The 56,465-nt window shown below is 61.6% G+C and carries 54 protein-coding genes, 2 tRNA genes and 1 pseudogene (2 of these 57 cut by a window edge); 27 read left to right on the top strand and 30 right to left on the bottom strand.

Going from position 1 to position 56,465, the window contains the following annotated elements; genetic code table 11:
* On the bottom strand, positions 1–271 hold the 5' end (the start) of the coding sequence (locus FSY45_RS12505; protein ID WP_003058506.1) for a tripartite tricarboxylate transporter substrate binding protein BugE. 719 nt of this gene lie to the left of the window's left edge; only the first 271 of its 990 coding nucleotides appear in the window; the start codon lies at positions 269–271; its stop codon lies beyond the left edge, outside the window.
* Positions 272–417: 146 nt separating this feature from the next.
* Between FSY45_RS12505 and FSY45_RS12500 the strand changes: the two genes are divergently transcribed.
* Positions 418–1,323: a LysR substrate-binding domain-containing protein gene (locus tag FSY45_RS12500; RefSeq protein WP_046461094.1), complete on the top strand. Its 906-nt coding sequence runs from the start codon at positions 418–420 to the stop codon at positions 1,321–1,323.
* An 89-nt stretch (positions 1,324–1,412) separates the two neighbouring features.
* Here FSY45_RS12500 and FSY45_RS12495 read toward each other — a convergent pair whose 3' ends face one another.
* Entirely contained in the window at positions 1,413–1,688 is a 276-nt protein-coding gene (locus FSY45_RS12495; RefSeq protein ID WP_003065972.1) for a hypothetical protein, read from the bottom strand.
* Positions 1,689–1,760: 72 nt separating this feature from the next.
* On the opposite strand from FSY45_RS12495, the gene hemA reads away from it, so the two are divergent.
* The 8 genes from hemA (at position 1,761) to FSY45_RS12455 (ending at position 10,170) form a co-directional block, all read left to right on the top strand.
* Entirely contained in the window at positions 1,761–3,065 is a 1,305-nt protein-coding gene (hemA, locus tag FSY45_RS12490) for a glutamyl-tRNA reductase (protein WP_012837115.1), read from the top strand.
* A gap of 126 nt (positions 3,066–3,191) precedes the next feature.
* Positions 3,192–4,271: a peptide chain release factor 1 gene (prfA, locus tag FSY45_RS12485; RefSeq protein WP_046461093.1), complete on the top strand. Its 1,080-nt coding sequence runs from the start codon at positions 3,192–3,194 to the stop codon at positions 4,269–4,271.
* A 70-nt stretch (positions 4,272–4,341) separates the two neighbouring features.
* Positions 4,342–6,318, top strand: a complete 1,977-nt coding sequence (locus FSY45_RS12480; RefSeq protein ID WP_046461092.1) for a PEP/pyruvate-binding domain-containing protein — start codon at positions 4,342–4,344, stop codon at positions 6,316–6,318.
* Positions 6,319–6,327: 9 nt separating this feature from the next.
* The gene (locus tag FSY45_RS12475; RefSeq protein WP_046461091.1) at positions 6,328–6,861 is read left to right on the top strand and encodes an SUKH-3 domain-containing protein; all 534 of its coding nucleotides are present in this window, start codon (positions 6,328–6,330) and stop codon (positions 6,859–6,861) included.
* A 31-nt stretch (positions 6,862–6,892) separates the two neighbouring features.
* Positions 6,893–7,750, top strand: a complete 858-nt coding sequence (prmC, locus tag FSY45_RS12470; RefSeq protein ID WP_046461090.1) for a peptide chain release factor N(5)-glutamine methyltransferase — start codon at positions 6,893–6,895, stop codon at positions 7,748–7,750.
* A gap of 127 nt (positions 7,751–7,877) precedes the next feature.
* Complete coding sequence (gene grxD, locus FSY45_RS12465; RefSeq protein ID WP_003058519.1) at positions 7,878–8,198, top strand: Grx4 family monothiol glutaredoxin; 321 nt, start codon at positions 7,878–7,880, stop codon at positions 8,196–8,198.
* Between the two features lie 33 nt (positions 8,199–8,231).
* The gene (locus FSY45_RS12460; RefSeq protein ID WP_052951066.1) at positions 8,232–8,690 is read left to right on the top strand and encodes a ribonuclease HI family protein; all 459 of its coding nucleotides are present in this window, start codon (positions 8,232–8,234) and stop codon (positions 8,688–8,690) included.
* Between the two features lie 97 nt (positions 8,691–8,787).
* Positions 8,788–10,170, top strand: a complete 1,383-nt coding sequence (locus tag FSY45_RS12455; RefSeq protein WP_046461089.1) for a hemolysin family protein — start codon at positions 8,788–8,790, stop codon at positions 10,168–10,170.
* A gap of 110 nt (positions 10,171–10,280) precedes the next feature.
* Here FSY45_RS12455 and FSY45_RS12450 read toward each other — a convergent pair whose 3' ends face one another.
* Both FSY45_RS12450 and FSY45_RS12445 read right to left on the bottom strand, forming a co-directional pair.
* The gene (locus FSY45_RS12450) at positions 10,281–10,934 is read right to left on the bottom strand and encodes a lytic transglycosylase domain-containing protein (protein ID WP_046461088.1); all 654 of its coding nucleotides are present in this window, start codon (positions 10,932–10,934) and stop codon (positions 10,281–10,283) included.
* A gap of 12 nt (positions 10,935–10,946) precedes the next feature.
* The gene (locus tag FSY45_RS12445) at positions 10,947–12,689 is read right to left on the bottom strand and encodes a proline--tRNA ligase (RefSeq protein ID WP_003062206.1); all 1,743 of its coding nucleotides are present in this window, start codon (positions 12,687–12,689) and stop codon (positions 10,947–10,949) included.
* A gap of 94 nt (positions 12,690–12,783) precedes the next feature.
* Between FSY45_RS12445 and FSY45_RS12440 the strand changes: the two genes are divergently transcribed.
* A complete protein-coding gene (locus FSY45_RS12440; protein WP_003062204.1) occupies positions 12,784–13,488 on the top strand; it encodes an RNA pyrophosphohydrolase in 705 nt (234 codons plus the stop codon).
* 52 nt (positions 13,489–13,540) lie between these two features.
* On the opposite strand, the gene proB is transcribed toward FSY45_RS12440, so the two are convergent.
* The 4 genes from proB to rplU form a co-directional block, all read right to left on the bottom strand.
* On the bottom strand, positions 13,541–14,680 hold the full coding sequence (gene proB / locus FSY45_RS12435) for a glutamate 5-kinase (protein WP_034357531.1): 1,140 nt from the start codon (positions 14,678–14,680) through the stop codon (positions 13,541–13,543).
* A gap of 110 nt (positions 14,681–14,790) precedes the next feature.
* Positions 14,791–15,906, bottom strand: a complete 1,116-nt coding sequence (gene cgtA / locus FSY45_RS12430) for an Obg family GTPase CgtA (RefSeq protein ID WP_003073993.1) — start codon at positions 15,904–15,906, stop codon at positions 14,791–14,793.
* Positions 15,907–16,062: 156 nt separating this feature from the next.
* Positions 16,063–16,320, bottom strand: coding sequence for a 50S ribosomal protein L27 (gene rpmA, locus FSY45_RS12425; RefSeq protein ID WP_003058534.1), 258 nt, complete (start codon positions 16,318–16,320; stop codon positions 16,063–16,065).
* 16 nt (positions 16,321–16,336) lie between these two features.
* Positions 16,337–16,648, bottom strand: a complete 312-nt coding sequence (gene rplU / locus FSY45_RS12420; protein ID WP_003058536.1) for a 50S ribosomal protein L21 — start codon at positions 16,646–16,648, stop codon at positions 16,337–16,339.
* Between the two features lie 344 nt (positions 16,649–16,992).
* Between rplU and FSY45_RS12415 the strand changes: the two genes are divergently transcribed.
* From FSY45_RS12415 to FSY45_RS12380, 8 genes are all read left to right on the top strand, one after another.
* Positions 16,993–17,922 (top strand): polyprenyl synthetase family protein, encoded by a 930-nt coding sequence (locus FSY45_RS12415; protein WP_003062198.1) that lies wholly within the window; start codon positions 16,993–16,995, stop codon positions 17,920–17,922.
* A 39-nt stretch (positions 17,923–17,961) separates the two neighbouring features.
* Positions 17,962–18,038, top strand: a tRNA-Pro gene (locus tag FSY45_RS12410).
* Between the two features lie 137 nt (positions 18,039–18,175).
* On the top strand, positions 18,176–19,918 hold the full coding sequence (gene pilB / locus FSY45_RS12405) for a type IV-A pilus assembly ATPase PilB (RefSeq protein ID WP_046461087.1): 1,743 nt from the start codon (positions 18,176–18,178) through the stop codon (positions 19,916–19,918).
* A gap of 24 nt (positions 19,919–19,942) precedes the next feature.
* On the top strand, positions 19,943–21,160 hold the full coding sequence (locus FSY45_RS12400; protein ID WP_003062193.1) for a type II secretion system F family protein: 1,218 nt from the start codon (positions 19,943–19,945) through the stop codon (positions 21,158–21,160).
* On the top strand, positions 21,160–22,029 hold the full coding sequence (locus FSY45_RS12395) for an A24 family peptidase (protein WP_003062192.1): 870 nt from the start codon (positions 21,160–21,162) through the stop codon (positions 22,027–22,029). Before FSY45_RS12400 ends, FSY45_RS12395 begins: the two co-directional genes overlap by 1 nt.
* 3 nt (positions 22,030–22,032) lie before the next feature.
* The gene (coaE, locus tag FSY45_RS12390) at positions 22,033–22,659 is read left to right on the top strand and encodes a dephospho-CoA kinase (protein WP_046461086.1); all 627 of its coding nucleotides are present in this window, start codon (positions 22,033–22,035) and stop codon (positions 22,657–22,659) included.
* 87 nt (positions 22,660–22,746) lie between these two features.
* On the top strand, positions 22,747–23,502 hold the full coding sequence (zapD, locus tag FSY45_RS12385) for a cell division protein ZapD (RefSeq protein WP_046461085.1): 756 nt from the start codon (positions 22,747–22,749) through the stop codon (positions 23,500–23,502).
* A gap of 103 nt (positions 23,503–23,605) precedes the next feature.
* Positions 23,606–23,815, top strand: coding sequence for a DNA gyrase inhibitor YacG (locus tag FSY45_RS12380; RefSeq protein WP_046461084.1), 210 nt, complete (start codon positions 23,606–23,608; stop codon positions 23,813–23,815).
* A gap of 117 nt (positions 23,816–23,932) precedes the next feature.
* Here FSY45_RS12380 and FSY45_RS12375 read toward each other — a convergent pair whose 3' ends face one another.
* From FSY45_RS12375 to secA, 4 genes are all read right to left on the bottom strand, one after another.
* Entirely contained in the window at positions 23,933–24,403 is a 471-nt protein-coding gene (locus FSY45_RS12375) for an NUDIX domain-containing protein (RefSeq protein ID WP_046461083.1), read from the bottom strand.
* 12 nt (positions 24,404–24,415) lie between these two features.
* Positions 24,416–25,351: an ATP-binding protein gene (locus FSY45_RS12370; protein WP_034381627.1), complete on the bottom strand. Its 936-nt coding sequence runs from the start codon at positions 25,349–25,351 to the stop codon at positions 24,416–24,418.
* Positions 25,352–25,648: 297 nt separating this feature from the next.
* Entirely contained in the window at positions 25,649–26,878 is a 1,230-nt protein-coding gene (gene argJ / locus FSY45_RS12360) for a bifunctional glutamate N-acetyltransferase/amino-acid acetyltransferase ArgJ (protein WP_003062182.1), read from the bottom strand.
* A 347-nt stretch (positions 26,879–27,225) separates the two neighbouring features.
* Entirely contained in the window at positions 27,226–29,985 is a 2,760-nt protein-coding gene (gene secA / locus FSY45_RS12355) for a preprotein translocase subunit SecA (RefSeq protein ID WP_046461082.1), read from the bottom strand.
* A 315-nt stretch (positions 29,986–30,300) separates the two neighbouring features.
* Here secA and FSY45_RS12350 point away from each other — a divergent pair, with 315 nt between their 5' ends.
* Complete coding sequence (locus FSY45_RS12350; protein WP_003062178.1) at positions 30,301–30,606, top strand: hypothetical protein; 306 nt, start codon at positions 30,301–30,303, stop codon at positions 30,604–30,606.
* Positions 30,607–30,662: 56 nt separating this feature from the next.
* Here FSY45_RS12350 and FSY45_RS12345 read toward each other — a convergent pair.
* The 6 genes from FSY45_RS12345 to petA form a co-directional block, all read right to left on the bottom strand.
* A tRNA-Thr gene (locus tag FSY45_RS12345) sits at positions 30,663–30,738 on the bottom strand.
* 84 nt (positions 30,739–30,822) lie between these two features.
* Entirely contained in the window at positions 30,823–31,335 is a 513-nt protein-coding gene (locus tag FSY45_RS12340) for a ClpXP protease specificity-enhancing factor (protein ID WP_046461081.1), read from the bottom strand.
* Positions 31,336–31,434: 99 nt separating this feature from the next.
* A complete protein-coding gene (locus FSY45_RS12335) occupies positions 31,435–32,046 on the bottom strand; it encodes a glutathione S-transferase N-terminal domain-containing protein (protein ID WP_003058564.1) in 612 nt (203 codons plus the stop codon).
* Between the two features lie 100 nt (positions 32,047–32,146).
* Entirely contained in the window at positions 32,147–32,902 is a 756-nt protein-coding gene (locus FSY45_RS12330; RefSeq protein WP_003062174.1) for a cytochrome c1, read from the bottom strand.
* 17 nt (positions 32,903–32,919) lie between these two features.
* The gene (locus FSY45_RS12325) at positions 32,920–34,335 is read right to left on the bottom strand and encodes a cytochrome bc complex cytochrome b subunit (RefSeq protein ID WP_003062172.1); all 1,416 of its coding nucleotides are present in this window, start codon (positions 34,333–34,335) and stop codon (positions 32,920–32,922) included.
* Between the two features lie 14 nt (positions 34,336–34,349).
* Positions 34,350–34,952 (bottom strand): ubiquinol-cytochrome c reductase iron-sulfur subunit, encoded by a 603-nt coding sequence (gene petA, locus FSY45_RS12320; RefSeq protein ID WP_003062170.1) that lies wholly within the window; start codon positions 34,950–34,952, stop codon positions 34,350–34,352.
* A gap of 149 nt (positions 34,953–35,101) precedes the next feature.
* On the opposite strand from petA, the gene mscL reads away from it, so the two are divergent.
* A complete protein-coding gene (mscL, locus tag FSY45_RS12315; RefSeq protein WP_148748084.1) occupies positions 35,102–35,536 on the top strand; it encodes a large conductance mechanosensitive channel protein MscL in 435 nt (144 codons plus the stop codon).
* 158 nt (positions 35,537–35,694) lie between these two features.
* On the opposite strand, the gene pdxA is transcribed toward mscL, so the two are convergent.
* The 3 genes from pdxA to FSY45_RS12300 form a co-directional block, all read right to left on the bottom strand.
* Positions 35,695–36,753: a 4-hydroxythreonine-4-phosphate dehydrogenase PdxA gene (gene pdxA, locus FSY45_RS12310; RefSeq protein ID WP_046461079.1), complete on the bottom strand. Its 1,059-nt coding sequence runs from the start codon at positions 36,751–36,753 to the stop codon at positions 35,695–35,697.
* 71 nt (positions 36,754–36,824) lie between these two features.
* Positions 36,825–37,577 carry a Nif3-like dinuclear metal center hexameric protein gene (locus tag FSY45_RS12305; RefSeq protein ID WP_080944428.1) on the bottom strand — a complete coding sequence of 251 codons (753 nt, stop codon included), beginning with the start codon at positions 37,575–37,577 and terminating at the stop codon, positions 36,825–36,827.
* A 103-nt stretch (positions 37,578–37,680) separates the two neighbouring features.
* Positions 37,681–39,006 carry an MFS transporter gene (locus FSY45_RS12300; RefSeq protein WP_046461078.1) on the bottom strand — a complete coding sequence of 442 codons (1,326 nt, stop codon included), beginning with the start codon at positions 39,004–39,006 and terminating at the stop codon, positions 37,681–37,683.
* A 364-nt stretch (positions 39,007–39,370) separates the two neighbouring features.
* Between FSY45_RS12300 and FSY45_RS12295 the strand changes: the two genes are divergently transcribed.
* Positions 39,371–40,531 carry a Do family serine endopeptidase gene (locus FSY45_RS12295; protein ID WP_039049604.1) on the top strand — a complete coding sequence of 387 codons (1,161 nt, stop codon included), beginning with the start codon at positions 39,371–39,373 and terminating at the stop codon, positions 40,529–40,531.
* A 196-nt stretch (positions 40,532–40,727) separates the two neighbouring features.
* Here the strand turns inward: FSY45_RS12295 and tatC are convergent, their stop codons facing one another.
* The 9 genes from tatC to hisF form a co-directional block, all read right to left on the bottom strand.
* On the bottom strand, positions 40,728–41,540 hold the full coding sequence (gene tatC / locus FSY45_RS12290; RefSeq protein ID WP_034361342.1) for a twin-arginine translocase subunit TatC: 813 nt from the start codon (positions 41,538–41,540) through the stop codon (positions 40,728–40,730).
* A gap of 156 nt (positions 41,541–41,696) precedes the next feature.
* Positions 41,697–42,218, bottom strand: coding sequence for a Sec-independent protein translocase protein TatB (tatB, locus tag FSY45_RS12285; RefSeq protein WP_046461077.1), 522 nt, complete (start codon positions 42,216–42,218; stop codon positions 41,697–41,699).
* Between the two features lie 22 nt (positions 42,219–42,240).
* Positions 42,241–42,477 carry a Sec-independent protein translocase subunit TatA gene (tatA, locus tag FSY45_RS12280; RefSeq protein WP_003058595.1) on the bottom strand — a complete coding sequence of 79 codons (237 nt, stop codon included), beginning with the start codon at positions 42,475–42,477 and terminating at the stop codon, positions 42,241–42,243.
* Between the two features lie 121 nt (positions 42,478–42,598).
* On the bottom strand, positions 42,599–42,967 hold the full coding sequence (locus FSY45_RS12275) for a histidine triad nucleotide-binding protein (RefSeq protein ID WP_003062146.1): 369 nt from the start codon (positions 42,965–42,967) through the stop codon (positions 42,599–42,601).
* A 113-nt stretch (positions 42,968–43,080) separates the two neighbouring features.
* Positions 43,081–44,124, bottom strand: coding sequence for a patatin-like phospholipase family protein (locus FSY45_RS12270; protein ID WP_046461076.1), 1,044 nt, complete (start codon positions 44,122–44,124; stop codon positions 43,081–43,083).
* 270 nt (positions 44,125–44,394) lie between these two features.
* Positions 44,395–44,793: a hypothetical protein gene (locus FSY45_RS12265; protein ID WP_003062140.1), complete on the bottom strand. Its 399-nt coding sequence runs from the start codon at positions 44,791–44,793 to the stop codon at positions 44,395–44,397.
* A gap of 11 nt (positions 44,794–44,804) precedes the next feature.
* On the bottom strand, positions 44,805–45,203 hold the full coding sequence (locus FSY45_RS12260) for a phosphoribosyl-ATP diphosphatase (protein WP_003062137.1): 399 nt from the start codon (positions 45,201–45,203) through the stop codon (positions 44,805–44,807).
* Positions 45,204–45,207: 4 nt separating this feature from the next.
* Positions 45,208–45,639, bottom strand: coding sequence for a phosphoribosyl-AMP cyclohydrolase (hisI, locus tag FSY45_RS12255; RefSeq protein ID WP_255443321.1), 432 nt, complete (start codon positions 45,637–45,639; stop codon positions 45,208–45,210).
* Between the two features lie 65 nt (positions 45,640–45,704).
* Positions 45,705–46,505, bottom strand: coding sequence for an imidazole glycerol phosphate synthase subunit HisF (gene hisF, locus FSY45_RS12250; protein ID WP_003058607.1), 801 nt, complete (start codon positions 46,503–46,505; stop codon positions 45,705–45,707).
* A gap of 787 nt (positions 46,506–47,292) precedes the next feature.
* On the opposite strand from hisF, the gene glmM reads away from it, so the two are divergent.
* From glmM to FSY45_RS12220, 6 genes and pseudogenes are all read left to right on the top strand, one after another.
* Complete coding sequence (glmM, locus tag FSY45_RS12245) at positions 47,293–48,627, top strand: phosphoglucosamine mutase (protein ID WP_046461127.1); 1,335 nt, start codon at positions 47,293–47,295, stop codon at positions 48,625–48,627.
* Positions 48,628–48,789: 162 nt separating this feature from the next.
* A pseudogene (gene wecB, locus FSY45_RS12240) lies at positions 48,790–49,971 on the top strand (non-hydrolyzing UDP-N-acetylglucosamine 2-epimerase).
* Positions 49,958–52,177, top strand: coding sequence for a cyclic di-3',5'-guanylate-activated glycosyltransferase NrfB (gene nrfB, locus FSY45_RS12235; protein WP_046461074.1), 2,220 nt, complete (start codon positions 49,958–49,960; stop codon positions 52,175–52,177). Before wecB ends, nrfB begins: the two are co-directional and overlap by 14 nt.
* 10 nt (positions 52,178–52,187) lie before the next feature.
* Complete coding sequence (locus tag FSY45_RS12230; protein WP_148748083.1) at positions 52,188–54,938, top strand: tetratricopeptide repeat protein; 2,751 nt, start codon at positions 52,188–52,190, stop codon at positions 54,936–54,938.
* Positions 54,939–55,038: 100 nt separating this feature from the next.
* On the top strand, positions 55,039–55,362 hold the full coding sequence (locus FSY45_RS12225; protein ID WP_034361340.1) for a hypothetical protein: 324 nt from the start codon (positions 55,039–55,041) through the stop codon (positions 55,360–55,362).
* 32 nt (positions 55,363–55,394) lie between these two features.
* Positions 55,395–56,465: the 5' portion of a DUF2334 domain-containing protein gene (locus tag FSY45_RS12220; RefSeq protein ID WP_003062120.1), read on the top strand. 564 nt of this gene lie beyond the right edge of the window; the window shows 1,071 of its 1,635 coding nt (coding positions 1–1,071); it begins with the start codon at positions 55,395–55,397; its stop codon lies beyond the right edge, outside the window.

Here is a 56,465-nt window from a genome sequence, read left to right as displayed (position 1 = left end):
CGGGAGCGGCCTTGGCAATTTCCGAAGCGCCGATGGAGCCGCCGGCTCCGCCACGGTTGTCCACCACCACGGCCTTGCCCAGTATCTGGCCCATCTTGTCGGCCAGCAGGCGCGCCACCATGTCGGTGGAGCCACCGGCTCCAAAGGGCACGATCAGGCGGATAGGGCGATTGGGGTAGTCCGCTGCTGCATTCGCAGCGAACGCGGGGGACAGCGCGGCGGCTGCGGCGCAGGCGGCAATGGATGACAGAACGGTACGACGAATAGCCATGCGGCTTCTCCTTGACTGGTTATGAGTCGGTCGAAGGGCGCAGGATTTGGCACTCCAACCTTTTTTTCATTCTGTGCCGCAGGCCGCACCACGAAAAGCGACAAGACGGCACGCAAGTATTACCAGCCGTCATAATTCAAGCCGTCATGCGCATGCACTCTCCGTCCCTGTCCGAACTTCACGCCTTTGCCGCAGCCGCCCGCCTGGGCAGTTACTCGCTCGCCGCGCAGGAGTTGTACGTGACGCAAGGCGGCATCAGCCGGGCCATTGCCAGGCTTGAGGAGCATCTGGGCTTTGCCCTGTTCGAGCGCCTGGGCAGACGCAACGCGCTGACCGCGGCAGGACAGGACTATCTGCAGGCGATAGAGCCTGCCGTGATGGCGATAGAGGCCGCGTCGGCCGCCGCCCGCAGGCGCCGCCACGGGCCGCAGCTGCGCCTGTCGGTCATTCCCACGCTGTTCAGCCACTGGCTGATTCCGCGCCTGCCCGACTTCAACCGCCGTCATCCGCAAATCATGCTTTCCTTCGCGCCCTACCGGCGCGACGATCCGCTCAATGCGCCGGAGATCGATGCCTGGATTCGCGTCGGCAGCCAGCACTGGCCGGCAGGCGTGGAGGCCGAGTATGTGATCGGCCGCGACCTCATTCCCATCTGCCACCCGCGCGAGCTGCAGGGACCGAACCCCATCCGCAGCGAGCAGGATCTGCTGAACCGCCCGCTGCTGTTTCACACCAACTACCCTGGCAACTGGGCCAGCTGGATGCAGGCCCGGGGCATGAGCCAGTCCTGCCCCGCCCCGGTTGCGGACTTCGAGACCGTGGCCCTGCTGGTGCAGGCCGTGGCAGCCGGCATGGGTGTGGCCATGGTACAGCGCTGCCTGGTGGAAGAGGATCTCGCATCGGGCCGTGTGGCTCTGGCGCTGGATGCGCCGGTGCATATCGAGCGCGGCTACTTTCTGTGCCAGCAAGGCAACCGGCCTCCCACGGAGGCCTTGAAGCAGTTTCGCAGCTGGATACTGGAGCAGGCCGGGCCCAGGGCCGTCAGCGACTGAGGCCTGGCCAGACACTGGCGCGAATACAACAGGCACTCTTGAGTCAGATCAAGATTTCACGCAAAACAGCTTTCCGGCCGGTACGCCAATCAGCGCCAAGCTCGGGAAAGCACCCACTGGCAGCAGGCACTTGTGCAGACCAGTGCGGCATAAGCGAGCATCTTGCCGTCGCGTGAAAACAGCCAGAGACTGAGCAGTAAAACCGCTACACCCAATATGAAATTAATAGCTACCTGCGCAATAAAGGATTGGGCTCCAGCCTTGTTTTGCTTTAAAAAGCGAGCACAGATTGCCAGGCCCAGAGCGAGAAAAAACGCAGGGGCGAGGAAGTTGAGTAAATGATTAACGCTCGCAACAAAATCCATGGCAACAATCGATTCCAAGGCTTTGAGCCCGGGGGGTGCCCAATTCGGTACTAAATTTTATAATCCCCTGTTATGGCAGTCTGGGCTTTAGGTATCAATCACCACACGGCTCCGCTCGATATGCGGGGCCGTTTTGCGTTCGCGCTCGATCAGATCGCGCCGACGCTGCAAGGCCTGCGCGCATCCCTGTCCCACGCTGGCCGGGCTCACAGCGCCGTGGAAACCGCCATCCTCTCCACCTGCAACCGCACCGAGATCTACTGCGCTGCCGACGCCCCCGCCATGGATCACACCATGCACTGGCTGGCCAACAGCGGCGGCGTGGCGCCTGAATTGCTGCGCCAGCACTCGTATCTGCTGCAGGATGGCTCGGTCGCCCGCCACGCCTTCCGCGTGGCCTCGGGACTGGACTCCATGGTGCTGGGCGAGGCGCAGATCCTCGGCCAGATGAAGAACGCCGTGCGCGCGGCCGAGACTGCGGGCGCCCTGGGCACCACGCTCAACCAGCTGTTCCAGCGCAGCTTTGCCGTGGCCAAGGAAGTGCGCAGCTCCACCGAGATCGGTGCGCACAGCATCTCCATGGCTGCCGCTGCCGTACGCCTGGCCGGCCAACTGTTCGAAGACCTCAGCAAGATTCGCGTGCTGTTCGTGGGCGCGGGCGAGATGATCGAGCTGGTCTCCACCCACTTCGCTGCCCGCAACCCCAGGCAGATCACCATCGCCAACCGCACCATGGAGCGCGGCGAAAAGCTCGCCGCCCAGTTCGGCGCCGGCACCATGCGTCTGGCAGACCTGCCCGAGCATCTGCACGAGTACGACGCCATCATCAGCTGCACGGCATCCACCCTGCCCATCATCGGCCTGGGTGCCGTGGAGTCCGCTCTCAAGAAGCGCAAGCGCCGCCCCATCTTCATGGTCGACCTGGCCGTGCCGCGCGATATCGAATCCGAGGTCAAAGACCTCAACGACGTCTACCTCTATACCGTGGACGATCTGGCAACCGTCGTGCGTACCGGTCAGGCCCAGCGCCAGGCCGCCGTGCAACAGGCCGAAGTCATCATAGACACCGGCGTGCAGAGCTTTATGCAGTGGATGGACCAGCGCAATCCCGTTGGTGGCGCGGTCTCGCTGATCCAGCAGGTCAATGCCCAGGCCGACGAATGGCGTGCGCTGGAAATTGCCCGCGCCAAAAAGCTGCTGGCCAAGGGCGAAGACATCGATACCGTGCTGGAAGCGCTCTCGCGCGGCCTCACACAGAAAATGCTGCACGGCACCATGGCCGAGCTGCACAAGGGCGATGCCGAAGAGCGCGCCCAGACGGCGGACACCGTCTCCCGCCTGTTCCTGCGCGCCAGCCGCAACCCCAGCAAGCTTTAGCGACGCTCGCCCGCTTGGTCGCTGCCGTCCTCGCGCAGCGCAAGGCCCGACCGTGGCCTGCCCTCCCTCTTCCCTGACTCCACAAAGGTGAGCCCCTTCACCTTTCCCAAGCCCTCGGTACCCCCTATGCAAGACTTTTTGCGCAACCAGCTCGAACGCTATGCCCAACGCCTGCAGGAGCTGGATTTTCTGCTCTCGCGCGAAGACATCATGGGCGACATGAAGCAGTACCGCACCATCTCGCGCGAACATGCCGATGTGACGGCCATTGCCAGTCGCTACACCCGCTACCTGCAGACCGAAGCCGACATCGCCGCCGCGCGTGACATGCTGGACGACCCCGACATGGCCGAAATGGCTCAGGAAGAGATCGGCAGCGGCGAGGCCGAGCTGATCAAGCTCGAGGACGAACTGCAGCGCCTGCTGCTGCCCAAGGACCCCGACGATGCGCGCCCCGCCTTTGTCGAAATCCGCGCCGGCACGGGCGGCGACGAATCGGCCCTGTTTGCCGGCGACCTGACCCGCATGTACACCCGCTACGCCGCCAATGTGGGCTGGAAGGTGGAAGTGATGAGCGCCAGCGAAAACGAAATCGGCGGCTACAAGGAAGTGGTGCTGCGCATCGAGGGCGACAATGTGTACGGCGCGCTGCGCTTTGAGTCGGGTGGCCACCGCGTGCAGCGTGTGCCCGCCACCGAAACCCAGGGCCGCATCCACACTAGCGCCTGCACCGTGGCCGTGATGCCCGAGCCCGACGAGGCCGAGGCCATCACGCTCAATCCCGCCGATCTGCGCATCGACACCTTTCGCGCCAGCGGTGCCGGCGGCCAGCACATCAACAAGACCGACTCCGCCGTGCGCGTGGTCCACCTGCCTACGGGCATCGTGGCCGAATGCCAGGACGGCCGCAGCCAGCACAGCAACAAGGCCAAGGCCCTGCAGGTGCTGCAGGCCCGCATCCAGGAAAAGGAACGCAGCGAGCGGGCCGCCAAGGAAGCCGCCATGCGCAAGGGCCTGATCGGCTCGGGCGACCGCAGCGACCGCATCCGCACCTACAACTTTCCCCAGGGCCGCCTCACCGACCACCGCATCAACCTCACGCTGTACAAGCTGCTGGCCGTGATGGAAGGCGATCTGGGCGACGTGATCCAGGCCCTGCAACATGCACGCGAGGCCGAGTTGCTGGCGGAGCTGGCCGCTTCCTGAGCAGCCAGGCTTCAGCCGGCTCGAGCCGGGTCCGTTAGAACGCTTCGCCAGAAATGGGAACAATTTCAAGATGACACAGCGCTTTTTGCCGGTTCTGGTTTCTGCTCTGCTATCCGGCCTGTTGTTCACATCGACCGCCGCCCAGGCTCAGGCCTTGCGCAAGCCATCGGCCTATGACTCGGGTGCGGGGCGCCCGGTCGACGCCAGCGGCAACCGCAACGCTCCTGCCAGCCTGCCGGCCCTGACCAGCCGCGCCGATTTCGATCGCGTGGCCCGCATCTTCGATCCGGTCAGCGCCATGCCCCATGTGCTGTTTGTGATCGACCGCCAAAGCAAGAGCACGCCGCTGCATTTCATCAACACGCCGCGTTACGCGTTTCACGAAGATTTTCTGCGCGCCAAAAGCCTGCTACAGGGCGGCAAGCCAGAGCTCAACCGCAATTACCGCGAGCCGGGCCGTCGCTTCATTCTCGGCACGCTGAGCTGGCAGCCCGTGCTCAAGGACTACAGCTACGAGTTCTGGGAAGGCGACCAGCTCACGCCCGAGCTGCTGCAGACCACAGCGGCCGCGCTGAAAACCGGCTTCTTCGCCCCTGTGCGCTTCAAGGCCAACTCCACGCAGCAGGAAGCCGTGGCCCAGCAGGCCGGTGTTGCAGCGGTCACCCAGGCCCAGTTGCTGGGAGCCCAGACCTATCTGCCGCTGAACCAGGGCCAGGCCGTGGGCCGGCTGCGCATCCTGAACCGGGCCGAAGCCGTGAATGACCTCCAGCCCAGGGACATCGTGCTGTTGCGTGAAGTACCCATCAGCCTGCCGCCCGTGGCCGGCGTGGTGACGGAGCGCCCTTCCACGGTGCTATCCCATGTCAATCTGCTGGCGCGTGGCTGGGGCATACCCAATGCCTATGTGCAAAAAGCGGCCGAGCAATACGCGGACTTCAACGGCCGCTGGGTGCATATCGACGTACAGCCCGCCGGCTTTGCGCTGCGCGCCGCCACGGCTGCCGAACAACAGAGCGCCGAAAAGCAGGCCCAGCAACCGCCGGCCAAGGGCCGCAAGGTCTTGCTGCAGCCCGATCTGAGTCGCAGCGAACTGGTGCCTCTGGCCGCTCTGCGCAGCGCGGACCGCCGCCGCTGCGGTGCCAAGGCCGCCAATCTGGGCGAGATCCAGTCCGCCCGCCTCGCGGACGTCAGCGTGCCCGATGGCTTTTGCATTCCGTTTGCCGCCTATGCCGACTTCATGCGCTCCAACGGCCTGGCCGAGCGCATTGCCCGCATGCGCCAGCAGCCCGGCTTCGCGACGGATGCCGGTATCCGAAGGCAGGCCCTGTCCGCGCTGCAGACCGAAATCGAGCAATGGCCCGTCAGCCCGGCCGTGGCCGATGCCTGGACCCAGCGCTGGTCCGGCCAGCTAGGCAGCCAGGGAGTGTTCGTGCGCAGTTCGTCCAGCTCCGAGGACCTGCCCAACTTCAGCGGAGCAGGCCTCTACACCACCGTGCCCAATGTGCGCAGCGAGACGGACCTGGTCGCCGCCGTGCGCAAGGTCTGGGCCTCGATCTACAACTTCGAGGCCTGGGAAGCCAGACAGGCAGCGGGCATCGACGATGCGCAGCTGATGATGTCGGTGTTTGTGCAAAACGCCGTGGACTCCTCCGCCTCTGGCGTGATGATCACCCGCGACCCCTTCGATGCCTCGCACCGCCACATGAGCTATATCGCCGCCAAGCGCGGCATAGGCATCCGCGTGGTCGAGGGCAAGCGGGTCGCTGAGCAAATCCTCTACTCCAGCCGCAGCAAGGCCGTGCAGGTACTCAACCGTTCCCAGGACGATGTGGCGCTGCAGCTGGACACCAGGGGCGGCGTGCGCGAAGTGGCCGTGACTGCCGGCCGCGCCGTGCTCAGCGACGCACTGGTGCAGCGACTGGCCCGCGCAGGAGCCGGCATCAAGCAACGCTTTGGCGGCCGGGATCAGGACATCGAGTGGGCCGTGCAGGGCGATCAGCTCATCATCCTGCAGGCGCGCCCCTTCATCTCGGCGCCCGGGCGTTGAAAATCCGCCATGCTGAATTTCGAGTCACCTGTCGTCATCGAGCTGCTGCAAGCCCGGGGTTGGACCCCGCAGCGAGAGGTCGCCATTCCCGTGCCTGTGCAAAGCGCTCTGGACCAACAGCCCAGTCTGACCAGCCACCCTGCCGTGGCGGCACTGCAGAACCTGGCGGGCTTGCACATAGGCCAGGTGGGCAAGGGCCGGGAATGCGCCAGCAGCGATATAGAGTTTGACTGGCTCGAAGCGTATTTCACCGGGGAAGATGCAGACGACGCCCTGCTCTCCTGGGAACAGCGCCTGAACACCCGACTGATAGCAGTTGCCGACGTTCACCACTCCCACGGCCAGCTGCTGATGGCAGGCGATGGACGCTGCTTTTCCTGGTCTTTTGTAGGCATGAGCTTCGAGGGCGAGAATCTTCAGCAGGCGCTGGAGCATCTGTTGCGGGGAATACGTTCGCGCCCCATGCTGGAGCCCGGCCAGTCGTCGACCCAGCTGTACGGCACGCTCTACAAGGCGGGCGACCCCGAGATATACCGCTACTGAATTTCTGAAGACGATCGCCACCGGCCAAGCCATGACCGAATTCTCGCCCCCCACTTTCTCCGTCGCCCAAGCCCTGCAGCAAGCCGCCCGCCAAGGCCTGGCGCGTGTCGATGCACAGATGCTGCTGCTGCACCTGATGCAGCAGCCAGCGCATGCCCGCGCCTGGCTCATCACCCATGACGGCGATGGGCTGAGCGCCGAGCAGCAGGCCCGCTGGGCCCAGCTCTGCGCCCAGCGCCAGCAGGGCGCGCCCGTGGCCTATCTGACCGGCAGCAAGGAGTTCTACGGCCTGGATCTGGCCGTGGACAGCAGGGTGCTGGACCCGCGCCCCGATACCGAGACCCTGGTGGACTGGGCGCTGGAGCTGCTGCCCGAAGGCGCCGCCCACCGCGTCGTGGATCTGGGCACCGGCAGCGGCGCCATTGCCCTGGCCCTGCAAAGCCAGCGCCCCTCAGCCCGGGTCATCGCCGTGGACGCCAGCGCCGATGCCCTGGCCGTGGCCCGCAACAACGCCGCCCGCCTCCAACTGCCCGTGCAGTTCGCCCATGGCAGCTGGCTGCAGCCTCTGGACGGGCAGGAACCCGTCGATCTGATCGTCAGCAATCCGCCCTATATCCGCGCCGACGACCCACACCTGGCGGCGCTGACCCACGAGCCGCTGTCGGCCCTGGCCAGCGGCGCGGACGGGCTGGAGGACATACGCAGCATCATCGACCAGACCCCGGCACACCTGAAGGCTGGCGGCTGGCTGCTTTTCGAGCATGGCTGGGATCAGGCCGAAGACGTGACACAGCTCATGCAGGCGGCCGGCTTCGGGCAGGTCCAGCACCGCCACGACCTGGCCGGCATTGCACGCTGCACGGGCGGCTGCCGGACCGGCAAGGCTTGATTTCCAGACCTTCGCCCCCAGATAAACACGTAGCAAGATTTCCTCACAGCATCGCATTCCTTGCGGTCGGTGAAATAATTGCAGACATCGCGGCTGGTACCGCCATTTCCAAAATCCGGAGCCCACTATGAGCAACACTCAACAACGCATCGACGACCTGGTCAAGAACAACGACATCCTGCTGTTCATGAAGGGCAACGCCAGCTTCCCCCAGTGCGGCTTCTCCGGCCGTGCCATCCAGATCCTCAAGGCCTGCGGCGTGGACGCCAAGTCCATCGCCACCGTGAACGTGCTGGAAGACCAGGAAATCCGCCAGGGCATCAAGGACTACAGCCAGTGGCCCACGATCCCCCAGCTCTACATCAAGGGCGAATTCATCGGTGGCTCGGACATCATGATGGAGATGTACGAATCAGGCGAGCTGCAGCAAGTGCTGGCCGCCAAGTAAGCCCAACCCCGTCTGCAAGCCACCGGCACCCCGGTGGCTTTTTTCATGCCGCCCCCCAAACCTGTTCCCCCTCACCACTGCTGCATCCATATCGATGGCAGTGCCCTGCCCAACCCCGGCCCCATGAGCCTGGGCGTGTTGCTGCAGCTGCCCGATGGCAGCCGCCATACGCTGTCGCAGGATCTGCACCGCAGCGGCTGCAACAACGAAGCCGAGCTGCGCGCGCTGATGGCCGCCCTGAAGCTGGCACGCGATCTCGGCACACGCAGCCTGACCGTGCGCACCGACTCCCAGGTGTTGCTGGAGCAGCTCGGCCCGCCCACGGCCAAGCCGGCGCGGCCCATCGCCCGGCTCGCCCCGCTGTTCGAGGCCGCCCGCGCACAGATGCAGGACTTTGACGAGCTGGTGCTGCAATGGGTGCCCAGACACCGCAATACCGAGGCCGATGCGCTGGCACGCATGGCCCGTTCGGCAGCCGCGCTTCAGCCCTGAAGCCAGTACAGCTGCCTGCCGCAGGCTTTATGTGGTCGAATAGAGACTCCTTGATAACCGGCCGCAGGCACTGCCAGGTGCCGCAGCAGCCCTGCCTATGAGTGTGTCCCAAAGCCTTGCGGTGATTGTTCTGCTGATTCTGCTCAGCGCCTTTTTCTCTGTGGCGGAGATTTCTCTGGCCGCCTCGCGCCGCCTGCGCCTGCGCCAGATGGCCGACGACGGCAACGAAGGAGCCGAGCATGCGCTGCGCGTACAGGAGCAGCCGGGCGAATATTTCACCGTGGTGCAAGTGGGACAGAATGCCGTCGCCATCCTTGGCGGCATCGTCGGCGAGGGTGCGTTCAGCCCCGCACTGACCGAGTTCTTCTCGATCTGGTTCTCGCCCAGCCTCTCGGCGACGCTCGGCTTCCTGCTCTCGTTTTTCATAGTCACCTCGGCCTTCATCCTGCTGGCCGACCTGCTGCCGCGCCGCATCAGCATGAACGAGCCCGAGCGCTATGTGGTGCGCGTGCTCGCCCCCATGCGCTGGTTTGTGGTGATCTTCAAGCCCATCATCTGGTTCTACAACCTGGCGACCGACACCTTGTTTCGCCTGCTGGGCCTGCCCGCGACGCGCGACGAGCGCATCACCAGCGACGACATCCTGGCCATGACCGAAGCAGGCACCAAGGCCGGCGTGCTGGCTGCCCGCGAGCAACAGGTGATTGCCAATGTCTTCGAGCTGGACTCGCGCACCGTGGCCTCTGCCATGACCCAGCGCGACAGCGTGGCCTTCTTCTACCGCGACGACAGCGACGCCATCATCCGCGCCCGCATTGCCGAGGAGCCCTTTTCCACCTACCCGGTCTGCGACGGCGATATCGACCATGTGATCGGCTATGTGGACGCCAAGGACCTGTTCCAGCGCGCGCTCAACAACCAGCCGCTGTCGCTCAGCGACGACAGCCTGATCCGCAAGGTGCTCATCGTGCCCGACCGCCTGACGCTGGCCGAGGTGCTGGAGCAGTTCCGCATGGTGCACGAGGACTTTGCCGTCATCGTCAACGAATACAGCCTGGTCGTGGGTGTGGTGACGCTCAACGACGTGATGAGCACGGTGATGGGCGATCTGGTCGGCCCGGCCGACGAGGAGCAGATCATCCGCCGCGACGAGCATTCCTGGCTGATCGACGGCATCACGCCCATCGAGGACGTGATGCGCGTGCTGCATCTGGACGATATGCCGCATGACGACGAGTACGAAACGCTGGCCGGCTTTCTCATGGTCATGCTGCGCCGCGTGCCGCGCCGCACCGATACCGTCACCTGGGGCGGCTTCAAGTTCGAGGTGCTGGACGTGGACAGCTACCGCATCGACCAGGTCATGGTGACCCATCTGCCCGAGCCCGCGGCCGAATCTGCCGCACCTTCTGCAGCCGCAGCGGCCAAGGTGCAGGGCAGCGCTGCCCAGTCCCAGGCTGGCAAAAGCACCCACTCCTGAATCAGGAGCTTCTTGCAATCATCTCCAAAGGACTTCAGGTTCTTTTCTTGCTGAAATCAATGAAAAGAGAGCGCCAGGCGCTCTCTTTTTTTCTGTATATCGCCACGGCATCAGACCGGCTGCGGCTCTTCCACCAGCCAGCGCCGCTGGGCGCCGAACACGGCATTCGGATACTGGGGCTGGCCCCGGCTTCCGTTGTAGCGGCCCAGTGCCATATAGGCATCGCCTTTTTCGCGGTCCATGTAGTGGCGCAGGATCACGCAGCCGAAGCGCAGATTGGTCTGCATGTGGAACAGCTTGCCGATATCGCCGTCACCGATCAGCCGCATCCAGAACGGCATGATCTGCATATAGCCACGCGCGCCCACGCTGGAGATGGCGTATTTGCGATAGCCGCTCTCCACCTGTATCAGGCCCATGACCATGGACACATCGAGACCCGCGCGCTTGGACTCGTACCAGACGGTCTGCAGGAATTCGCGCCGTGCCTGAGGATCGGGCTTGCGCTTGGCCAGCTTGTCGCTGCTGGCCACCAGCCAGCGCAGATAGCTCATGCGCGCCGCTGTGGAGGCGAACTCCAGCTCGGGCGGCGCGCCCGAGCCCGCCACGGCCGCGCTGAGCGCCGTGCGCACGGAGTCGGCCAGCGGCTCTTCGAGCTGCCCGCCGGCCCAGGCCGCCTGCGGCCACAGCCAGCCGGCCGCCGGGGCGGCCAGCGCAGCGGCAGTCCTCAGGCAGTGGCGTCGGCTCAGCAGGGTCTCGGGCATGGAAACAGCAGCTTACAGGCCCAGGCGGCTCTTGAGGTGAGCCAGCACCTCATTCGTCGCCAGCTTTGTGGCTTCTGTGTCACGGCGCTGCTGGTACTCGACCACGCCTTCCTTCAGGCCGCGGTCGCCCAGCACCACGCGGTGGGGCACGCCGATCAGCTCCCAGTCGGCCAGCATGGCACCGGGGCGCTCATCGCGGTCGTCGAGGATCACGTCCACGCCCAGTGCCAGCAGCTCGCCGTAGAGCTTCTCGGCCTCGGTCTTCACGGCCTCGCTGCGACCCATGCCGATGGGGCAGATCACCACGGTGAACGGTGCAATCGCATCGGGCCATATCATGCCGCGCTCGTCGTGGTTCTGCTCCACGGCAGCGGCGGGCAGGCGGGTCACGCCAATGCCGTAGCAGCCCATCTCGAAGTGCTGGGGCTTGCCGTTGTCGCCGAGGAAAGTGGCTTCCATGGCCTTGGAGTACTTGGTGCCCAGATAGAACACATGACCGATTTCAATGCCGCGCTCGATCGCCAGCTCGCCCGCGCCGTCGGGCGAGCGGTCGCCAGCCACCACATTGCGCAGATCCGCCACCACGGCGGGCTCGGGCAGGTCGCGGCCGAAGTTCACGCCGGTGATGTGGAAGTCTTCCTCGTTGGCACCGCAGACCCAGTCGGCCATCACGGCCACATCGCGGTCCACCACGATGTTCACGGGCTTCTTGAGACCGATGGGGCCCAGATAGCCGGGCTTGGCACCGAAGTGCTCCTCAATCTCGCCCACGGTCGCGAAACGGAAGCCCGCCAGGCCCTCGACCTTGCCGACCTTGATCTCGTTCATCTCGTGATCGCCGCGCAGCAGCAGCAGCCACACTTGCGACTTGACGATCAGCCCCTTGTCGTCGAGCTCGTCCGTGGCCAGCACCAGCGACTTCACGGTCTGCGCCAGAGGCAGACCCAACTGCTCGGCCACGGCTTCGCAGGTGCTGTTGCCGGGCGTGGCGACCTTTTGCATGGCCTGGACGGCAGCAGGACGGGCCTGGGTGGGCGCCAGGCTCTCGGCCTTCTCGATATTGGCCGCGTAGTCGCTGTTCGGGCAGTACACGATGGCGTCCTCACCCGTGGAAGCGATGACCTGAAACTCTTCGCTCAGATCGCCTCCGATGGCGCCCGAATCGGCACGCACGGCGCGGTACTGCAGACCGAAGCGGTCGAAGATGCGCTTATAGGCTTCGCGCATGGTCTGGTAGCTGATCTGGGCCGCATCGCGATCCTTGTCGAAGGAATAGGCGTCCTTCATGATGAACTCGCGACCGCGCATCAGGCCGAAGCGGGGACGGCGCTCGTCGCGGAACTTGGTCTGGATCTGGTAGAGGTTCTTGGGCAGCTGCTTGTAGCTCTTGAACTCCTGGCGCGCGATATCGGTGACCACCTCTTCGGACGTGGGCTGGATCACGAAATCACGACCATGACGATCCTGGATGCGCAGCAGCTCGGGGCCCATCTTCTCGAAACGGCCGGTTTCCTGCCACAGCTCGGCAGGCTGGACCACGGGCATGGTGGTTTCGATGGCGCCGGCACGGTTCATTTCCTCGCGCACGATGGCCTCGACCTTGCGGATCACGCGCAGGCCCATGGGCATGTAGTTGTAAATGCCAGCACCCAGCTTTTTGATCATGCCAGCCCGCATCATGAGCTTGTGGCTGACCACTTCGGCGTCGGCCGGAGCTTCTTTCAGGGTGGAGATGAGAAATTGGGAGGCTTTCATGGAACTGGCAATTCAGTGGAAATAGGCATGGCCCGCTTGTCGATCACAAGGGGCCATGCATAATGAACACAATTCAAAAATTTGGGGTTTGATTATGCTTGACCGGGACGGATTTCGCCCGAACGTCGGCATCATCCTGCTCAACCAAAGAAACCAGGTGTTCTGGGGAAAACGCATTCGCACCCACAGCTGGCAGTTTCCGCAAGGTGGCATTGATCGGGGTGAGACACCCGAGCAAGCCATGTTCCGCGAGCTGCACGAGGAAGTGGGGCTGAAGCCCAATCACGTTCGCGTGGTTGCCCGCACCAGGGACTGGTTGCGCTACGAGGTGCCAGACAGGTACATCCGCCGCGACGCGCGCGGGCATTACAAAGGCCAGAAGCAGATATGGTTTTTGCTTCAACTGGTCGGCCATGACTGGGACTTGAACCTGCGTGCCACCGACCACCCTGAGTTCGATGCCTGGCGCTGGAATGACTACTGGGTTCCTCTGGATGTGGTGGTCGAATTCAAACGCGGCGTCTATGAAATGGCGCTGACCGAGTTGGCGCGCTTTCTGCCGCGCGGCGAGCAGCAGCGCAACCGCTATCTGCGCAGCGGCATGCGGCCACGCGATCAGGAGGCAGGCCAGACCACTGGCGGCACCGCCCATCCTGGGCAGCACCATCAGGTCATGTACCCTGCCCGCACAGGGAGCTTTCGCATCAACCCCGGCATAGAGCTGCCGCCCGGTGCCAGTTTTGACCCGGACCCGCAGACCGGCATAGACAATCCGCCCGATCACAAGCCTCTGCAATGAACAAAGCCGTAATGCCTCACAGCATTACGGCTTTTTTGTCGGCGGCCTGGGCTCAGTGTCCTGCCACCACCATATTGTCGCGGTGCATTATTTCGGGACCAGCCGAGTAGCCCAGCAGCGACTCAATCTCCGAGGAGCTCTTTCGGCACAGCAGCCGCGCCTCGGCGCTGGCATAGCTGGCCAGACCACGGGCGATCTCGACACCGCTCTCATCACGCACGGCAATCACTTCGCCACGCGAGAAATCGCCCTCCACGGTGATCATGCCTATGGGCAGCAGGCTCTTGCCTTCGTCACGCAGCTTGGAGACGGCACCCGCATCCACGGTCACCGAACCACGCAGCTGCAGATGGTCGGCAATCCACTGCTTGCGCGCCTGCATCTTGTGAGTGTTGGCAACCAGCAGCGTGCCTATGGACTCGCCACGCGTCAGACGCAGCAGCACGTCTTTCTCACGTCCCCAGGCGATCACGGTGGAAGCACCGGAGCCCGCCGCACGCTTGGCCGCCAGAATCTTGGTGATCATGCCGCCCGTACCAATGGACAGGCCCGCTCCGCCGGCCATGGCTTCCAGCTCGGGGTTGCCGGCTTCGGCCACGTCGATGAACCTGGCATCGGGGTTCTTGCGCGGATCGGCGCTGTAGAGGCCGCGCTGATCGGTCAGTATGACCAGCGCATCGGCCTCGACCAGATTCGCCACCAGCGCGCCCAGGGTGTCGTTGTCGCCAAAGCGGATCTCATCGATTACCACCGTGTCGTTCTCGTTGATGACGGGCACCACGCCCAGTTGCAGCAGCGTCAGCAGCGTGGTGCGGGCGTTCAGATAGCGTTCGCGATCGGCCAGATCCGCATGGGTCAGCAGCACCTGGGCGCTGGGCACGCCTTCGCCACGCAGCTTGGTCTCGTACATCTGGGCCAGCCCCATCTGACCGACGGCTGCTGCGGCCTGCAGCTCATGCACCTCGGTCGGACGCGTGGCCCAGCCCAGTCGCTTCATGCCTTCGGCAATGGCGCCGCTGGAGACCATGATGACTTCGCGCTTGACGCCGTCTTCACCATTCACCAGCGCCGCCAGCTGGCGGCTCCACTCTTCAATGGCGGCCTCATCCAGACCACGACCTTCATTCGTAACCAGGCTGGAGCCGACTTTGACGACGATGCGACGGGCATCACGCAGCACATTGGAAGACATGAGAATTTACAGTGTTTTAAGCCTCTAACGCTTATGGGAAAAGCGCAAGAAGCTATTAAATTCAAAGCAAAACAGCGCACCAAGTGCGCTGCTGGGTTATACCCTCTAGCTTATTCCGGATCGTAAGAGGCGAAACGCGGATCGGTCATATCCAGACCAGAATCCTCACCTCCCGCAAAGCGAGGGTCGATTTCCTTGGGAGCCTGCTCCGCCAGCTGCTGGTTGTGCACATGCTCGTAGATCTTGCGGATCAGCGGCTCGCAACCTTCGCGGGTCAGCGCCGAGATCTCGTAGACCGGGCCCTTCCACTTGAAGCGCTTGACGAAGTCCTTGACCTTGGCAGCACGCTCTTCCACGGGAACCATGTCCAGCTTGTTGAGCACCAGCCAGCGCGGCTTGTCGTAGAGCTCGGCATCGTACTTCTTGAGTTCGGCCACGATGGCCCTGGCCTGCTCGACCGGGTCCACGCCCTCGTCGAACGGTGCAATGTCCACGATATGCAGCAACAGTCTCGTTCGCTGCAGATGGCGCAGGAACTGGTGACCCAGGCCCGCACCTTCGGAGGCGCCCTCGATCAGACCCGGGATGTCGGCCACCACAAAGCTCTGCTCGGCAGCCACGCGCACCACACCCAGATTGGGATGCAAGGTGGTGAAGGGATAGTCGGCAATCTTGGGACGGGCGTTGGAGACGGCCGTGATGAAAGTGGACTTGCCAGCATTGGGCATGCCCAGCAGGCCCACATCGGCCAGCACCTTGAGCTCCAGCTTCAGGTTGCGGCGCTCGCCGGGATAGCCGGGAGTCTTCTGGCGCGGCGCCCGGTTGATGGCACTCTTGAAACGCAGATTGCCGAAACCGCCGTCACCGCCCTTGGCGATGGTGATGACCTGGCCGGGCTCCAGCAACTCGAACAGCACTTCACCGGTATCCGCATCGCTGATGATGGTGCCCACAGGCATGTTCAGCGTGATGTCGTCACCGGCTGCACCGAACATGTCGGAGCCCATGCCGTGCTGGCCGCGCTTGGCCTCGTGGCGGCGCGAATAGCGGTAATCCACCAGCGTGTTCAGGTTCACATCGGCCACGGCATACACATGACCGCCACGGCCGCCGTCGCCACCGTCGGGGCCGCCAAATTCCTTGTATTTCTCGTGCCGGAAAGACACGCAGCCATTGCCGCCGTCACCGGCTGCAATGTCGATAAAAGCTTCGTCAACAAACTTCATGAGGCATCCAGTCTACAAAATCAGTGTGCACCAGAAGCTCCGGGCCACACTTGAGTGCTCTATTACCATGCCCCATCTGCCAGAAATCTGCTGCCTGGAGCCTTTTCAAACAACAAAGCCCCGACAAGTCGGGGCTTTGTTGGAGTCACAGACGACTTATGCAGCCGTGATGTTGACTGTTTGCTTGGACAGAGCGCCCTTCACACCGAACGACACGTGGCCGTCAACCAGTGCAAACAGGGTGTGATCCTTGCCCACGCCAACGTTCTCACCGGGGTGGAACTTGGTGCCGCGCTGACGCACGATGATGGAACCAGCTGTCACCAGCTCGCCACCAAAGGCCTTCACGCCCAGCATTTTTGGCTTGGAATCACGTCCGTTACGCGTAGAGCCGCCGCCTTTTTTCTGTGCCATGACTTAGCTCCTAAAATTAAGCAGCGATTGCCACGATTTGCAGTTCGGTGAACTGCTGACGATGGCCTTGGCGCTTTTGATAGTGCTTACGACGGCGCATCTTGAAGATGTGCACCTTGTCGTGCTTGCCGTGAGCAACCACAGTTGCCTTTACAGATGCACCGGACACCAGGGGGGCACCAACCTTGATTTCAGCGCCGTTGCCGACGGCCAAAACTTGGTCGATCACGATTTCCTGGCCTACGTCCGCAGCAATCTGTTCTACCTTGATCTTTTCGCCAGCTGCAACGCGATACTGCTTGCCGCCGGTTTTTATGACTGCGTACATTGAAAACCTCTAAAGTCTGAGAGTTCCATGAAATGATTTCCACGGAGCCGGCAATTCTAGCACGCATGCATTTTTTCTGCTGGCATACCCCTAGGAAGCGATTCAGGATCTCCGATGGCCGCGCGGAATGAGATGCCAGGCGCAGGTGCGCGGCAAGGCTTACTCCTTGCAAGCGACCGCAATGCCACAGAGTGCCCGCAAAGCCTCTGTTCACTTGAACGGGCTCTGAGGACACCACGCAAAACCCTGTTGCATCTTCCTATAATCGTGAGTCCACTTGGCGGTTCATCACCTTGACTACAGAAATTTCCACATCCAATCCGCTTGCCTTGATCGCAGATGACATGCGCGAAGTGGATATCGTCATTGCTCAGCGACTGACAACCAGCGTCCCCCTGATCGCACAGATCTCCCAATACATCATTGCCGCGGGCGGCAAGCGCCTGCGCCCGGCCCTGCTGCTGCTGATCGCCGGCGCCCTGGGACATCAGGGCAAGAACAAATACATTCTGGCCGCCGTGGTGGAGCTGATTCACACCGCGACCTTGCTGCACGACGATGTGGTGGACGAATCCACGCTGCGTCGTGGCAGGGCCACGGCCAACGAGACCTTTGGCAACCCTGCCAGTGTTCTGGTCGGAGACTTTCTGCACACCCGCTCCTTCCAGATGATGGTGGAAGTGGGCAGCATGCGCGTGCTGCAAATCCTGTCCGACGCCACCAACGTGATCGCAGAAGGCGAAGTCCAGCAGCTCATCAACACCCATGATGCTTCGCTGAATGAAGCCGGCTATCTGCACGTCATCCGCTCCAAGACCGCCCAGCTCTTCGAGGCCAGCGCACAGCTGGCAGCCGTGCTGGCCGGTGCCACGCCTGAAGTGGAGCAGGCCTGTGCCGCCTATGGCCAGGCACTTGGAACGGCATTCCAGATCATTGACGATGTGCTGGACTACACCGGCAACACTCAGGAAATGGGCAAGAACCTGGGCGATGACCTGCGCGAAGGCAAATGCACCCTGCCACTGATCGCCGCCATGCAGCGCGGCAGCGCCGAGCAGGCCGCCATCGTGCGCAACGCCATCGAACAAGGCTCTACGGATCAACTGGATGCCGTGGTGGAAATCGTGCGCAGCACCGGCGCCCTGGACGTTGCCCGAGCCGCCGCGCACGCGGAAGCCCAGCGCGCCATTGATGCACTGGCCTCGCTGCCAAGCAATGCATACACCGCAAGTTTGCTACAATTGGCCTCTCAGCTTTTGGAGCGCCGCACCTGAATCGCCAGGTGCACCACGGCGCTCGACAAACAAAGCCTGCGGGGTGTAGCTTAGCCTGGTAGAGCGCTACGTTCGGGACGTAGAGGCCGGAGGTTCGAATCCTCTCACCCCGACCAATCTCATTTTTGTCGCAGTTTCTTGCGCCATGTTCAATGACGCGGCATTGACACATGCATGCGCGCCTGGCGACCTGCCGTTTGCCACAACAAGAATGGTAGGATAGATCCTCTACTCCCCTCCCAGACTTGGATACATGGCTGCTGCCGACACTCTGCAAAAGAACACTCCTGCGCCCATTGCCATCCCAGGTTTAGGCAGGGCCCTGATTTCTGCAGGAAAGGTTTCGCAGCAAGCCGCCGAGAACGCAGCCAAGAAAGCCGCCACAGGCAAGACCCCGTTCATCACCGAGCTCAGCCAGTCTGGTGAAATCAGCGCACTGGAAATTGCCGAAACCATTTCCATGATGTTCAGCACTCCGCTGCTGGACCTCAACGCCATCGACGTCCAGCAACTTCCGCGCGAACTGCTGGACCCGAAAATCAGCAACGCCTATCGCGTGCTGGCACTCAGCAAGCGCGGCAATCGGCTCACCATCGCCACGGCAGACCCTACTCAGCAGGAAGCTGCCGAACAGATCAAATTCACGACTCAGTTGCTGGTGGACTGGGTGGTTGTCGAGGCCGACAAGCTGCAAAAGCTCATCGAGCAGACCGGCAAGAGCGTCAGCGAATCCCTGGACTCCTATTCCAGCTCAGGGGACTTCGACTTTGACGACGTCAAGATCGAGGATGCCCCCGAGGAAAAAGACAATGCCGTCGGCGCCGAGGTCGAGGATGCGCCGGTCGTCAAGTTTCTGCACAAGATGCTGCTGGACGCCTTCAATATGCGCGCGTCCGACTTGCACTTCGAGCCCTACGAACACAATTACCGCGTGCGCTTTCGTATCGACGGCGAGCTGCGCGAGATTGCCTCTCCTCCTATCGCGATCAAGGACAAGCTGGCTTCGCGCATCAAGGTGATCTCGCGCCTGGACATCTCGGAGAAACGCGTTCCGCAAGACGGCCGCATGAAGCTCAAGGTCGGCCCCGATCGCGTCATCGACTTTCGTGTCAGCACCTTGCCCACGCTGTTTGGCGAAAAGATCGTGATCCGTATTCTGGACCCGAGCTCGGCCAAGATGGGCATCGATGCCCTAGGCTACGAGCCCGAGGAGAAAGAGCGCCTGCTCAAGGCCATCAACCGCCCCTACGGCATGATTCTGGTCACCGGCCCCACGGGCTCGGGCAAGACCGTGTCGCTGTACACCTGCCTGAACCTGCTCAACCAGCCGGGCGTGAACATTGCCACTGCCGAAGACCCTTCCGAAATCAACATGCCCGGCGTCAACCAGGTGAATGTGAACGAGAAGGCCGGCCTGACCTTTGCTGCTGCGCTCAAGTCCTTTCTGCGCCAGGATCCGGACATCATCATGGTCGGTGAAATCCGCGACCTGGAAACCGCCGACATCTCGATCAAGGCTGCCCAGACCGGGCACCTGGTGCTGTCCACGCTGCACACCAATGACGCTCCGACCACGCTGACGCGCATGCGCAATATGGGCATCGCCCCTTTCAATATTGCCTCCAGCGTGATTCTGATCACCGCCCAGCGTCTGGCGCGACGCCTGTGTGCGCAGTGCAAGGAGCCCGCCGACATACCGCACGACGCCCTGATCGATGCCGGCTACGACGAAGCCGAACTCGACGGCAGCTGGGTCAGCTACAAGCCTGTCGGCTGCCCTGCCTGCAACAACGGCTACAAGGGACGTGTCGGTATTTATCAGGTGATGCCCATCAGCGAAGAGATTCAGCGCATCATCCTGCGTGACGGCAGCGCCCTGGAGATTGCCGCACAGGCCAAGGCCGAAGGAGTACGCTCTCTGCGCGGCTCGGGCCTGCATAAAGTCAAGCTGGGTCTGACCTCACTCGAAGAAGTGCTGGCGGTCACCAACGAATAAAACCAGTATCAGTGAGGGAACGCCATGGCAAGCGCAGCGTCCAAGGGAATCAAGGAATTTCTCTTCGAGTGGGAAGGCAAGGACCGCAACGGCAAGATCGTTCGCGGCGAGACTCGTGCCGGCGGAGAAAACCAGATCCAGGCCATGCTGCGCCGCCAGGGCGTGACTCCGTCCAAGATCAAGAAGCGCAGGACCCGCGGCGGCAAGAAGATCAAGCCCAAGGACATTGCGCTGTTCACGCGCCAGCTGGCCACCATGATGAAGGCCGGCGTGCCGCTGCTGCAGTCTTTCGACATCGTGGGCCGGGGCAACACCAACCCCAACGTCACCAAGCTGCTCAACGACATCCGCTCCGATGTGGAAACCGGCACTTCGCTGAGCGCCGCCTTTCGGAAGTTTCCGCTCTACTTCAACAGCCTCTACTGCAATCTGGTGGAGGCCGGCGAGGCCGCAGGTATTCTGGAGTCGCTGCTGGACCGTCTTGCCACCTATATGGAAAAGACGGAAGCCATCAAGTCCAAGATCAAGTCGGCGCTGATGTACCCCACATCGGTCATGATCGTGGCCTTCGTCGTGGTGACCGTGATCATGATCTTCGTGATCCCGGCCTTCAAGGAGGTCTTCACCTCCTTTGGCGCCGACCTGCCCGCGCCCACGCTGCTGGTGATGGGCATCAGCGATTACTTTGTCCAGTACTGGTGGCTGATCTTCGGCGTGCTGGGCGGCGGCATCTATTTCTTCATGCAGGCCTGGAAGCGCAACGAGCGCGTACAGCAGTTCATGGACCGCACCATACTCAAGCTACCCATCTTCGGCGTGCTGATCGAGAAGTCCTGCGTGGCCCGCTGGACACGTACGCTGTCCACCATGTTTGCCGCCGGCGTGCCGCTGGTCGAGGCGCTGGACTCCGTGGGAGGCGCCTCGGGCAACTACCTCTACAAAAACGCCACCGACAGGATTCAGTCGGAAGTCTCCACGGGCACCAGCCTGACCGTGGCCATGGCCAATGCCAACATCTTCCCTTCCATGGTGCTGCAGATGTGTGCCATCGGCGAGGAATCGGGCGCCATCGACCATATGCTGGGCAAGGCAGCCGATTTCTATGAAAGCGAAGTCGACGAAATGGTGGCGGGCCTCTCCAGCCTGATGGAGCCCATCATCATCGTCTTCCTGGGCACCTTGATCGGCGGCATCGTGGTGTCCATGTATCTGCCTATCTTCAAGCTGGGTCAAGTGGTCTGATGATTTCCGAACTGGTGTTGAATGCCGCTGCCGGCGGCGTGCTGGGCTTGCTGATCGGCAGCTTTCTGAATGTGGTGATCCACCGCCTGCCTCTGATGATGGAGCAGGAATGGCATGCCGAAGGTGCGCAATGGGCCGAGGAACAAAAGGACAAGGGCGCCAGAATCGAGCTGCCGCCGGCCAAGCCCGCCATCACGCTGAGCCAGCCTCGTTCGCGCTGCCCGCATTGCGGCCATCAGATCGCCTGGTACGAGAACATTCCCGTGCTGAGCTATCTGTTTCTGCGCGGACGCTGCGCCGAGTGCAAAACGCCCATCAGCCTGCGCTACCCTGTGGTTGAACTGGTCTGCGCCGCGCTGTTTGCCTTCTGCCTGGGCCGCGACGGCCTGACCGCCACCGGCTTTGCCTGGTGCGGCTTCAGCGCGGCGCTGCTGGCGCTTGCACTGATAGACTGGGACACCACGTTCTTGCCGGACTCCATCACTCTGCCCCTGCTCTGGGCCGGCCTGATCGCCTCCGCACTGCAGTGGACCAGCGTGCCTCTGCAACAATCGCTGTGGGGCGCCGTCGCAGGCTATATGTCGCTATGGCTGATCTTCTGGGCCTTCAAGCTGGCAACGGGCAAGGAAGGCATGGGCTACGGCGATTTCAAGCTGTTTGCCGCACTCGGTGCCTGGTTTGGCTGGCAGGCACTGGTGCCCATCATTCTCATGGCATCGGTCGTGGGCGCCGTCATCGGCATTGCGCTCAAGATCAACAGCAAGCTGCGCGAAGGCGGCTATGTGCCATTCGGCCCTTTTCTTGCCGGCGGCGGTTTCGTCAGCCTGATCTGGGGCCCGCAGGCGGTGCTCAGCTTTGCAGGCCTGTAAGCCATGAAAGTCGCACCTGAGCGCTCACCATTCAGACTGGGGCTGACGGGCGGCATCGGCAGCGGCAAAAGCACGGTTGCAGCCAGGCTGCAGGCATGCGGCGCAACGCTGATCGATGCCGACCATATCTCGCGCAGCCTGACGGCAAGCGGCGGCATGGCCCTGCCCCTCATCGCTCAGGCTTTTGGTGCCGATCTGATCGACGCACAGGGCGCCCTCAACCGCGCCCGCATGCGCGAGCTGGTCTTCGCCGATCCGTCCGCGCGCCAGCGCCTGGAAGCCATTCTCCACCCCCTGATCGCCGAGCAGACCCGGCAGCAGCATGAAGCGGCCGTGGCTGCGGGCAGCAAGCTCATCGTGCACGACATTCCGCTGCTGGTCGAGTCCGGCCACTGGCGAACACGCCTGGATGGCGTGCTGGTCGTGGACTGCCGCGAGAGCACGCAGACAGAGCGCGTCATGGCGCGCAGCGCTATCACACGCGAGGCCGTGCAGGCCATCATCGACGCCCAGGCCACGCGTGCCCAGCGTCTGGCCACGGCCGACTGGGTCATCTATAACGATGACGGGGTCACAATCGGAACTCTCCACGCATATACCGATCAAATCGCTGCATGGTTCGGGCTATGATGCAGACCATGGCTTGGCCTGTGCGTGTGATCGCCGCATGTGCACGTTGACCGCTGATTCCTGTGCACCCCGAGGAGCCCAGCAAACGTGATCCTGTACGAATATCCTTTTAACGAGCGTCTGAGAACTTATCTGCGTCTTGAGCAGTTGTATCGCCGTTTGCGCGAGCTGCTGACCCGCGCGCATTCGGTCGATCATCATTTCGCCCTGATCACCATCTTCGAGATCATGGACGTGGCCTCGCGCAGCGATCTGCGAGCCGACGTCATCAAGGACCTGGAGCGCCAGAAGCACCTGCTGGACGTGTTGCGCGACAACCCCGATATTTCCCAGCACATGCTGCACCAGGTGGCGCGCCAGGTGGAGAGCTGCTTTGCCACCATCAATGCACAGACCGGCAAGACCGGCCAGGCGCTGACCGAAAACGAATGGCTGATGTCCATACGCAGCCGTGTGGGCATACCCGGCGGCACCTGCAGCTTTGACCTGCCGGCCTATCACGCCTGGCAGAACCTCGATCCGCGCTACCGCCAGCGCGACCTCGAAGACTGGGCCGGCGAGCTGACCCCGCTGGGTCAGGCGCTTGAGCTGATCCTGCAGCTGCTGCGCGAAACCGGCATTCCCCAGCGCGTGGTGGCCGAGCAAGGCGTGTTCCAGCAGGCCATGCCGGCCGGCCGCAGCTTCCAGCTGCTGCGCCTGCGCATAGACCCGCATCTGAATCTGGTGCCGGAGATCAGCGGCAACCGCCTGCTGGTGTCGGTGCGCCTGCTCAAGCTGGCCCATGGCAGCAAGCCCCAGCCCTGCAATGACGACGCCACTTTCGAGCTCACGCTCTGCGCATAAGTAAGTCCCCGGCAGTCTTCTCGTCCCGATTGAGCCGCACATTGCGGCTCAATGGCTTTCAGGGTCGGCCACCCGTGTTTTCCAGCTGTGATACATCTACGCCATGAGCACTGACAAGCAATCCCCCACCATGGTGAAATGCCCGACCTGCGGCGGCCCCAGCGTTTTTTTGCCCAGCAATAAGTTCCGCCCCTTCTGCAGCGAGCGTTGCCGCAATATCGATCTGGGCGCCTGGGGCAATGAAGAGTTCCGCGTTCCGGCTCAGACGCCTCCCGAAGATGGGCCGTTTGGTGATCCACGCACGGAAAACTAAGCGAGGCAGCAAAAACAAGAGCGCCTTGCGCTTGGCATGTATTGATTTCAACCTGATTGACCAAGCAAATCGAGATTCAGCTAGCGCAAGGCGCTCTTTATTTCAGAGCATACCGTTTCAGGCCCGAGGCTGCTGCGCCTCGTAATGGCTTTGATCAAAGACCAGGCCGCGCTCCTCGCTCAGCCATTGCAGCACGGGATAGGCACCGGGCAGGACGGGGTGCACATCGAGCGGCAACTGCTGCCAGGCCATTTGCTGGCCCTCGCGCATCTCGAACTCGCCCGTCCATTCCGTCACCTTGCACCAGTGCAGACGCACCAGCGCATGCGGGTAGTCATGCTCGGTCACCTTCCAGGCATGGGCCTGGCCAATGGTCACACCCAGCTCTTCGATCAGCTCGCGGCGCAAAGCCTGCTCCACGCTCTCGCCGGCCTCCAGCTTGCCGCCAGGAAACTCCCAGTAGCCCGCATAAGGCTTGCCTGCAGGGCGGCTTGAAATCAGCAGCGCCCCATCGGATTCGCGCAACAGCACGCCCACGGCCACTTCCGTGTGCTTGCGCTGCGCCTGTGTTTCAGCAGTCACTTCCACAACACTCTTTCTTCATTCCAGGTCGGCTTCTTCAGCCAGACCGTCCACATCTTCAATGCGCTTCTTGACCGTCACGGGGCGCTCGTTGCGGCCCGCGTAGTCGCGTGCGAACTGGTGGGCCACACGGCCGCTGCGCGAGCCGCGCTCCAGCGCCCAGACCAGGGCTTCGGGCCTGGCCGCCTCGATGGTGGCCTGGTCCATGCCCAGCGCAGACAGCCACTGCGCCACCACGCGCAAATACTCGTCCTGGCTGAAGGGGTAGAAGCTCACCCAGAGACCGAAGCGCTCGGACAGCGATATTTTTTCCTCCACCACCTCGCCGGGGTGGATCTCGCCGTTCTCGCTTTTTTGCTGCGCCAGGTTGTCCGTCATGTACTCGGGCAGCAGATGGCGGCGATTGCTGGTGGCATAGACCAGCACATTCGGCGTGGCCGCGGAAACCGAGCCATCCAGCATGGATTTCATGGCCTTGTAGCCGGGCTCGCCCTCTTCAAAGCTCAGATCGTCGCAATAGATGATGAATTTCTCGCTCCGGCCGGCGACCACGTCGACGATGTCGGGCAGATCGGTTAGATCGGCCTTGTCCACCTCAATCAGACGCAGGCCCTGGGGCGCAAAGCTGTGCAGGCAGGCACGGATCAGCGAGGACTTGCCCGTGCCGCGCGCACCCGTCAGCAACACGTTGTTGGCCGTGCGACCGCTGACGAACTGCTCGGTATTGCGCGCAATCTTTTCCTTTTGCACGTCGATGTTCTGCAGATCGGACAACTGCATGGCGCCCACATGGCGCACCGGCTCCAGCACGCCGCAGCCGTTGGCGCGCTTGCGGTAGCGCCAGGCAATCGCCGCATCCCAGTCGGCGGGTGCCTGCAGGGGCTGGGGCAGCACGGACTCGATGCGCTGCATCAATTGCTCGGCACGCTCGACCAGGCGCTCCAAAGGGTTCATCACATCTTGCACGACCAGATCTCCATGTTTTTATAGCTTTCAGCGCTTGCCTAATCTTGATTTCAGAATAAAAAGCAATCAAAACTCAATATAGACAAGCGCAAGAAGCTCCTGAAATTGAAGCACACGCAGTCGCCTGCGAGGCATGAGGCTGGCGCGGCCCAAGCCAGAGATACCGAGCAAGAGCCGCCTCGCAGCGAAGGTATCGTCCCCCTCCCGATGCAACGCATCGAGAGAGGGGGAAGGCGCGTTGCCCAGGCGGAACCGCCTAGGCAACGCGCCTCAGGGGGTGCTCAATTACGACCGGTAATCAGCGTTGATGGTCACATATTCGTGACTCAGATCGCAGGTCCATACCGTCTGCGCGGCATCGCCACGACCCAGCACCACGCGCACCACGATCTCCTGCTGCTTCATCACGCGCTGACCGTCTTCTTCCTTGTAAGAAGGATTGCGGCCGCCGTCGACCACCACATGCACATCGTCCAGGTACAGATCGATCTTGGTCTGGTCCAGGTCGGCAATGCCGGCATAGCCCACAGCGGCCAGGATGCGGCCCAGGTTGGGGTCGGAAGCAAAAAAGGCCGTCTTGACCAGGGGCGAGTGGGCAATGGAGTAAGCAACCAGACGGCACTCTTCCTCATTCTTGCCACCCTCGACCTTGACGCTGATGAACTTGGTGGCGCCCTCGCCATCGCGAACAATGGCCTGCGCGAGCTTTTGCGCCACTTCCAGCAATGCGGCCTTGAGCTGCTCGCCTTCGGCGCTGGAGAGCTCCTTGATCTGGGCGTTGCCTGCCTTGTGGGTGGCGATCAGCACGAACGAGTCATTGGTGGAGGTGTCGCCATCAATGGTCACGCGGTTGAAGGAGCCGTCGGCCAGCTCCTTGACCAGGGGCTGCAGCAGCTCGGGTGCGATCGCCGCATCGGTAGCCAGAAAGCCCAGCATGGTCGCCATATTGGGACGGATCATGCCAGCGCCCTTGCTGATGCCGGTGATGGCAACCGTCTTGCCGCCAATGCTGACGCTGCGGCTGAAAGCCTTGGGCAAGGTGTCGGTGGTCATGATGCCTTCGGCAGCCGTGGCCCAGTTATCCGCCTTGGCAGCAGCAATGGCCTTGGGCATGCCCGCCACGATGCGGTCAACGGGCAGCTCTTCCATGATCACGCCAGTGGAAAAAGGCAGGATCTGGCCTGCGTTCAGATCCAGCTCCTTGGCCAGAGCCGCGCAGGTGGCGCGGGCATTGGCCAGACCGGCGGCGCCGGTGCCTGCATTGGCATTGCCGGTGTTGACGACCATGGCGCGGATGCCGGTGCCGACCGCCAGATGCTCGCGGCAGATCTGCACGGGAGCGGCGCAGAAACGGTTCTGGGTGAACACGCCGGCCACCGAGGCGCCTTCGTCGAGCAGGAACACCGTCAGGTCCTTGCGATTGGCCTTGCGCACGCTGGCTTCGGTAACGCCAATGCGAACGCCATTGATCGCCAGCAGATCAGCGGCGACGGGAGCGGAAAGATTCACGGACATTTCTGTATGTTCCTGAGAAAAGCCTCCCCCTGAGCCGCTGCGCGGCTTCCCCCTGAGGGGGACGACATCTTCGCCGCGAGGCGGCTCTTGCTCGATGTCTCCGGCCAAGAGCGCGCCCCGTACAGCAGCCTAGGGGTCGAAAGTTAAAACGTTCCCCATTATCGGAACAATCAAGCCGACCTCAGGCTTTACTGGCATTGCCCGAGTAAAAAGCCAACGCACAAATGCAAACACGGGCCAATGCCCGTGTTGTAAATGCAGCTTGAGACGCACTACCCAAGCCAGAGCCATCCTCACGGCTGGGACGTGAGTTCCCCTTGGAGCAAGGCGCGAAGCGCCTCAGGGGGTCAGGACAGCTTGCCGTGGCAAAGCTTGAACTTCTTGCCGCTGCCGCAGGGGCAAGGGTCGTTGCGGCCCACGTGCACGCCCTCGGGCATGGCCAGAGGCTCGGCCAGCATCACGTCGTCCTCGATGCTCATGCCTTCGGTTTCCGAGGGCGAGGCATAACTCATGTGCTCCAGGCTCTGCGCACCGCGCTCGTTCATGGCGACGGCGGCTTCGTCCATCTCTTCGCGCGAGCGAACCTGGACCGTCATCAGCACGCGGGTGACTTCGGTCTTGACCTGATCGATCAGTTGGCGGAACAGCTCGAAAGCCTCGCGCTTGTATTCCTGCTTGGGCTGCTTCTGGGCATAGCCGCGCAGGTGAATGCCCTGGCGCAGATAGTCCAGCGCGGCCAGGTGGTCGCGCCAGTTGGTGTCGAAGCTCTGCAGCAGCACGGCACGCTGGAATTGCGTGAAGTTCTCCTGGCCGATCATGGCCACCTTGGCGTCGAACAGATCGTGGGCCGCCTTGACGACCTTCTCCAGAATGTCTTCGTCGGTGATGGATTCGGAACCCGCCACGTCCTGCTGCAAGGAAAGATCGATCTGCCATTCGCTGGCCAGCGCCTTCTCCAGGCCGGGCACATCCCACTGCTCTTCCATGGACTCGGCCGGCACGTACTGACGCACCAGGTCGGTGATCACGTCCTCGCGCATCGCGGCCAGCATGCCGCCCAGATCGGTCGAGTCCAGAATGTCGTTGCGCTGCTGGTAGATCACCTTGCGCTGATCGTTGGCCACGTCGTCATATTCGAGCAGTTGCTTGCGCATGTCGAAGTTGCGTGCTTCGACCTTGCGCTGCGCCGACTCGATGGAGCGGGTCACGATGCCGGCCTCGATGGCTTCGCCTTCGGGCATCTTCAGGCGGTCCATGATGGCCTTGACTCGGTCGCCCGCGAAGATGCGCATCAGCTGGTCGTCCAGGCTCAGATAGAAACGCGAAGAGCCGGGGTCGCCCTGGCGGCCCGAGCGGCCGCGCAGCTGGTTGTCGATACGGCGCGATTCATGACGCTCGGTGGCGATGATGCGCAGACCGCCCAGTGCCACGATCTTGTCGTGAGCCACTTGCCAGTCGGCACGCAGCTGCTCGATCTGCTGCTGGCGCTCGGTCTCGCTGAGCGCCTCGTTGCTCTCGATGGCCTTGAGCTGCTTGTCGATATTGCCGCCCAGCACGATGTCGGTACCACGGCCGGCCATATTGGTGGCGATGGTGATCATGCCTTCGCTGCCCGCCTGGGCAATGATGTCGGCCTCGCGCTCATGCTGCTTGGCGTTGAGCACCTGATGGGGCAGCTTTTCGCGCGTCAGCAACTGGTCGATGATTTCGGAGTTTTCGATCGAGGTCGTGCCGACCAGCACGGGCTGGCCGCGCTCGTAGCACTCGCGGATGTCCTTGATCGCCGCGTCGTACTTTTCCTTGGTGGTCTTGTAGACGCGATCGAGCTGGTCCTGGCGCTTGCTGGGCTTGTTGGGCGGCACCACCACGGTTTCCAGGCCATAGATTTCCTGGAATTCGTAGGCCTCGGTGTCGGCCGTACCGGTCATGCCCGACAGCTTCTTGTACAGACGGAAGTAGTTCTGGAAGGTGATCGAGGCCATGGTCTGGTTCTCGGCCTGGATGGCCACACCTTCCTTGGCTTCCACGGCCTGGTGCAGGCCATCGCTCCAGCGACGACCGGCCATCAGACGGCCGGTGAACTCGTCCACGATCACGATTTCGTCGTTCTGCACCACATAGTGCTGGTCGCGGAAATACAGCTGGTTGGCACGCAGCGCGGCGTACAGATGATGCACCAGAGAGATGTTGGAGGGGTCGTACAGGGACGAGCCTTCGGCGATCAGTCCGGCATGGGCCAGCAGGCGCTCGGCCGCTTCATAGCCTTGATCGGTCAGGTAGACCTGATGGGATTTCTCATCGACCGTGAAATCGCCGGGCTTGGTCACGCCTTCACCCGTACGGGGATCGGCTTCGCCCTCCTGACGCACCAGATTCGGCACGATCTGGTTCATGGCCACGTACATGGCCGTGTGATCTTCGGCCGGACCGGAGATGATCAGCGGAGTACGCGCCTCGTCGATCAGGATCGAGTCCACCTCGTCGACGATGGCGTAGTTCAGCACGCGCTGCACGCGGTCGCCGGGCTCGTACACCATGTTGTCACGCAGGTAGTCGAAGCCGTATTCGTTGTTCGTGCCGTAGGTGATGTCGGAGTTGTATGCCTGCTGCTTTTGTTCGCGCGACAGATTGGGCAGGTTGATGCCCACCGACAGGCCGAGGAAGTTGTAGAGGCGAGCCATGGTCGTGGCATCGCGATTGGCCAGGTAATCATTGACGGTCACGACATGCACGCCCTCGCCCGACAGGGCATTGAGGTACACGGGCAGCGTCGCGGTCAGCGTCTTGCCTTCTCCGGTGCGCATTTCGGCAATCTTGCCGTAATGCAGCGCCATGGCGCCCAGCATCTGCACGTCGAAGTGACGCATCTTCATGACGCGCTTGGAGCCTTCACGCACTACGGCAAAGGCTTCGGGCAACAACTCGTCCAGCGCCTCGCCCTTGGCAACGCGGTCCTTGAACTCCTGCGTCTTGGCGCGCAATGCCTCATCGCTGAGCTTTTCGTACTCAGGCTCCATCGCATTGATGCGAGCGACTGTTTTACGGTATTGCTTGAGCAACCGGTCATTGCGGCTGCCGAACAGTTTGGTGAGGAAATTGGTGGCCATGCGTGCGAAGGCACATTGCTTTTTTGCCTGTTGCGCAAAGCAATGTGTCCAGAATCCCTTGATTGTTGGTCTTCAGATGGGGCCGTCCCTGCGGCAGTCAAGAGCCACACCCGAAATGGGTGAAAAAACCTCCTGACGCACCCCAAACAGGGACAGGACCAAAAAATGATTCTAACCGCGCAAGCCTGCCTTGGCTTTTCGCCACTCCAGAGCACGTATGGGATTGCACCGGGCGCGCAAATAGCCGGCACTGCGGCATTCATTCCCGGCTGAGCTAAGCTCGGGCTTGCCCTTGCCCAACTGTTTGCCGCTCGCATGACCATTGTTCGCCGCCATCACGCCGTAACTGCCATCAATGCCATGGAGTCTTCTCCCACATTGGCGCGCCTGGCAGCACTGACTCAGGACTCCAGCAACCGGCTCAAAGCCGTTTTACCCCTGGTTCCGCCCATGCTGCGCGCCAGCTTGCAAGCCGGCCCCATTGATGAAGACGGCTGGTGCCTGATTGTGAAAAACAACGCTGCTGCGGCCAAAGTGCGCCAATTGCTGCCGGCCATGGCGGCTCATCTGCGCACCAAAGGCTGGGCTGTCAACAGCATCCGCATCAAGGTTCAGGCCTGACAAGACCTTTTTAGAGGCAGAAAAACAAAAAAGGCCTCCGAAGAGACCTATTTGTTTGGTGCCGGTTGTCGGATTCGAACTGACGACCTACCGCTTACAAGGCGGGTGCTCTACCAACTGAGCTAAACCGGCGAAGACTGAATTCTAACGTAGAAATTCAGCCCCAAAAGAAGAATCCTGAAATTTCCTGATCTGCCGGCAAAAACACTGGCCGGACTACTTCACACGCTTGAGCGCCGGACGACCACCTGCGGGTGGCGGCGTACGAGGAGCATCATCTTCGCCGGAAGCTTCTGCTTCCGCCTTGACGGGAACCAGTTGCACCACACGCTCGGCCGAGGACTCCTCATCCGACTCCATGTCGGGCTCGGCGTCCTCCAGCGCATCGTCGTCCTCGGGGACTTCGTCCTCCTCGGGCGGGAAGGCCATGCCCTGGCCGGTCTCGCGGGCATAGATGGCCATGACGTTCGCCACAGGCACCATGATTTCCCGTGGCTGGCCGCCAAAGCGTGCCTTGAATTCAACATACTCATTGCCGATCAGCAGGCCGCTGGTCGCGTCATAGCTGATGTTGAGCACGATCTGGCCATCACGCACAAACTCCATGGGCACCTGGGTGCTGCGGTCCACACGCACGGCAATATGCGGCGTCAAACCATTGTCGGTACACCATTCAAACAATGCCCGCAGCAGATACGGACGGGTTGAAGTCGTTTCAGGGGCTGTCATCTCATTTCCTGACGAATCAAATCCAGAAGATCGCAAAGACAAAAAAGCGGGCAGATGAAGGAAAGCCCTTCAACATGCCCGCTATGCGCTCATGTGCAATTACTTGCGCATGACCTTTTCAGAGGGAGTCAGTGCTTCAATGTAAGCGGGGCGCGAGAAAATGCGCTCGGCATACTTGAGCAGAGGGGCAGCATTCTTGGACAGCTCGATGCCGTAATAGTCCAGGCGCCACAGCAGGGGAGCAATGGCCACATCCAGCATGGAGAAGTTCTCGCCCATGATGTACTTGTTCTTCAGGAAGATGGGCGCCATCTGGGTCAGGCGGTCACGGATATGGGCACGTGCCTTCTCCAGAGCCTTTTCATTGCCCTTGACGTTGCGCTCTTCCAGAGCGCTCACGTGCACGAACAGTTCCTTTTCGAAGTTCAGTAGGAACAGGCGCACACGGGCACGGTCCACAGGGTCGCCAGGCATCAGCTGGGGATGGGGAAAGCGCTCATCGATGTACTCGTTGATGATGTTGGACTCGTACAGAATCAGGTCGCGCTCGACCAGGATTGGCACTTGACCATAGGGGTTCATCACGGCGATTTCTTCGGGCTTGCTGAACAAGTCCACATCGCGGATCTCGAAATCCATGCCTTTTTCAAACAGCACAAAGCGGCAGCGGTGTGAGAAGGGGCAAGTCGTTCCCGAATAAAGCACCATCATGGTGGAGACTCCTAAAAATCAAAAAGAGTGGGTTGCCCACGGCACCCCACTCTGCACTAACACGGTTTGGCTGCAGACAACTTCTGCACGACGGCAAAGCCTATTTCACGTCTTTCCAGAACGCGGCATTCAGGCGCCAAGCGATAAAGATGAAGAAGGCCAGGAAAATCAACACGCCCACCCCGATACGGGTTCGGGTGTTCTGAGCCGGCTCCCCCATCCATTGCAGGTAATTCACCAGATCGCCAACTGCCTGATCGTACTGCACTGCGCTCATCTTGCCAGGAGACACCTGCTCCCAACCCTTGAAGACCTGGGTCTTAGTTCCATGGTCGTCATGCTCTTCGAAGATGGCGCGACGCTCACCCTGCAGCTCCCACAGCGCATGCGGCATGCCTACGCTGGGAAAGGCAAGATTATTCCAGCCCGTGGCCTTGGTGTCATCCCTGTAGAAAGTACGCAAGAAGGTATACAGGTAATCAGCGCCCGAGCCGCCCGAGCCGGCACGCGAGCGCGCGATCACGGTCAGGTCGGGAGGGTTGGCACCGAACCACTCCTTGGCTTCCTTGGGATTGATGGCTGCCTTCATGGTCTCACCCACCTTGTCGGTGGTGAACAACAGATTGTCCTTGATGTCCTGATCGGTCAGACCGATGTCCTTCAAGCGATTGAAACGCATGAAGGCAGCGGAGTGGCAGCTCAGGCAGTAGTTGACAAAGATCTTGGCACCATTTTGCAGGGATGCCGTGTCGCTGGTGTTGACTGGCGCCTTGTCCCAGTGGATGCCGCCTTCAGAAGCTTGCGCTGCACCGGCAATACCCAGGGCTGCAACCAGGGTCAGAATCAGTTTCTTCATTCTTGTTCTCTCCTGCTTCAGTGAGGCTTGAAGGTGACACGCTCGGGCACGGGCTTGGTTTCACCCAAGCGGCTCCACCAGGGCATGAGCAGGAAGAAGCCGAAGTAGAACAGCGTGCCGACCTGCGACACCTTCTCGCCCACCGGCGACGGAGGCTGCACCCCCAGATAGGCCAGGACGACGAAGTTCACCACAAACACTGCATACACATATTTGTGCCAGCTGGGACGATAGCGGATCGACTTGACCGGGCTGCAATCGAGCCAGGGCAGGGCAAACAGGATGATGACCGCACCACCCATGACGACCACGCCCCAGAACTTGGCATCGATGGACAGCATCATGGCGATGGCACCCAGGGCCACGATGGCGACGGCACCCTTGGCAAAACCGGGCAGACGCGACTTGAGAATGCCGTAGCCGGCACCCAGCACCACGCAGGCGATCAGCACATACATCATCTCGCTGGTGATGGCACGCAACATCGAATAGAAGGGCGTGAAATACCAGACAGGGGCAATGTGATTGGGCGTCTTGAGCGGGTCGGCAGGGATGAAGTTGTTGTACTCCAGGAAGTAGCCGCCGAACTCGGGCGCAAAGAACACCACGGCCGAGAACAGGAACAGGAACACCGTCACGCCAAAGATGTCATGCACCGTGTAATAAGGGTGGAAGGGCACGCCATCCAGAGGGCGGCCCTTTTCATCCTTGGGCGCGTTCGGGCCCTTGATCTCGATACCGTCGGGATTGTTGGAGCCCACGTCGTGCAGCGCCAGCAAATGCGCAACCACCAGACCCAGCAGCACCAGAGGCACGGCGATCACGTGGAAGCTGAAGAAGCGGTTCAGAGTCGCATCGCCCACCACATAGTCGCCACGGATCAGCAGAGCCAGATCGGGACCGACAAAGGGGATGGCGGAGAACAGGTTCACGATCACCTGGGCGCCCCAGTACGACATCTGGCCCCAGGGCAGCAGATAGCCCATGAAGGCTTCGGCCATCAGTACCAGGAAGATGGCGCAGCCGAAGATCCAGACCAGCTCACGCGGTTTGCGGTAAGAACCGTACAGAAGACCGCGGAACATATGCAGATAGACCACCACAAAGAACGCCGAGGCGCCCGTGGAGTGCATGTAGCGGATCAGCCAGCCCCAGGGCACATCACGCATGATGTATTCCACCGAAGCAAACGCCTTTTCGGCATCGGGCTTGTAGTGCATCACCAGGAAGATGCCGGTGACGATCTGGATCACCAGCACCAGCAGCGCCAGCGAGCCGAAGATGTACCAGAAGTTGAAGTTCTTGGGAGCGTAGTACTCCGACATATGGACGCGGTACGCATCGAATGCCGTCGGAAACCGGTTCTCCAGCCAGTTCATGGCCTTCGCTCCGGTTGTGGAGTTCGGGTCGATTTGCTTGAATTCGTGAGCCATTGTTCTTGTCTCCCTCAGGCTGCCTTGGTGTCTTCACCAATCAGCAGCTTGGTGTCGGACAGATACATATGTGGCGGCACTTGCAGGTTGTCCGGCGCTGGCTTGTTCTTGAACACCCGGCCGGCCATGTCAAAGGTGGAGCCATGGCATGGGCACAGGAAACCGCCCTTCCAGTCTGCAGGCAGCGAAGGCTGAGGCCCGGCGACGAACTTGTCGGTGGGAGAGCAGCCCAGATGCGTGCAGATGCCCACGACCACCAGGATTTCAGGCTTGATGGAGCGCGCTTCATTGCGTGCATAGGGAGGAGTGAACTCTTCGGGATGACGCGCCGAGGTCGGGTCTGCCAGTTCGCCATCGAGGCCGGGCAAGTCCTTGAGCTGCTCGGGTGTGCGCTTGATGATCCACACCGGCTTGCCACGCCACTCGACGGTGAGCTTCTCACCATCCTTGAGATTGGAGATATCCACCTCTACCGCAGCGCCTGCTGCTTTGGCTTTTTCAGAAGGCTGGAAGGAGCTCACGAAAGGGACGGCCGTTGCCACACCGCCCACGGCACCAGCACATGCTGACGTGATGATCCACGTGCGCTTGCTGGAGTCGACTGGAGAGTCACTCATGGATTTCCTCGAAGTACATCGCTTGATTTGGGGTCAACTGCAAATTCTAGCGGTGGGGTTATGGTTATTCCAGCCCCAGTCCGACGTTGACAACCGCCAAAGTCACGCAATACTGCGCTATCTCAAACTCTTAGTGACTGGAACTGCTTATGGGCATGATGCAAGAATTCCGCGAGTTCGCAATCAAGGGAAACGTCATGGATCTTGCCGTGGGCGTGATCATCGGCGGCGCGTTCGGGAAAATCGTTGATTCCGTGGTCAACGACCTCATCATGCCTCTGGTGGGCCTGTTCTTTGGCCAGCTGGATTTTTCCAACCTGTTCGTCGTTCTGGGCACCATGCCCGAAGGAGTTCCACGCACTCTGGATGCACTGAAAAAAGCCGGCATTCCCGTATTTGCCTATGGCAACTTCATCACGGTTGCGGTGAACTTCGTGATTCTGGCCTTCATCATTTTCATGATGGTCAAACAGATAAACCGCCTCAAACGCGAGGCTCCACCTGCACCGGAGCAAGCGCCCGCTACGCCCGAAGACATTCAGCTGCTGCGCGAGATCCGCGACAGCCTCAATCGCAAGACCTGAGAGCGTTCAGCCCAGTGAAGAAAAGCCTGCTGACCTCCAGCAGGCTTTTTTCATGGCATCGAGCATTCGGCGCGACCCAGCACAATGCATGAATCCATCCTGCAAGTGCTTGGATGCCTGAAGCATTGACGACTGGTGAACCTGCAGTTGAAGTCCCATCAACTCGCCAGGCTACGGGCCATATGCACGGCTTCAAGCAGGCTGGCCTCATCGGCCACGCCCTGACCGGCAATATCAAAGGCCGTGCCATGGTCGGGACTGGTGCGTACCAACGGCAAACCCAGGGTCACATTGACGCCTTTTTCCACACCCAAATATTTGACTGGGATCAACCCTTGGTCGTGGTACATCGCCAACACCACATCGAATTCACCCGGGTGGGCTGGCGTATTTCGCGCCCGCATGAAGACCGTGTCCGGCGCAAACGGTCCCTGCACATTCATGCCTTCGGCCTGCGCTGCCGCGATCGCCGGGGCAATGATTTCGATTTCTTCACGTCCGAAGATGCCGCCCTCGCCCGCATGCGGATTGAGCCCTGCCACGGCAATGCGAGGCCTACGCCCCAGGTTCCTGCCCAGCGCCTGATGCGTGATGCGCAAGGTCTGCAGAATCTGCGACCCGGTCACGGCCTCGATGGCCTCGCGCAGCGAGACATGGATGCTGACCAGCACGGTGCGCAACTCGTCATTGGCCAGCATCATGCGCACCGGCATCTGCTCCAGCGAAACGCCCGCATGGGCGGCCGCCTCGGCCTGCAGCAGCTCCGTATGCCCGGGGAACGTCACGCCGGCCAGATGCAGTGCCTCTTTATGCAAGGGAGCCGTAACCATGGCGGCAATCTCGCCACGCAAAGCCGCCTGCGCGGCCCAGACCACGCATTGCGCCGCGGCCTGCCCGGCAGCCGCGCAAATCCGACCATAGGGCTGAGGCCCCGCCAGCCCCGGCAGGTTCAGCAGTGCAACAGCACCCTCCGGAACAGACCAGGCTTCGCCCGGCTCATCGATCACCACCACGGGCTGGGCGATGCCCTGATCGCCGTCGGCGGCCCGAGCTGCCAGCGCCGTGGCTCGGCGCAGAGTCTGCAACTCGCCCACCACAAAACAGCCACGCATGGCCTGCGGCGCAGCCCGGAAGGCCTTGGCGATGATTTCAGGCCCTATGCCTGCGCAGTCGCCCTGGGTGATGGCGATGGTTTGGGTTGAAGCAATGACGGACATAGACATCAGAGTTGCCGCAAGCCCCCTGTTCCAAAGTGCTTGCAGTCATCAAAGTGAAAGGCGGAGGCGGATCAGGCCGGGTTGTCGATATCGATGAAGCGGTGCTCCAGCCCGCACTCCTGGGCTACATGGGCCGCCACGGCCGGCGCGCCGTAGCGCTCGGTCGCATGATGGCCGGCAGCGATGAAGCTCACGCCCATCTCGCGTGCCAGATGCATCTGGGGCTCGGAGATCTCGCCGGTGATATAGGCATCGGCGCCGGCGGTAATCGCGGACTCGAAAAAGCCCTGCGCCCCTCCGGTGCACCAGGCCAGCCTGCGGATCGGCTTGTGCTCTTGCGCACCGGCCAGCGTCACCTTGCGCCCCAGCACGCTTTGCACATGCCCTGCCAGGGCGGCGGCATCGGCAAAGTCCACATCGGCCAGCCAGCCCAGGTTCTGCTCGCCAAAGGCCGCCTGGCCCCGCACGCCGAGCCTGGCACCCAGTTGCGCGTTATTACCCAGTTCGGCATGGGCATCCAGCGGCAGGTGATAGGCAAACAGATTGATGTCATGCGCCAGCAGCAGACGGATGCGCTCCTTGAGCCAGCCCGTGATGCGACCATCCATGCCGCGCCAGAACAGACCGTGGTGCACGAAGACGGCATCGGCCCCGGCCTCGATCGCCGCCTCGATCAAGGCGCGACTGGCCGTCACACCGCTGACGATGCGACGAATCTCACTCTTGCCTTCGACCTGCAGGCCGTTGGGTCCGTAGTCCTTGAAACGTTCGGGCTGCAGCAGCCCGTTGAAAACGGATAATAGGGTGTTTCGCTCAATGCTCATGGCTCGATTGTGCCCAAGCCCGCACGCAAACCCGGCCAGCAAGGCTTTGACAAACGTAAAAAGGGCAGCTCAGAGCTGCCCTTTTTTATCAGAACAAGTGACTTCAAGCCTTCTTGGCTTGCCAGCCCTTGCAGGCCAGAGGCCAGAAGCCCATGGCCATGCCCAGCACGCCCATGGCCGCCACATAGTGGGCGGGAGCCATCACATCCACCTGCTGCCATACGGACACCAGCATCGGTGTCAGACCGCCGAACACGGCATAGGCCATGTTGTAGGAGAAGGACAGACCGGTGAAGCGCACCTCGGGCGGGAAGGCCCGCACGCCCACCACGGGCAGCAGCGAGATGGAGCCCACGAAGAAGCCCACGGTCGCATAGTTGCAGATCAGAGACGCCTCGTTGCCAGGCAGGTTCAGGTAGAACAGATAGGCCGTGGCCGTCATGCCGCCCCAACCGATGAGCATGGTCAGCTTGGTGCCGATCTTGTCGGACAGCCAGCCCCAGAACACGCAGCCTATGGTCAGCGTCACGGTCGCCACGGCATTGGCCTTCAGGGCCATGGCAGGCTCGATGTGGAACACCTTTTGCAGATAGGCTGGTGTGAACAGAATCACCACCACGATCGCCGTGGACAGCACCCAGGTCATCAGCGCAACGACAACGCAGGCTTCGCGGTGGTCGCGCAGGATGGTCTTGATCGGCAGTTCGCGGTCGGCGGCCTTGCGGGCCTGCAGCTCCTGGAAGATGGGAGTCTCGTGCAGGAACTTGCGCAGATACACCGACACCAGACCGAAGACACCGCCCAGGATGAAGGGCAAGCGCCAGGCCCAGTCGTGGATCTCGCTCTGGCTGTAGGTGCTGTTGAGCCACACCCCGATGATGGAGCCCAGGAAAATGCCGCCGGTAATGCCAGAGGTCAGTGCGCCGATCGCAAAGCCGTAACGCTTCTGGGGAGCATGCTCGGCCACGAACACCCAGGCACCGGGCATTTCACCGCCGATGGCAGCCCCTTGCATCACACGCATCAGCAGCAGCAGGATGGGAGCAGCCAAGCCTATGGTTTCATAGGTCGGCAGCAGGCCGATGACCAGCGTGGGCACGGCCATCAGGAACACCGACAGCGTGAACATCTTCTTGCGGCCCAGGATGTCGCCGAAGTGGGCAATCAAAATGCCGCCGATGGGGCGCGCCAGATAACCGGCCGCGAAAATGCCCAGCGTCTGCAGCTGGCGCATCCACTCGGGCAGCGAAGCCGGAAAGAACAGGCTGCCGATCACATTGGCAAAAAAGACGAACACCACGAAGTCGTAAAACTCCAGCGTTCCGCCCAGGGCCGATAAGCCCAGGGTCTTGTAGTCCTCCCGGTTCAGGAGACGATTCGTCGCTGCAGCCGGCGCGTCAGCCGATGCAGCGTGGTCAAGCGTAGTCATGGTGTTTCCTAGATCGAACAACAGGACAGCGCGGATAAGGCCGCTGATCACGGGTCAACGTGCAGTGGCAGACCGATTGCGGCGGGCTTCAGATGCAAAGCCACACCAGACTGAATATGAGCACCTTGTGGGCAGTCACTTCAGTAACGGCGGCGTAAGCGCAGTCGAAAAAACATTCTAGGGTTTTCACTCATATATCCTGGACACATAAAACTTTAGGTGCCTGCAGTCCTATAGCCATGGGCCCTGCATTCTGCAAAGCTTTGCGTTATGCATTTGCTTGCAAGCAAATGTTCGCTTCGACGCCTGGCGCAGCCATGCTTCACAATGTGGGCTTGTTCCCCTCACTACCTATACGCATTACATGAAACGCACCTGGTTGCTGTTTTCGCAGGTCGTCACCGTGCTGGTGGCTATCTATTTTGTAGTGGCTACCCTACAGCCCACTTGGCTTCAGCGCGGAAATATCCGTAGCAGTGCCGGTGTTTCGCTGCTGCAGGCTCCATCCACTCCAGCGGGTGAAGTCGCTCCCGGCAGCTTTGCGCCTGCCGCGCGCAAAGCCTCGCCCGCCGTGGTCAGCATCAACACCAGCAAGGCGGTTCGCCACCCGCGCGCCAACGACCCCTGGTTCCAGTTCTTCTTTGGCGATCAGGGTCCGCAAGAGCAATCTGGTTTGGGTAGTGGCGTCATCATCAGTCAAGATGGCTACATCCTCACCAACAACCATGTGGTGGAAGGCGCCGACGATATCGAGGTCACGCTGACCGATAGCCGTCAGGCCAAGGCCAAGATCATTGGAACAGACCCCGAGACCGATCTGGCCATTCTCAAGATCGAGCTCGACAAGCTGCCCGTCATCGTACTGGGCAACTCCGATCAGGTCGCTGTGGGCGACCGCGTGCTGGCCATCGGCAACCCCTTCGGCGTGGGCCAGACAGTGACCAGCGGCATCATCAGCGCTCTGGGCCGCAGCCAGCTGGGCATCAATACCTTCGAGAACTTCATCCAGACCGACGCTGCCATCAACCCCGGCAACTCCGGCGGTGCGCTGGTGGATGCCAACGGCAATCTGCTGGGCATCAACACGGCCATCTACTCGCGCTCTGGCGGCAGCATGGGCATCGGGTTCGCGATTCCCGTCTCCACAGCCAAGATGGTGCTGGACGGCATCGTCAAGGACGGCAAGGTCACGCGCGGCTGGATCGGCGTGGAGCCCAACGAACTCTCACCCGAGCTGGCCGAGACCTTTGGCGTCAAGGCTGATGCCGGCGTCATCATCACCGGCGTGCTGCAGGCCGGCCCCGCCGCCCAGGCCGGCATGCGCCCCGGCGACGTGATCGTCAAGGTGGGCGAGACCGCGACCCGCAATGTCTCCGAGCTGCTGACGGCCGTGGCCTCGCTCAAGCCCGGCGAAGCCGCCAAGTTCGATGTGCGCCGCGGCGACAGCGAAGTCATGCTGGACATCACTCCGGGAGCCCGCCCAGCAGCCAGCACCTTGCAGCAGCAGAGTCGTCCCCGTCGTTGACGGGTACTGCCACCAAGCCCACCAGCCAGCGCCGGTCGCTGGCTTTTTTCATGGTGCGGCCTGTTGCAGGCTGCAGCGGGCCATCACATACCATCAGAAAATACGGCTCTAACGCTTGCAGGTAAAGCTCTGACAGCTATCAAAACAAAAGCCCTTGAATCGCTTCAAGGGCTTTGCAGGAGGTCGGGAACGAAGATCAGTGGCCGTCAGTGGATTTTTCCACTTCCGTGCCCGTGCCTTCCTCGGCATCGGGCGCACGCGATACCCGGCTGAACCAGCCGGCCCCCAGAATGCCGATCTCGTAGAGCAGGCACATGGGCAAGGCCAGGGCCAGCTGGGAAATCACATCGGGCGGCGTGATGACGGCCGCAATCACAAAGGCCAGCACCACGAAATAGCCGCGGAAGGCCTTGAGCTTTTCAATCTCCACCAGGCCAAAGCGCACCAGCAGCATCACCACAATGGGCACCTGGAAAGCCGCCGCAAAAGCGATGTAAAGCGACAGAATCGCTTCCACATACGAGGCGATGTCGGGTGTTGCCGCCACGCTGGCCGGCGTGAAGTGCTGGATGAACTTGAACATATTGCCCAGCACAAAGAACTGTACGAAGGCAATGCCGGCATATGCCAGCAAGCTGCCGAACAGGATCAGCGGCAGGGCGAACTTCTTCTCGTGGCTGTACAGCCCCGGTGCCACAAAGGCCCAGATCTGGTACATGATCCAGGGCAGAGCCAGCAGCACGGCCACCATCATCAGTACCTTGAGCGGCACGAAGAAGGGCGAGAAAACGCCCACCGCAATCAGCTTGGCGCCGGGCGGCATGTGCTCTTTGATGGGCAGGGCGATGAAGTCGATCAGGCCGTCGGGGCCCGGCCAGAACATCAGCAGCCCGACGCCGATCAAAACGCCATACAGGCTGTAGAGCAGGCGGTCACGCAGCTCCATCAGGTGCTGGACAAACGGCTGCTCCGTGCCGGCGAGTTCGTCTTCTTTAGAGGGTTCGGACATGGTGCAAAACCGCGTCGGAGCCCGATCGGCTCCACACGCTTGAGAAACAACAACGCCCGCGGATCACGGGCAAAGAGCGACATGCGGGCAGCAGAGCCGACCCCCTGGGGCCGGCCATGGCCGACCTTGCGGCCGGCAGGCTGCTGAGCTGCATGTTCAATGGAACTTCTTGGGGCGAAAGCGCGCCACGCGTGCCGCACCCGACTGGACCTTGCTGCGTACCCCGGCACGGGCCTTGTACCACTGGGGCACGACACCGCGCTTGACGCGCCAGTTCTTGCGCGGATGGCGATAGCTGGGCACCACGCTGCTGTGCGTATCCAGACCGGTGTAGCCACCTTCTGCGTCATAGGACCCGAAGGACGAAGCCGAAGTCATGTTCGAGTCGTCGCGCAGGTCCTTGGTCGCATCGCTCCAGTCCTTTTCAAGATCGGAGGCCTGATTGCGCATGCTGGACTCCACGTCCCGCGCGGCAGTCTCGACCGTGTCCTTCATCTTGCGCAGCTCATCGAGCTCCATGGAGCGGTTGACCTCGGCCTTGACGTCGGACACATAGCGCTGTGCCCTGCCAAGCAAGGTGCCCACCATGCGGGCCACGCGCGGCAGTTTCTCGGGACCGATGACCACCAGGGCCACGGCACCGATCAGCGCCATTTTGGACAGGCCAATATCAAACATCTAAATGTCAGTCCTGCCGCGATCAGCTCTTTTGCTTGGCTTCCACGTCGATGGTGGCCTTTTCGGCAGCCTGCTGGTTGGCCACTTGGCCGGTCGCAGCGTTGGCGTCGGCGTCAGTCGCGCCGTCCTTCATGCCGTCCTTGAAGCCCTTGACGGCGCCGCCCAGGTCGGAGCCGATGTTCTTGAGCTTCTTGGTGCCGAACACCAGAACCACGATGAGCAGCACGATCGCCCAGTGCCAGATAGAAAACGAGCCCATGAGAATCTCCTAGAAATTGCAAACCATTTTAGACGGGGCTTGTGACAGATACGAATCAATCACCCAAAAAGCCTGCAGCGCACAGCTCTATCGCCGCGTGCAGGCTCGCTGCGCCGCTGGATCAGCCCTTGAGCCAGGGGCGCGGGCCGCCCATGACGTGCAGGTGCAGATGGTGCACTTCCTGCCCGCCTTCGCTGCCGGTGTTGACCACGATGCGGAAACCGCCATCGGGATAAGGGTTGCAGCCCTGCTCCATCGCCAGCTTGGGAGCCAGCGCCATCATGCGACCCAGCAGGGGCACATCCTCGGCGCCGACCTGGGCCATGGAGGGGATGTGCTTCTTGGGAATCACCAGGAAGTGCACGGGCGCACCCGGGTGAATGTCATGGAAGGCGAACAGTTCCTCGTCTTCATAGACCTTGCGCGAAGGAATCTCCCCTTTGGCGATGCGGCAGAAAATGCAATGGGGGTCGTAATCGTGGTCGTGCATGGTCTCTTGTATCTCGACAGTTCAGTATTCCAGGCGCCCTGCCTTGCCCATGGCCCATGAAGCAGACAATGGCGTCATCCCCTGAAGGGGAAGGCGCAAAGCGCCTCAGGGGACTATCCTATATTCTCGTTGAATCGCAGCGTCTGTTTGACGCCAAGGTGCTCGCGATTGAGCTGCAGCCATTGCTGGCCGCGCACCCGGCCCAGCTCGAACAGCTTGTGCACCATGCCCATGTCTGCGCGCACCTTGCTCGAGGCGCCAAAAGGCTTGAGCACGGAGCCCCCGTCGATGCGGTGCATCAGCACATGCTTGTAGCGCTCGGGGTCCAGGCGCTTTTGCTCCAGCAGCTTGACCACGAACTCGATGGCCCTCAACTCGGCCAGCAAGCTGGCGTTGAAGGTGATTTCATTCATGCGATCCATGATCTCGCGGGCCGTGTCGGGAGAGACATCGGACTCCTTGGGATTGATCTGCACCAGCAGGATATCTCTGCTCCTGGTCTCGTAGATCAGCGGATACAGGGCCGGATTGCCCGAGAACCCGCCGTCCCAGTAGCACTCCCCGTCAATCTCCACCGCCTTGAACAGCTGCGGCAGGCAGGCCGATGCCATGATGGCGTCTGCCGTCACCTGCTCGCCTTTGAAGATCTTGCCGGCACCCGTGCGCACATTGGTGGCGCAGATGAAGAGCTTGGGCACCACGCTGGGGTGTTCGGGATGCGCAAGCGTCTCGAAGTCCACCACCCGGGTGAGCAGCTGTCGCAGCGGGTTGATATTGAGCGGATTGGTCTGATAGGGCGACAGAAACTGGTTGAGCACGCCCATGAACTGCTTGCTGCCCGGCAACGGTGCGGCCCAGAACATCTTGCCCACGCTGCCCATGGTGCCCACGCCCTCCCACAGCTCGCGCAGAGACTGGCGCGCCAGCTGCCGTCCCAGGTAACGGGCATCGTCCACTTTCTTTTCCTGCGCGGCCGCCTGCGCGAAGCCATGGGCCAGCGCCACGGCGTTCATGGCACCGGCGCTGGTGCCGCTGATGCCTTCGAAGATCAGTCCGTCATCGTCCAGCAATGCATCCAGCACGCCCCAGGTCAGCGCACCATGCGATCCCCCGCCCTGCAGGGCCAGGTTGAGGGTGTGGGAAGTCTCTGCAGCCATGGCACGATCCTGTGAAGGTTGATGAACCAAGCAAGGGGCTTGGGACTCACGCAAGCAAAGAATGCACAGCGGGCATATCCATGGACAAAACACCATGCCCGATCCGAATCTGCGCAAGTCCTGGAGCTTATCCAGCACAGCGAGCATTGCACAGGCCCTGCACTCGTGTCAGCCTGCCACCCCGAATCTGTTGCAGCGCAGCACAACCGCTTGCAAAAACAAAAAAGCCCCGGCCGTAAAGCGGGGGCTTAGGTGTCTGGCAAGTGCGGTTCAGGGCTGGATCGCGCGATTCTTGTTCATGGCGATCATGCCGCTGACGATGCGGTAGAGGAACCAGATGGAGATCAGCACCCAGGCTGGGTTGAAGATCAAGAGGCCCAGCAGGAAGAACGGGAAAGTCACCGCATAGAGCACGATGGCCCAGAGCACGCTGCGCAGCCGCCAGGAAAAATGGCTCTCCTGCCAGGTGCCGCGCGCATCATCGCGCTTGACCAGATCGATGACGACTGCAATCAGCAACAGCAGCACACTGACCTGCGCGCCCGGGAGCACGGCGGCCACGGCCACGACCAGGTGCAGCAGATAGCTGACCCAGCCCCAGGCCTTCAGGCCCTCGACCTCGGTAGAGCTGCTGCTATTTACATCGATAATGTCGCGATCGTCATTCATGCGCTTCCTCCTTATTGCTTGGCCGCCCCTTCCTGAGCAGCGCGTTCCTGGGCCTTGCGCAGGGCTTTTTCCTCCAGACCGCTGGTGCCCTCGCGGCGCTCCAGCTCGGCCACCACCTCTGCGGGTGTCAGTCCGTAGTGCGACAGCGCAATCATGGAGTGAAACCACAGATCTGCCACTTCATAGAGGATCTTGCCCTTGTCCGCTCCATGATCGACATCCTTGGCGGCCATGACGACTTCGGTGGCCTCTTCGCCGATCTTCTTCAGAAAGGCGTCAGGCCCCTTGTGCAGCAGGCGCGCGACATAGCTTTTTTCAGGGTCGCCACCATTGGCGACCTTGCGGCTTTCGATCACGGCGGCCAGACGGGCCAGTGCGCCCTCGACCGACGCGGTGTTTTGTTCAGACATGACTTTATTTGTAGATGGAAGCAGGATTTTTCAAGACCGGATCGACAGCAAGCCACTGTCCGTCCTTGAAAACGCTGTAAAAGCAGGAGTGGCGGCCGGTATGGCAGGCAATACCGGGATCATGCCCCTCTTGCGTGATCTTGAGCAAAACCACGTCGTTGTCGCAGTCGATGCGCATCTCGTGCACGGTCTGCACATGGCCGGACTCCTCGCCCTTGAACCACAGTTTGTTGCGCGAGCGGCTGAAGTAGACGGCACGCCCCAGCTCGGCGGTCTTTTCCAGTGCCTCGCGGTTCATCCAGGCAAACATGACCACGTCGCCGCTGCTTTGCTCCTGCGCAATCACGGGCACCAGACCCTGCGCATCCCATTTGACTTGATCGAGCCAGCTCATTGCAGACCTTTGTTTTGTATAGCTTCCAGCGCAGGCCGGCAGCCAACATCAACCATAAAACATATGCAAAGCCGCTTGTAGCCTGCGCAAGCAGCTCTCAAAAAACTTTAGAGACGCACGGGAATGCCGCGCGCGCGCATGCATTCCTTGGCCTGCTGCACGGTGTACTCGCCATAGTGGAAGATGCTGGCAGCCAGCACGGCATCGGCGCCGCCGATGGTCACGCCATCGGCCAAATCTTCGAGATTGCCGACACCGCCCGAGGCGATCACGGGCACGGCCACGGCATCGGCCACAGCACGCGTGAGCTTCAGATCGAAGCCGCTCTTGGTGCCGTCCTTGTCCATGCTGGTCAGCAGGATCTCGCCGGCACCGCGCCTGGCCATCTCTTCGGCCCAGCGCACCACATCCAGCCCCACATTCTTGCGCCCGCCATGGCTGTACACATCCCAGCCCGGCCCCATGGGCGTGCCGCCGGGGCCGATGCGCTGCTCGTCCTCGGGAGTTCGGCGCTTGGCGTCGATGGCCACCACGATGCATTGCGCGCCGTACTTGTCGCTGCAGGCATTGATGGTGTCCGGGTTGGCAATGGCGGCGGAGTTGAAGCTGGTCTTGTCGGCTCCGGCATTGAGCAGGCGGCGCACATCTTCGACGCTGCGCACGCCACCGCCCACGGTCAGCGGAATAAAGACCTGCGAAGCCACGGCCTCGATGATGGGCAGAATCAGATCACGGCCATCGCTGGTGGCCGTGATGTCCAAAAAAGTCAGCTCGTCTGCACCCTGGGCGTTGTAGCGTGCGGCAATTTCCACCGGGTCGCCCGCATCGCGCAGCTCCAGAAAATTGACGCCCTTGACCACGCGGCCGCCGGTCACGTCAAGGCAGGGAATGATGCGTTTGGCAAGCATGGACCAGTCTCGGAATATCTAGGAACAAGGAGGCCAAAGATACCACGGCCTCGCCGCTGCCTAGGGCATCTGCCGACGGCGCCCCCCTGCCGCAGCCATGGCATTGCCACCTGGCTTCGGCGGCACGCAGCCCGGCCACAGCCACCGCATCGCGAGTCAAACCAGCTCGATTTGAAACGTTTCAACTCAGCAGCAGCCCCAATCCATAAAGCGGCACAAAATCCCTGTGCTCCCAATTGAATAACAGTAAACACAGAGCCGGCCTCACGATTTATTGTTTTCAGCCGCAATCTCTTTCCCGCATCGATATTCCGGCTGCGATTAACTGGCGCAGATAGGACCATCGCCCACTCCTGACCAGGCATGCCACAAGCGATCCGAAAACAAAGGCACCGATATTCTCAATGAGAAGCCTTCACGCCTGCGAGAAGCCGCACTGCCGAGAGCGGCATATGACTGCGTGACAAGCAAAGCTATTGCGGGCTGGGCTTCGGCAAGCCGCCTGACGCTAGGGTTGACAGCAATGCAAAGCAGTCTCGACCGGGAAGCGAAATACCTTAAATATTGTGTATAAAACCCCAATTCAGCATCCAGATATTCATGGCGTAAAAAGATGTTTCTTTTTACGCTGCATTCTTGTTCGGATTGTTTTTGCTAGTGAAACTATGAAAAAAATAAATCAATAGTTTTTAATATTTCGACAGTGTTGTCCCCATAAATAATTGACCGGACCCGGAAACCCATCCCGTTCGATGAATGTATTCAGGCACAGGTGATCATCATGGATATGAGACGCCAATATTTCGGTACCGACGGAATCCGCGGGCGGGCTGGGTATTTCCCCATCACGCCGGACTTCGCTCTGCATCTCGCCCATGTCGTCGGACGAATGCTTCATCGCAACGAAGAGCGCCCGACGGTGCTGATTGGCAAGGACACGCGTATCTCGGGTCACATGCTCGAAAGCGCCTTGGTGTCGGGCTTCAATTCGTCTGGAGTGGATGTGGTGCTGCTTGGGACGCTGCCAACACCGGGAGTGGCCTATCTCACGCGGGCCTTGCGTGCCAGTCTGGGAGTGGTCATCAGCGCCAGCCATAACACCTTCGAGGACAACGGCATCAAATTCTTCAGTGCCAAAGGCACCAAACTGCCCTATGTCTGGGAGGTAGCAGTCGAGCAAATGCTGCTGGATGAGCCGCATTGGGTCCCGGCAATCGCACTCGGAAAAACCCAGCTCCTGGATGACGCCGTCGGCCGCTATATAGAGTTTTGCAAGAGCACTTGCGACCATGCGTTCACCTTGCGAGGGCTGAAGATCGTGGTCGATGCCGGCCATGGTGCGGCCTATCAGATAGCGCCCATGGTCTTGCATGAACTCGGTGCCGAAGTGGTGGCCATAGGCTGCGCTCCCGATGGCATGAACATCAACCAGGGGGCCGGAGCCGCACATCCCGAGCTCCTGGCCACGACTGTTTCCGGTTGCGGTGCGGATTTCGGCATCGCCCTGGATGGCGATGCGGATCGCCTGCTGGTCGTCGATGCCGCCGGCCGGCTCTATAACGGGGACGAGTTGCTGTACCTGATCGTCGCCGACCGCCTGGAGCATGACGAGAGCATTGCGGGCGCCGTCGGCACGCTGATGACGAATATGGCGGTGGAGCGGGCATTCGGGGTGCTGGATGTGGACTTCATGCGCACCAAGGTCGGCGACCGATACGTGCTTGAGGAGCTCAGCCGCAGGGGCTGGACCTTCGGCGGCGAGGGGTCGGGCCATCTGCTGATACTGGACCGGCACAGCACGGGCGACGGTCTGGTGAATGCGCTGCAGATATTGCAGGCCTGCGTGCGCACCGGCCGCACGCTATCGCAATGGCTGCTGCCGGTGCAGCTCTACCCTCAGGCATTGCTCAATGTGCACTGGTCGCCAGACCGGGATTGGCGCAGCAATGCCTTGCTGGCACGAGTGCAGGCGCAGGTCGAGGCCGAGCTGGGTTCCACCGGGCGTGTGCTGGTGCGTCACAGCGGCACGGAGCCGCTGCTGCATGTGATGGTGGAGGCGCAGGATGGCGATCAGGCCAGCCGCTGTGCCGAGCGACTGGTCACGGCTGCCAGAGACGGTTAGCCCGCCGATGCGGCTGCGCCGCTCATGCAGCAGATAAAGCCGGCACCAATGGCGACCAGCACGAGGAGCTGGCTGACATACCCGAAGCAGAGCGTGAAAGATGATTTTGAGCAGGTACGAATGAAGAACGTCTGATACCAATTGACTCAAAGGGAGAACGCAATGAATCAGGACTCCGAGGCTCTTCACGCCAAGCCAGACATCGCGCAGTTGCTCATCGTGTCCGGGACCAGGCCCGAAATCATCAAGCTGGCCCCTGTCTATCACGCCCTACAGCAGACGCACTGGGCTCGCCCCATCTGGCTTCATACCGGCCAGCATGGCGACATGGCCGCGCAAATGCTAGATTGCTTTCATATCCAGCCCGATCATGTGCTGCAAAGGCAAGGAAGTTCACTGCTGGAATTCGCCACGGGCTGCCGGGTTCAGTTGGAGTCCGTGCTGACGGATACGAGCTGTGAGGCAGTGATCGTTCAAGGCGACACAGAGAGCGCGTTTCAGGGTGCATTGGCCGGCTTCTATCTCAAGGTACCTGTCGTCCATGTCGAAGCCGGCCTGCGCACCTACAACCTGCACCGACCTTTTCCGGAGGAAGGCCTGCGGCAAATGATAGGGCGCATCGCCAGCCTGCATCTGGCCCCCACCCCGAGGGCCCAGCAGGCGCTGGAGCGCGAAAACGTGGCCAAGGAAAAGATCGAGCTCACCGGCAACACCGTCGTCGATGCCCAGCTCTGGGCCAGCCAGCATCACCACATCCACCGCCGCATGCAGGGCTGAGGCCATATTCTAGTGACCATGCACAGGCGAGAGAACTGGGGCCCCGATGTGGACCATGTGTGCGAAGCGATTGCCGAGATCGCGCGCGAGTTTCCCCAGATGCCGGTGCTGTTCCCGGTTCACCTCAATCCGGTGGTCAAGGAGCCGGTACACCGGCTGCTGGGCGGACTTCCCAATGTCAAGCTGACGGAGCCTCTGGATTACCTGGCCATGCAGCAGGCCCTGGCCGATGCCTGGCTGGTGCTGACCGATTCCGGCGGACTGCAGGAAGAGGCGCCAACCTTCAAGGTACCGGTGCTGGTCTTGCGCGACGAGACCGAGCGTCCCGAGGTGCTGGAAGCCGGCTGCGCCGCTTTGGTCGGAGCCGACAGAAGCAGGATCGTTCAGTCCGTGCGCCACCTGATGCATGACGATGCTGCCTACCGGAGCATGCAGGCCAGCAGCAACCCCTTTGGTGACGGGACTGCAGCACAGCGCACCGAGAAAAGACTGCACCAGATGCTGAGGCCTGATCACGCAGGCCTGGCACAGAAAGCCGCTGAAAGGACGCGCCATGTCCTGGCTTGACCTGTTCACCGGATACCTCTATGTGCTCAAGAGCATCGCCATCGTCATTGCGGTGGTGATCTTCATCAGCGGACTGGACGATCTGTTCATCGACCTCTTTTACTGGGGGCGGCGCACCTGGCGTGCACTGACCGTGTATTCGCGCCACGAGCAGATGAATCACAAGGCCTTGCTCGGTGTGGACGAGAAGCCGCTGGCCATCATGGTGCCCGCATGGCAGGAGCATGGCGTGATCGGCAAGATGGCGCAGCTGGCGGCAACCACGCTGGACTATGAGAACTACCACATCTTCATCGGCACCTACCCCAACGACCCCCAGACCCACGCCGATGTGGAGCAGGTAAGAGCCCATTTCCCGAATGTGCACAGCGTGGTCTGCGCACGCCCCGGGCCGACCAGCAAGGCCGACTGTCTCAACAATGTGCTCGATGCCATCTTCCAGTTCGAGCAGCGCTCGGGCATAGAGTTTGCAGGCTTCATCCTGCATGACTCGGAAGACGTGCTGTCCAGGTTGGAGCTGAGACTGTTCAACTTTCTCGTGGATCGCAAGGATCTGATCCAGCTGCCGGTCTACCCCCTGGAGCGGCCGCTGCGCGAATTCACCGGCGGGCATTATCTGGACGAGTTTGCCGAGCTGCATGCCAAGGACATCGTGGTGCGCGAGGCCCTGGTGGGTCAGGTGCCCAGCGCCGGGGTCGGCACCTGCTTCAGCCGCCGCGCCATCACGGCGCTGCTGGAGATGGGCGATGGCGTAGCCTTCGATACCCAGAGCCTGACCGAGGACTACGACATCGGTTTCCGGCTCAAGCAGCTGGGCATGCGCGAGATCTTCGTGCGCTTTCCCGTGCATGACGCGGACCAGCCTACCGATCCCGACCAGCCACGCCGACACGGGCGCAGCGCGCGTGAAGCCAGCGTCATCTGCGTGCGGGAGTTCTTCCCCGATACGCTGAATGCGGCGGTGCGACAGAAGTCCCGCTGGATCACGGGCATCGTGATCCAGGGTTTCAAGACCCTGCGCTGGACCCAAAGCGGTGTGCTGAACTATTTTCTCTGGCGCGACCGCAAGGGTGCTCTCACCAATTTCGCCAGCTTTCTGGCCATGCTGCTGGCGATGCAGCTGATTGCCATCTGGCTCTACCAGCGCCTGGTACCGGACAGCTACCGGTTTCTCTCCATCTTCCAGGGCGACTGGTGGCTGTATGCGCTGCTGGCAGCGAACTTCGTGCTGATGCTCAACCGCATTGCCCAGCGCATGTTCTTCGTCACCAGCTACTACGGCATCGTCCAGGGATTGATGTCGCTTCCGCGCCTACTATGGGGCAATTTGGTGAACTTTCTGGCCAACTGGCGGGCCATCGCCCAGGCGCTGCAGGCCAAGGATATCCGGCGCATGGCCTGGGCCAAGACCGATCATGACTTCCCCATGCTGGGAGAGGGACCCAGACTGCGCCAGCCCCTGGGACAGATACTGATCGCACAAGGTGCCCTGACAGAGAGCCAGCTGCAGGAAGCGCTGCTGCGCCCCACTCCCGGCTTGCGCCTGGGCAGTGCGCTGGTGCACAAGGACCTGATCAGCACCGCACAGCTGGCCGCTGCAGTGGCCCAGCAGGCTGGCGTTTCATGGGAATTTCTGGGAGAGCGTCTGATCTCCGACGAGATCGCGGCACTGCTGCCGGCACATCTGGCACTGCATTACAGCGTGGTGCCGCTGCGCGAGGAGGGAAAAACACTGATCCTGGCCAGCGAGTCGGTCATAGACCCGGTCTCGCATGCAGCCCTGGAGCGCAAGCTGGAGAGGCCCGTGCGCTACCTCATTGCCCCCAAGGGAGAGGTCACGGTCGAGCTGCGGCGTCTGTATGCAAGACAGCATGGGGAGCCGGCTCGCGAACTGCTGGCCTGGGCCGTGGAGCGCAAACGCGTATCCGCCGAACAGGCGAAAGAGCTGTGGAAATTCTATGTGTCGCGGCAGCTGATGCTGGGCGAAGTGCTTCAGGCCCTGGGCCGCATCGACACAGCCGTGCTGAATGCCTTGCTGCTAAGACATGAGCAAAGCGATGACAGCCTGGGCCTGTTCCTGGTGAACCAGGGGGCGTTGACGCAGGCTACGCTGGATGAAGCACTGCGACTGCAGCAACAGCTGCAGGTCACCATGGCGCAACTTTTGCGCCGCCTTGATGCCGCCCCGATCGTGTCCGTTGCTTAGGTGCCAATATATGAAGCTTTCTCGTCCTATTCTGGTTCTTTCCCTGGCATGCGCCACCCCATACGATGGTCTGGCGCAGACGGTGGATCTAGGTCCGGATATCACTCCCAGACAGCGCTTTCAGGTCTATCCACGGATCGACAAGGCGTATGAGGCCATGGCGCGCGGCGATGGCCAGCGCGCCATCGCCGAGCTGCAGCAGGCTCAGCGTCTGGCACCGGACAACACCGAGATCGCCCTGCAATTGGCGGCAGCCCATCGCCGCTTTGGCCAACCCGCACAGGCCGAAGCTGTGCTGAAGGCTCAGCTTCAGCGCCACCCTGGCGATGCGCGTCTGGCCCAGGCTCTGCGCGATATGCATCAGGGAGCCGTTCCGGCCAGACAGCCCGAGTCTCAAGCCCTGCCCGCTCCTGCGGCCAAGGAGCCACCGAAGACGCCAGGCACAGCCGCGCCTTCAGCAGCGCCAGCACCAGAGCCGGCAAAGGCAGCCACCTCGACAGCGGACACCACGCCTCGCCCGCGCAAGAGCCCGGCAGCACAGGCCATGCCTGCGGGTTACGCCAAGGCCAGCCAGGCCTATGCCGCAACCGAGCGGCGCGACTTCGCCACGGCCTTGCCTCTGGCAAGGCAGGCCGTAGCTGCGGCCCCCGGGCGTCTGGACTATCAGCGCCTGCTGGTCTACCTGCTCGTCGAGAACGGGCGCTTCGACGAGGCCGAAGCCCGGGCAACAAGGCTGGACAAGGTCAAGCAGCTGCAGTCGGACTCCGATTGGCAGATGCTGCGCACATCCATACGTCAGCGCCGAGCTCTGCGGCCCTTCGAGCAGGCCTTGCAGGCACGCGAGCAAGGCGACATGGTCAAGGCCCTCAGGTATGCAGAGACCAGCGTCCAAATAGCGCCGGATGCACTGGCTCCCCGGCTTCAGTGGCTGGGCTTGCTGCTTCAGGATGGACAGGCGGCCCAGGCGCAGCGTGTGGCAGAGCAAGGGCTGGCGCTGCAGCATGATCCTGCACTGCAGGTACTGCAGGGCGTGGCCCTGCATGTCCAAGGTCGCGGCATGTCCTCCGAACAGGCTTTCGACGCAGCGCTTGCCGCCCCCCACCTGTCGCGGTCGGAGCGGCAGAACTACGGCGTGATAGCCCTGGATGCAGCGCTGGCAGCCGGCCAGACAGAACGAGCCCAGCGGCTTGTGCAGGCGCTGGAGACGGACAGCAATGCCGACATCAGCAGCCGCCGAGAGCAGCTCAAAACCCTGCGCTCCTCAACCATGTCACGCAGCTACGAGCTGCCACTGCCCCTGGTCAACTGCTTCAGCGCCGGCGATGTGCCCGGCTGCGAAATCTGGCCCGGGCAGGAAGCGCCAGACCCGGCATACAAAGTCGCCCATGAGGCCTATCAAGCCTACAGCGATGGGCAATATGCTTTGGCGGCAGAAAAGGCCGGGGCGGCCGTGCAGCTCAACCCCGGACATCTACCCTACCGTCAGCTTCGCCTTCAGGCATTGCTGGCTGCAGGCCAAAAGACGCAGGCGCTTGAGGAGGTCGATCAAACACTGCAGCTACAGCCCGATGCAGCCGAAGTGCTGGCCTTGCGCAGTCGTCTGCGCCACGAGCAGGGCATGACCGAGGCCGCCAACGCCGACGCACGGACGGCATTGCAAATGGGCGGCCTGTCCCTGTCCAGCGAGGTGGATCTGCTGCTTCAGCTGGGGCGGCGAGACGAGGCTGCTGCACGCTTTGCCCAGGCTGTCTCGGAGCCTGAGCTGCAGCAAAGCGCCGACCCCAATCTGGCCTATCTGGCCATTCGCGTGGGGGACGATCGCAGTGCCTTGTCCATCTTCAACCGCGCACGGGACCAGAGCCGTCTGCCGGACACGGCGCTGCGCGATGGCGCCTACGCTGCCAGCAGGCTGGCCGAGAACGATCAGTCCATCGACTACTTCAAGCAGGCCATTGCCGCTGCGCATGAAGGCCGGCTCGCCATGACGCCGCAGCAGCAATATGAGACACGACGTGAAGTTGCCGACCGGGACCGCTCCTGGGGCATCAACACCTTGCTGGGCTATCGAGGCATTTCCCTGGGCGCGGCGGGCGCCCAGCCCGGCCTCTATGGCGACGTGGCCCAGCTCGTCAGCGAGGTGTACTGGCGCCCGCAGAAGTTCGGCGACGGCCGCTTCTGGGAGCTGTACGGCGGCGCTGCTCAAACGGTCTACAGCCGCCACGATGTGCCCACGGGCGGAGAGACCACCCAGGGTGCCGTCGGTATTCGTGCCAAGCCGCTGAGCGATCACAACCTCATACTCGCGGCCGAACGGCGCGTGCGCATCGGCTCGCTGTCCAGCAACGACTGGTTGCTGCGCATGGGATATTCGGGCGGCATGGGTACCGACCTGCGCGTGGATGTGCCCAGCTGGAACACGTTCAATATGTATGCCGAAGTAGGTCGCTTCATTCATCGCAAGCAGAACTACGCGACTTTCGAAGCCCAAGCAGGGCGCAGTTTCCGAATGGGGGGGAGCGACTCAAGACTGGTGCTGTTTCCGCATGCAGTCCTGGGCGCTGATTACAACTCTGAACGCACAGCCTCGGGCAAGCAAAGCTCGGTGGGCGCTGGCGTTGGTGTGAGCATGCGTTTCTGGTTCCGCGAGGACCGTGACCATGCACCTCGCTCCTACCTCGACCTCTCCCTGCAGTATCGCGCCCGGCTTGCCGGGGACGAAAGAGGGAAAGGCGTGTTTCTACGTGCCGCCTTGGTATTTTGAGATGGCACGCCTCTAAGGCCCGACCCATCGCCATTTCTAGAGTTTGTGGAGATGGTGTTGTTTGCACTTTTTCTTTCTGCCCTCCAGAAAGGAGGCTCTCATGCACTCCCATGATCAAAGGCAGGCTACGCGCGCGCTGCTCGCGCTGGCACTGCTGACCTGGGCCAACTGGACCCTGGCCTCGAACGTCATGCCGCCGCCATTGCCGCCTGGGGCCTCCCAGATCCGCATGGACGCAGGCGCAGCCCCCGAAGAGCGCAAGCGCAACGAACGTGCGCATCACCACAAAGGACATTTCAAGAAGGATTTCACACGGGATGACACGCTGGATGAGCCGCCTATCAAACCCGGCAACCCCTCCCCCGGCAATCCGCCGAAAGGCAAGCCCAATCCGGGCAATCCATCCCGTGGCCAGCAGCAATAGACCTCACCGTGTACTGATCTCAGGAGAGTCTCATGAAAACCCTAGGACGCCTTCTTGGGGCATGGCTGCTAGCCATGCTCTTTGCGAGCCCTGGCGCTTTTGCGCAAACAGGTCCGCGCACACTGATCCTTTATGACGCGCCGCCCAATACGGCCTACACCAAGCTCGGCATGAGCTATGCCATCATGCTGCGCAATCTGCTCGGACATTTCGACAGCAAGGTCGATATGGTCGCGGTGCAGAACTACACGGCAGGCCAGCTCAGCGGCTACGACGCCACGTTCTATCTAGGCTCGTATTACGACAACCCGGTTCCTGCCGCCTTCATGACCGATGCCGCCAGCTCTGCCAAGACCATAGTCTGGTTCAAGTACAACATCTGGCAGTTTGCCTGGGATCCGGCCTACGGCTTCCAGTCCCGCTATGGCTTCAACCTGACGGCACTTCGCGGACTCAATGCCGCACCAACCTCAAGCAACACCACACCGGGGTTCTTCGACACCATCACCTACAAAAACCTGCCCTTTGTCAAATACTATGCATACGACAGCAGCACTGGCGCCGTGAATGCGGATCCCGATGTGGGGCTGACGGCCATCACCGACACCACCAAGGCCCAGAACCTGGTTTCCATGTCCAATCCCAAGACCGGCGAGCAGGCGCCCTATGTAGTGAGGTCGGGCAACTTCTGGTATGTCGCGGATCTGCCGTTCAGCTATATCGGGCCACGCGATCGCTATCTCGTGCTGGCAGACATGCTGCATGACATGCTGGGGGTGAACCATGCCGAAAGCCACAAGGCCATGGTCCGCCTTGAAGATGTGAGCGCCTTGGTCAGTGTGACGGCAATGAAATCACTGACGGACTACCTCTACCAGCAACGGATCCCGTTTTCGATTGCGACCATTCCGTACTACAAAGATCCTCTTGGCGTGTACAACTCGGGAGTGCCGATGCAGGTGCCAATGTCACTGGCGACCAATCTGAAGAGAGCTCTCAACTATGCACTGGTGCGCGGCGGCGAAATCGTGATGCATGGCTACACGCACCAGTACAGCAATGTGCGCAACCGCTATACGGCAGTGAGTGGCGATGACTACGAG

The sequence above is a fragment of the Comamonas sp. Z1 genome (genome assembly GCF_008121555.1).
Classification (GTDB): domain Bacteria; phylum Pseudomonadota; class Gammaproteobacteria; order Burkholderiales; family Burkholderiaceae_C; genus Comamonas; species Comamonas thiooxydans.
The sequence above is the reverse complement of the archived record's forward strand: the minus strand, read 5'-3'. Positions and strand labels throughout refer to the sequence as shown.

What these genes read in the sequence shown, in the direction of transcription:
- FSY45_RS12500 (WP_046461094.1), top strand. Translation starts at nt 418, where the DNA reads ATGCGCATGCACTCTCCGTCCCTGTCCGAACTTCACGCCTTTGCCGCA.
- FSY45_RS12260 (WP_003062137.1), bottom strand. Translation starts at nt 45,203, where the DNA reads ATGTCTGAACAAAACACCGCGTCGGTCGAGGGCGCACTGGCCCGTCTG.
- prfA (WP_046461093.1), top strand. Translation starts at nt 3,192, where the DNA reads ATGCAAGACTTTTTGCGCAACCAGCTCGAACGCTATGCCCAACGCCTG.
- FSY45_RS12415 (WP_003062198.1), top strand. Translation starts at nt 16,993, where the DNA reads ATGCGCGAAGTGGATATCGTCATTGCTCAGCGACTGACAACCAGCGTC.
- FSY45_RS12495 (WP_003065972.1), bottom strand. Translation starts at nt 1,688, where the DNA reads ATGGATTTTGTTGCGAGCGTTAATCATTTACTCAACTTCCTCGCCCCT.
- cgtA (WP_003073993.1), bottom strand. Translation starts at nt 15,906, where the DNA reads ATGAAGTTTGTTGACGAAGCTTTTATCGACATTGCAGCCGGTGACGGC.
- FSY45_RS12450 (WP_046461088.1), bottom strand. Translation starts at nt 10,934, where the DNA reads ATGCCCGAGACCCTGCTGAGCCGACGCCACTGCCTGAGGACTGCCGCT.
- FSY45_RS12445 (WP_003062206.1), bottom strand. Translation starts at nt 12,689, where the DNA reads ATGAAAGCCTCCCAATTTCTCATCTCCACCCTGAAAGAAGCTCCGGCC.
- prmC (WP_046461090.1), top strand. Translation starts at nt 6,893, where the DNA reads ATGACCGAATTCTCGCCCCCCACTTTCTCCGTCGCCCAAGCCCTGCAG.
- hisF (WP_003058607.1), bottom strand. Translation starts at nt 46,505, where the DNA reads ATGCTTGCCAAACGCATCATTCCCTGCCTTGACGTGACCGGCGGCCGC.
- FSY45_RS12455 (WP_046461089.1), top strand. Translation starts at nt 8,788, where the DNA reads ATGAGTGTGTCCCAAAGCCTTGCGGTGATTGTTCTGCTGATTCTGCTC.
- FSY45_RS12335 (WP_003058564.1), bottom strand. Translation starts at nt 32,046, where the DNA reads ATGATGGTGCTTTATTCGGGAACGACTTGCCCCTTCTCACACCGCTGC.
- rplU (WP_003058536.1), bottom strand. Translation starts at nt 16,648, where the DNA reads ATGTACGCAGTCATAAAAACCGGCGGCAAGCAGTATCGCGTTGCAGCT.
- glmM (WP_046461127.1), top strand. Translation starts at nt 47,293, where the DNA reads ATGAGACGCCAATATTTCGGTACCGACGGAATCCGCGGGCGGGCTGGG.
- FSY45_RS12270 (WP_046461076.1), bottom strand. Translation starts at nt 44,124, where the DNA reads ATGGCTGCAGAGACTTCCCACACCCTCAACCTGGCCCTGCAGGGCGGG.
- coaE (WP_046461086.1), top strand. Translation starts at nt 22,033, where the DNA reads ATGAAAGTCGCACCTGAGCGCTCACCATTCAGACTGGGGCTGACGGGC.
- FSY45_RS12475 (WP_046461091.1), top strand. Translation starts at nt 6,328, where the DNA reads ATGCTGAATTTCGAGTCACCTGTCGTCATCGAGCTGCTGCAAGCCCGG.
- pdxA (WP_046461079.1), bottom strand. Translation starts at nt 36,753, where the DNA reads ATGTCCGTCATTGCTTCAACCCAAACCATCGCCATCACCCAGGGCGAC.
- FSY45_RS12350 (WP_003062178.1), top strand. Translation starts at nt 30,301, where the DNA reads ATGACCATTGTTCGCCGCCATCACGCCGTAACTGCCATCAATGCCATG.
- rpmA (WP_003058534.1), bottom strand. Translation starts at nt 16,320, where the DNA reads ATGGCACAGAAAAAAGGCGGCGGCTCTACGCGTAACGGACGTGATTCC.
- FSY45_RS12395 (WP_003062192.1), top strand. Translation starts at nt 21,160, where the DNA reads ATGATTTCCGAACTGGTGTTGAATGCCGCTGCCGGCGGCGTGCTGGGC.
- FSY45_RS12300 (WP_046461078.1), bottom strand. Translation starts at nt 39,006, where the DNA reads ATGACTACGCTTGACCACGCTGCATCGGCTGACGCGCCGGCTGCAGCG.
- FSY45_RS12440 (WP_003062204.1), top strand. Translation starts at nt 12,784, where the DNA reads ATGCTTGACCGGGACGGATTTCGCCCGAACGTCGGCATCATCCTGCTC.
- FSY45_RS12400 (WP_003062193.1), top strand. Translation starts at nt 19,943, where the DNA reads ATGGCAAGCGCAGCGTCCAAGGGAATCAAGGAATTTCTCTTCGAGTGG.
- argJ (WP_003062182.1), bottom strand. Translation starts at nt 26,878, where the DNA reads ATGTCCGTGAATCTTTCCGCTCCCGTCGCCGCTGATCTGCTGGCGATC.
- pilB (WP_046461087.1), top strand. Translation starts at nt 18,176, where the DNA reads ATGGCTGCTGCCGACACTCTGCAAAAGAACACTCCTGCGCCCATTGCC.
- tatC (WP_034361342.1), bottom strand. Translation starts at nt 41,540, where the DNA reads ATGTCCGAACCCTCTAAAGAAGACGAACTCGCCGGCACGGAGCAGCCG.
- FSY45_RS12230 (WP_148748083.1), top strand. Translation starts at nt 52,188, where the DNA reads ATGAAGCTTTCTCGTCCTATTCTGGTTCTTTCCCTGGCATGCGCCACC.
- proB (WP_034357531.1), bottom strand. Translation starts at nt 14,680, where the DNA reads ATGTCTTCCAATGTGCTGCGTGATGCCCGTCGCATCGTCGTCAAAGTC.
- secA (WP_046461082.1), bottom strand. Translation starts at nt 29,985, where the DNA reads ATGGCCACCAATTTCCTCACCAAACTGTTCGGCAGCCGCAATGACCGG.
- FSY45_RS12330 (WP_003062174.1), bottom strand. Translation starts at nt 32,902, where the DNA reads ATGAAGAAACTGATTCTGACCCTGGTTGCAGCCCTGGGTATTGCCGGT.
- FSY45_RS12325 (WP_003062172.1), bottom strand. Translation starts at nt 34,335, where the DNA reads ATGGCTCACGAATTCAAGCAAATCGACCCGAACTCCACAACCGGAGCG.
- petA (WP_003062170.1), bottom strand. Translation starts at nt 34,952, where the DNA reads ATGAGTGACTCTCCAGTCGACTCCAGCAAGCGCACGTGGATCATCACG.
- grxD (WP_003058519.1), top strand. Translation starts at nt 7,878, where the DNA reads ATGAGCAACACTCAACAACGCATCGACGACCTGGTCAAGAACAACGAC.
- mscL (WP_148748084.1), top strand. Translation starts at nt 35,102, where the DNA reads ATGGGCATGATGCAAGAATTCCGCGAGTTCGCAATCAAGGGAAACGTC.
- FSY45_RS12305 (WP_080944428.1), bottom strand. Translation starts at nt 37,577, where the DNA reads ATGAGCATTGAGCGAAACACCCTATTATCCGTTTTCAACGGGCTGCTG.
- FSY45_RS12275 (WP_003062146.1), bottom strand. Translation starts at nt 42,967, where the DNA reads ATGCACGACCACGATTACGACCCCCATTGCATTTTCTGCCGCATCGCC.
- FSY45_RS12480 (WP_046461092.1), top strand. Translation starts at nt 4,342, where the DNA reads ATGACACAGCGCTTTTTGCCGGTTCTGGTTTCTGCTCTGCTATCCGGC.
- FSY45_RS12340 (WP_046461081.1), bottom strand. Translation starts at nt 31,335, where the DNA reads ATGACAGCCCCTGAAACGACTTCAACCCGTCCGTATCTGCTGCGGGCA.
- FSY45_RS12370 (WP_034381627.1), bottom strand. Translation starts at nt 25,351, where the DNA reads ATGAACCCTTTGGAGCGCCTGGTCGAGCGTGCCGAGCAATTGATGCAG.
- hemA (WP_012837115.1), top strand. Translation starts at nt 1,761, where the DNA reads ATGGCAGTCTGGGCTTTAGGTATCAATCACCACACGGCTCCGCTCGAT.
- nrfB (WP_046461074.1), top strand. Translation starts at nt 49,958, where the DNA reads ATGTCCTGGCTTGACCTGTTCACCGGATACCTCTATGTGCTCAAGAGC.
- FSY45_RS12295 (WP_039049604.1), top strand. Translation starts at nt 39,371, where the DNA reads ATGAAACGCACCTGGTTGCTGTTTTCGCAGGTCGTCACCGTGCTGGTG.
- tatB (WP_046461077.1), bottom strand. Translation starts at nt 42,218, where the DNA reads ATGTTTGATATTGGCCTGTCCAAAATGGCGCTGATCGGTGCCGTGGCC.
- tatA (WP_003058595.1), bottom strand. Translation starts at nt 42,477, where the DNA reads ATGGGCTCGTTTTCTATCTGGCACTGGGCGATCGTGCTGCTCATCGTG.
- FSY45_RS12380 (WP_046461084.1), top strand. Translation starts at nt 23,606, where the DNA reads ATGAGCACTGACAAGCAATCCCCCACCATGGTGAAATGCCCGACCTGC.
- FSY45_RS12225 (WP_034361340.1), top strand. Translation starts at nt 55,039, where the DNA reads ATGCACTCCCATGATCAAAGGCAGGCTACGCGCGCGCTGCTCGCGCTG.
- FSY45_RS12265 (WP_003062140.1), bottom strand. Translation starts at nt 44,793, where the DNA reads ATGAATGACGATCGCGACATTATCGATGTAAATAGCAGCAGCTCTACC.